Source organism: Novipirellula rosea (assembly GCF_039541335.1).
Taxonomy (GTDB): Bacteria; Planctomycetota; Planctomycetia; order Pirellulales; family Pirellulaceae; genus Novipirellula; species Novipirellula rosea.
Window position 1 is genome coordinate 173015 of record NZ_BAABGA010000054.1, and the last position, 57671, is coordinate 230685.

The 57671-nt window shown below is 54.7% G+C and carries 46 protein-coding genes (2 of these 46 running past the window's edge); 22 read left to right on the forward strand and 24 right to left on the reverse strand.

Going from position 1 to position 57671, the window contains the following annotated elements; genetic code table 11:
• Nucleotides 1-1218: the 5' portion of an adenosylmethionine--8-amino-7-oxononanoate transaminase gene (bioA, locus tag ABD971_RS21695; protein WP_345325498.1), read on the reverse strand. Its footprint begins 219 nt before the window's first position; only the first 1218 of its 1437 coding nucleotides appear in the window; its start codon is at nucleotides 1216-1218; the stop codon falls past the left edge of the window.
• A 143-nt stretch (nucleotides 1219-1361) separates the two neighbouring features.
• On the opposite strand from bioA, the gene ruvB reads away from it, so the two are divergent.
• From ruvB to ABD971_RS21715, 4 genes are all read left to right on the forward strand, one after another.
• A complete protein-coding gene (gene ruvB, locus ABD971_RS21700) occupies nucleotides 1362-2333 on the forward strand; it encodes a Holliday junction branch migration DNA helicase RuvB (RefSeq protein WP_339938112.1) in 972 nt (323 codons plus the stop codon).
• A 158-nt stretch (nucleotides 2334-2491) separates the two neighbouring features.
• A complete protein-coding gene (gene queA, locus ABD971_RS21705) occupies nucleotides 2492-3568 on the forward strand; it encodes a tRNA preQ1(34) S-adenosylmethionine ribosyltransferase-isomerase QueA (RefSeq protein WP_339937843.1) in 1077 nt (358 codons plus the stop codon).
• 86 nt (nucleotides 3569-3654) lie between these two features.
• On the forward strand, nucleotides 3655-4260 hold the full coding sequence (locus ABD971_RS21710; RefSeq protein WP_339937841.1) for a phosphoesterase: 606 nt from the start codon (nucleotides 3655-3657) through the stop codon (nucleotides 4258-4260).
• 177 nt (nucleotides 4261-4437) lie between these two features.
• Nucleotides 4438-5322: an Rpn family recombination-promoting nuclease/putative transposase gene (locus ABD971_RS21715; protein ID WP_345325501.1), complete on the forward strand. Its 885-nt coding sequence runs from the start codon at nucleotides 4438-4440 to the stop codon at nucleotides 5320-5322.
• Nucleotides 5323-5561: 239 nt separating this feature from the next.
• Here ABD971_RS21715 and ABD971_RS21720 read toward each other — a convergent pair whose 3' ends face one another.
• Nucleotides 5562-6143: a hypothetical protein gene (locus ABD971_RS21720; RefSeq protein ID WP_339937838.1), complete on the reverse strand. Its 582-nt coding sequence runs from the start codon at nucleotides 6141-6143 to the stop codon at nucleotides 5562-5564.
• A gap of 696 nt (nucleotides 6144-6839) precedes the next feature.
• On the opposite strand from ABD971_RS21720, the gene ABD971_RS21725 reads away from it, so the two are divergent.
• The 5 genes from ABD971_RS21725 (at nucleotide 6840) to ABD971_RS21745 (ending at nucleotide 15538) form a co-directional block, all read left to right on the forward strand.
• On the forward strand, nucleotides 6840-8678 hold the full coding sequence (locus ABD971_RS21725; RefSeq protein ID WP_339937836.1) for a c-type cytochrome: 1839 nt from the start codon (nucleotides 6840-6842) through the stop codon (nucleotides 8676-8678).
• A 36-nt stretch (nucleotides 8679-8714) separates the two neighbouring features.
• Nucleotides 8715-10004, forward strand: a complete 1290-nt coding sequence (locus ABD971_RS21730) for a YiiX/YebB-like N1pC/P60 family cysteine hydrolase (RefSeq protein ID WP_345325504.1) — start codon at nucleotides 8715-8717, stop codon at nucleotides 10002-10004.
• Nucleotides 10005-10257: 253 nt separating this feature from the next.
• Nucleotides 10258-11250 (forward strand): ThuA domain-containing protein, encoded by a 993-nt coding sequence (locus ABD971_RS21735; protein WP_345325506.1) that lies wholly within the window; start codon nucleotides 10258-10260, stop codon nucleotides 11248-11250.
• A 170-nt stretch (nucleotides 11251-11420) separates the two neighbouring features.
• Nucleotides 11421-14699 (forward strand): PVC-type heme-binding CxxCH protein, encoded by a 3279-nt coding sequence (locus ABD971_RS21740; RefSeq protein WP_345325508.1) that lies wholly within the window; start codon nucleotides 11421-11423, stop codon nucleotides 14697-14699.
• 485 nt (nucleotides 14700-15184) lie between these two features.
• Complete coding sequence (locus ABD971_RS21745) at nucleotides 15185-15538, forward strand: hypothetical protein (RefSeq protein WP_345325510.1); 354 nt, start codon at nucleotides 15185-15187, stop codon at nucleotides 15536-15538.
• A 253-nt stretch (nucleotides 15539-15791) separates the two neighbouring features.
• Here ABD971_RS21745 and ABD971_RS21750 read toward each other — a convergent pair whose 3' ends face one another.
• A complete protein-coding gene (locus ABD971_RS21750) occupies nucleotides 15792-16079 on the reverse strand; it encodes a type II toxin-antitoxin system RelE/ParE family toxin (RefSeq protein WP_345325512.1) in 288 nt (95 codons plus the stop codon).
• Nucleotides 16079-16321: a ribbon-helix-helix domain-containing protein gene (locus tag ABD971_RS21755; protein ID WP_345325513.1), complete on the reverse strand. Its 243-nt coding sequence runs from the start codon at nucleotides 16319-16321 to the stop codon at nucleotides 16079-16081. Before ABD971_RS21755 ends, ABD971_RS21750 begins: the two co-directional genes overlap by 1 nt.
• A 696-nt stretch (nucleotides 16322-17017) precedes the next feature.
• Between ABD971_RS21755 and ABD971_RS21760 the strand changes: the two genes are divergently transcribed.
• On the forward strand, nucleotides 17018-17278 hold the full coding sequence (locus tag ABD971_RS21760) for a hypothetical protein (protein WP_345325515.1): 261 nt from the start codon (nucleotides 17018-17020) through the stop codon (nucleotides 17276-17278).
• Nucleotides 17279-17777: 499 nt separating this feature from the next.
• Here ABD971_RS21760 and ABD971_RS21765 read toward each other — a convergent pair whose 3' ends face one another.
• Both ABD971_RS21765 and ABD971_RS21770 read right to left on the reverse strand, forming a co-directional pair.
• On the reverse strand, nucleotides 17778-18062 hold the full coding sequence (locus ABD971_RS21765; RefSeq protein WP_345325517.1) for a type II toxin-antitoxin system RelE/ParE family toxin: 285 nt from the start codon (nucleotides 18060-18062) through the stop codon (nucleotides 17778-17780).
• Entirely contained in the window at nucleotides 18059-18325 is a 267-nt protein-coding gene (locus ABD971_RS21770; protein WP_345325519.1) for a ribbon-helix-helix domain-containing protein, read from the reverse strand. Before ABD971_RS21770 ends, ABD971_RS21765 begins: the two co-directional genes overlap by 4 nt.
• 735 nt (nucleotides 18326-19060) lie before the next feature.
• On the opposite strand from ABD971_RS21770, the gene ABD971_RS21775 reads away from it, so the two are divergent.
• Together ABD971_RS21775 and ABD971_RS21780 are read left to right on the forward strand one after the other, a co-directional pair.
• Nucleotides 19061-19510 (forward strand): SRPBCC family protein, encoded by a 450-nt coding sequence (locus ABD971_RS21775; RefSeq protein ID WP_345325521.1) that lies wholly within the window; start codon nucleotides 19061-19063, stop codon nucleotides 19508-19510.
• 272 nt (nucleotides 19511-19782) lie between these two features.
• Nucleotides 19783-20124 (forward strand): DUF2004 domain-containing protein, encoded by a 342-nt coding sequence (locus ABD971_RS21780; protein WP_345325523.1) that lies wholly within the window; start codon nucleotides 19783-19785, stop codon nucleotides 20122-20124.
• A gap of 217 nt (nucleotides 20125-20341) precedes the next feature.
• On the opposite strand, the gene ABD971_RS21785 is transcribed toward ABD971_RS21780, so the two are convergent.
• Both ABD971_RS21785 and ABD971_RS21790 read right to left on the reverse strand, forming a co-directional pair.
• Nucleotides 20342-22552 carry a peptidase M50 gene (locus tag ABD971_RS21785; RefSeq protein WP_345325525.1) on the reverse strand — a complete coding sequence of 737 codons (2211 nt, stop codon included), beginning with the start codon at nucleotides 22550-22552 and terminating at the stop codon, nucleotides 20342-20344.
• A 34-nt stretch (nucleotides 22553-22586) separates the two neighbouring features.
• A complete protein-coding gene (locus ABD971_RS21790) occupies nucleotides 22587-24803 on the reverse strand; it encodes a GAF domain-containing protein (RefSeq protein WP_345325527.1) in 2217 nt (738 codons plus the stop codon).
• 371 nt (nucleotides 24804-25174) lie between these two features.
• Between ABD971_RS21790 and ABD971_RS21795 the strand changes: the two genes are divergently transcribed.
• From ABD971_RS21795 to pgsW, 5 genes are all read left to right on the forward strand, one after another.
• On the forward strand, nucleotides 25175-25621 hold the full coding sequence (locus ABD971_RS21795; RefSeq protein ID WP_339937815.1) for a hypothetical protein: 447 nt from the start codon (nucleotides 25175-25177) through the stop codon (nucleotides 25619-25621).
• 192 nt (nucleotides 25622-25813) lie between these two features.
• On the forward strand, nucleotides 25814-27106 hold the full coding sequence (locus tag ABD971_RS21800) for a PQQ-binding-like beta-propeller repeat protein (protein WP_345325530.1): 1293 nt from the start codon (nucleotides 25814-25816) through the stop codon (nucleotides 27104-27106).
• Nucleotides 27107-28033: 927 nt separating this feature from the next.
• The gene (gene pgsB, locus ABD971_RS21805) at nucleotides 28034-29266 is read left to right on the forward strand and encodes a poly-gamma-glutamate synthase PgsB (protein WP_339937811.1); all 1233 of its coding nucleotides are present in this window, start codon (nucleotides 28034-28036) and stop codon (nucleotides 29264-29266) included.
• Nucleotides 29266-29757 (forward strand): poly-gamma-glutamate biosynthesis protein PgsC, encoded by a 492-nt coding sequence (pgsC, locus tag ABD971_RS21810; RefSeq protein ID WP_345325532.1) that lies wholly within the window; start codon nucleotides 29266-29268, stop codon nucleotides 29755-29757. The genes pgsB and pgsC overlap by 1 nt, the downstream gene beginning before the upstream one ends.
• Nucleotides 29754-30974: a poly-gamma-glutamate system protein gene (pgsW, locus tag ABD971_RS21815; RefSeq protein ID WP_345325534.1), complete on the forward strand. Its 1221-nt coding sequence runs from the start codon at nucleotides 29754-29756 to the stop codon at nucleotides 30972-30974. Before pgsC ends, pgsW begins: the two co-directional genes overlap by 4 nt.
• A 111-nt stretch (nucleotides 30975-31085) precedes the next feature.
• On the opposite strand, the gene ABD971_RS21820 is transcribed toward pgsW, so the two are convergent.
• The 4 genes from ABD971_RS21820 to ABD971_RS21835 all read right to left on the reverse strand — a co-directional run bounded on the left by ABD971_RS21820 (nucleotide 31086) and on the right by ABD971_RS21835 (nucleotide 37522).
• Entirely contained in the window at nucleotides 31086-31976 is an 891-nt protein-coding gene (locus ABD971_RS21820) for a response regulator (protein WP_345325536.1), read from the reverse strand.
• 121 nt (nucleotides 31977-32097) lie between these two features.
• Complete coding sequence (locus ABD971_RS21825) at nucleotides 32098-35763, reverse strand: PAS domain-containing hybrid sensor histidine kinase/response regulator (protein WP_345325538.1); 3666 nt, start codon at nucleotides 35761-35763, stop codon at nucleotides 32098-32100.
• A 126-nt stretch (nucleotides 35764-35889) separates the two neighbouring features.
• Nucleotides 35890-36900, reverse strand: coding sequence for a hypothetical protein (locus ABD971_RS21830; protein ID WP_345325540.1), 1011 nt, complete (start codon nucleotides 36898-36900; stop codon nucleotides 35890-35892).
• Nucleotides 36901-37042: 142 nt separating this feature from the next.
• Complete coding sequence (locus ABD971_RS21835) at nucleotides 37043-37522, reverse strand: hypothetical protein (RefSeq protein WP_345325542.1); 480 nt, start codon at nucleotides 37520-37522, stop codon at nucleotides 37043-37045.
• A gap of 220 nt (nucleotides 37523-37742) precedes the next feature.
• Between ABD971_RS21835 and ABD971_RS21840 the strand changes: the two genes are divergently transcribed.
• From ABD971_RS21840 to ABD971_RS21850, 3 genes are read left to right on the forward strand one after another with little or no spacing between them, the layout of a single operon-like run.
• Nucleotides 37743-38780 (forward strand): diacylglycerol/lipid kinase family protein, encoded by a 1038-nt coding sequence (locus ABD971_RS21840; protein ID WP_345325544.1) that lies wholly within the window; start codon nucleotides 37743-37745, stop codon nucleotides 38778-38780.
• Nucleotides 38781-38797: 17 nt separating this feature from the next.
• Nucleotides 38798-39667, forward strand: coding sequence for a 3-deoxy-8-phosphooctulonate synthase (kdsA, locus tag ABD971_RS21845; protein WP_345325546.1), 870 nt, complete (start codon nucleotides 38798-38800; stop codon nucleotides 39665-39667).
• A 24-nt stretch (nucleotides 39668-39691) separates the two neighbouring features.
• Complete coding sequence (locus tag ABD971_RS21850) at nucleotides 39692-41479, forward strand: tetratricopeptide repeat protein (protein ID WP_345325548.1); 1788 nt, start codon at nucleotides 39692-39694, stop codon at nucleotides 41477-41479.
• 19 nt (nucleotides 41480-41498) lie between these two features.
• Here ABD971_RS21850 and ABD971_RS21855 read toward each other — a convergent pair whose 3' ends face one another.
• The 9 genes from ABD971_RS21855 to ABD971_RS21895 form a co-directional block, all read right to left on the reverse strand.
• On the reverse strand, nucleotides 41499-41897 hold the full coding sequence (locus ABD971_RS21855; protein WP_345325550.1) for a methionine-R-sulfoxide reductase: 399 nt from the start codon (nucleotides 41895-41897) through the stop codon (nucleotides 41499-41501).
• 88 nt (nucleotides 41898-41985) lie between these two features.
• The gene (locus tag ABD971_RS21860; protein WP_345325552.1) at nucleotides 41986-42585 is read right to left on the reverse strand and encodes an amino acid kinase family protein; all 600 of its coding nucleotides are present in this window, start codon (nucleotides 42583-42585) and stop codon (nucleotides 41986-41988) included.
• 84 nt (nucleotides 42586-42669) lie between these two features.
• Complete coding sequence (locus ABD971_RS21865; protein ID WP_345325553.1) at nucleotides 42670-43737, reverse strand: hydantoinase/oxoprolinase family protein; 1068 nt, start codon at nucleotides 43735-43737, stop codon at nucleotides 42670-42672.
• Nucleotides 43683-44705 carry an ATP-grasp domain-containing protein gene (locus tag ABD971_RS21870; RefSeq protein ID WP_345325555.1) on the reverse strand — a complete coding sequence of 341 codons (1023 nt, stop codon included), beginning with the start codon at nucleotides 44703-44705 and terminating at the stop codon, nucleotides 43683-43685. Before ABD971_RS21870 ends, ABD971_RS21865 begins: the two co-directional genes overlap by 55 nt.
• A 257-nt stretch (nucleotides 44706-44962) precedes the next feature.
• Nucleotides 44963-45283: a metal-sulfur cluster assembly factor gene (locus ABD971_RS21875; RefSeq protein ID WP_339937788.1), complete on the reverse strand. Its 321-nt coding sequence runs from the start codon at nucleotides 45281-45283 to the stop codon at nucleotides 44963-44965.
• Between the two features lie 113 nt (nucleotides 45284-45396).
• A complete protein-coding gene (gene sufD, locus ABD971_RS21880; RefSeq protein WP_345325558.1) occupies nucleotides 45397-46701 on the reverse strand; it encodes a Fe-S cluster assembly protein SufD in 1305 nt (434 codons plus the stop codon).
• Between the two features lie 190 nt (nucleotides 46702-46891).
• A complete protein-coding gene (gene sufB / locus ABD971_RS21885) occupies nucleotides 46892-48298 on the reverse strand; it encodes a Fe-S cluster assembly protein SufB (protein ID WP_339937784.1) in 1407 nt (468 codons plus the stop codon).
• A gap of 122 nt (nucleotides 48299-48420) precedes the next feature.
• Nucleotides 48421-49236 (reverse strand): Fe-S cluster assembly ATPase SufC, encoded by an 816-nt coding sequence (gene sufC, locus ABD971_RS21890; protein WP_345325561.1) that lies wholly within the window; start codon nucleotides 49234-49236, stop codon nucleotides 48421-48423.
• A gap of 64 nt (nucleotides 49237-49300) precedes the next feature.
• Nucleotides 49301-49990, reverse strand: a complete 690-nt coding sequence (locus tag ABD971_RS21895; protein WP_339937780.1) for a helix-turn-helix transcriptional regulator — start codon at nucleotides 49988-49990, stop codon at nucleotides 49301-49303.
• 332 nt (nucleotides 49991-50322) lie between these two features.
• On the opposite strand from ABD971_RS21895, the gene ABD971_RS21900 reads away from it, so the two are divergent.
• A complete protein-coding gene (locus tag ABD971_RS21900; RefSeq protein ID WP_339938110.1) occupies nucleotides 50323-51438 on the forward strand; it encodes a glucose 1-dehydrogenase in 1116 nt (371 codons plus the stop codon).
• A gap of 299 nt (nucleotides 51439-51737) precedes the next feature.
• Here ABD971_RS21900 and ABD971_RS21905 read toward each other — a convergent pair whose 3' ends face one another.
• Nucleotides 51738-53165 (reverse strand): 2-oxo acid dehydrogenase subunit E2, encoded by a 1428-nt coding sequence (locus ABD971_RS21905; RefSeq protein WP_345325563.1) that lies wholly within the window; start codon nucleotides 53163-53165, stop codon nucleotides 51738-51740.
• A 71-nt stretch (nucleotides 53166-53236) separates the two neighbouring features.
• On the reverse strand, nucleotides 53237-55969 hold the full coding sequence (gene aceE, locus ABD971_RS21910; RefSeq protein ID WP_345325565.1) for a pyruvate dehydrogenase (acetyl-transferring), homodimeric type: 2733 nt from the start codon (nucleotides 55967-55969) through the stop codon (nucleotides 53237-53239).
• Between the two features lie 482 nt (nucleotides 55970-56451).
• Here aceE and ABD971_RS21915 point away from each other — a divergent pair, with 482 nt between their 5' ends.
• On the forward strand, nucleotides 56452-57282 hold the full coding sequence (locus tag ABD971_RS21915; RefSeq protein ID WP_345325567.1) for an SDR family NAD(P)-dependent oxidoreductase: 831 nt from the start codon (nucleotides 56452-56454) through the stop codon (nucleotides 57280-57282).
• Nucleotides 57283-57546: 264 nt separating this feature from the next.
• On the opposite strand, the gene ABD971_RS21920 is transcribed toward ABD971_RS21915, so the two are convergent.
• Nucleotides 57547-57671, reverse strand: partial view of a hypothetical protein gene (locus ABD971_RS21920; RefSeq protein ID WP_339938106.1) — the final stretch only. It continues 418 nt past the right edge of the window; 125 of the gene's 543 nt are visible here — the last part of the coding sequence; its start codon lies off the right edge, out of view; the stop codon is at nucleotides 57547-57549.

Genomic DNA, 57671 nt, shown 5'->3' on the forward strand with positions numbered 1-57671 from the left:
GATCCCTACCATCAAACCGCGGCCTCGCATGTCACCGACATGGGTATGGTTTGCGATCGGAGCGAGGCACTCACGTAGAAACTGGCTTTTGGCGTCAATCGTGTCGGTCAAGTTCGTGTCGCGGAACAGGTCCAACGACGCCACTGCGGCCGCGGCGGCAAGTGGATTCCCGCCGAAAGTGTGGCCGTGATAGAACTGTTTTCGCTCGGATGATTTTCCTAAAAACGCCTCAAACACAGCAGGCCGTGCGATCGTCGCCGCCATCGGCAAGTAGCCTCCGGTGATTCCTTTGCCCATGCACAGAATATCCGGCGTGACGCCCTCGTGATCGCAAGCAAACATGCGTCCGGTGCGGCCGAATCCGGTGGCGACTTCGTCCACGATCAGCAAGACGTTGTATTGGTCGCACAATTCACGGATGCGGGCCAGCAAGCCAGTCGGGTGCGTGATCATACCCGCCGCACCCTGGACCAGCGGTTCCATCACGACGGCGGCAAGCTCGGCGTGGTGTTGCTTGAGTAGCGATTCAATTTCGTTGGCATAGTAATCACAGGCGTTGTCGGAGTGGACGCCATCGGGCAACCGATAGCTGCACGGCAATGGCCCGCGAACTGGGGTGAAAACGATCGGGGCAAATAATTGGTGAAAGTACTTGATTCCACCCAGTGAAACCGCACCGGTGGTGTCGCCATGGTAGGCCGACGAGAGTGCCAGATAGCGAGTTTTGGTGGTCGAAGTTGGACTCGAGTTCGGCGTCGTCTGTTTTTTTAGATGCCAGTACTGCAGCGCCATCTTCAGCGCGGCCTCGACGGCGGAGGACCCATCACTGCTAAAGAAAACGTGCTTCAAATCGCCGGGGGTGACTTCGGCCAATCGCTCGGCCAATTGGTCGGTGATATCCGCCGACATGCCCAGCGTGGTGATATGGCTGACGCGGTCGAGTTGGGTGCGGATCGCCGCATCCATTTTCGGATTGCGATGGCCATGGACGTTGCACCACAGGCTTGCGACGCCGTCAAAAAGTCGTTTTCCAGAGGTCGTGGTTAGCCAGCAGCCCTCGGCACGCTCGATGACGATGTTCTGAAAATCGGCCATCTGTGTGAACCCGTGCCAATGAAAACTTTGGCTTTCGGGGGGGGCGGGAACGCTGTTTTTTTCGAGCGTGAGCGGTGCGTTGCTGTGTAATTGCAGTGGTTTATCAGTAATTCGTGAAGTCATCGCGAGAGTCGAGAGAATTTGCGGTACGCCAAACCACGGGAAATCGTTAAAGTAGGAGGGCTAAGTCAACCAAGGGAGTGTAATGCATGGCCAGAGAAGCAGTCTACCAACAAACCGAACCCGAGTCCGAAACCGAAGCGTTGATGCCGAAAGAGCAGGACAATTCGCTGCGCCCTCGGCGTATGGACGAAATGGTTGGCCAGCAGGACGTCATCGAACGGCTGAAGATCGCGATCGATGCGGCTCAGGGACGCGGCGAGCCGCTCGGCCATATCTTGTTTGATGGACCGCCGGGACTTGGCAAAACGACGTTCGCTACCGTGATCCCCGCCGAGATGGGGACGTCGGTGGAAATGGCCAATGGTGCGGGGCTGCGAGCCCCCAAAGATTTGCTGCCCTATTTGACGAATCTTTCCGAAGGCGCCGTGCTGTTTATCGATGAAATTCACCGCATCCCCAAATCGGTCGAAGAGTATTTGTACACGGCGATGGAAGATTTTCGCATCGACATCATTCTAGGCGAAGGGGTTAGCGCAAGGACGTTGAATTACGAATTGCGGCCGTTCACCTTGATCGGAGCAACGACGCGAGCGGGGATGCTGAGTGCTCCGCTGCGAGACCGTTTTCAAATTCGCGAGCATCTCGGTTGGTACAATCAAGCCGAGCTCTGCGAAATCGTACAACGCAATTCGAAAAAACTGAAAATCGCCATCGACGATGGTTCCGCTGGCGTGATCGCCGGCCGCAGTCGCAGTACGCCGCGGCTGGCGAACAATCGCTTGCTGTGGGTGCGTGATTACGCGCAAAGTAAGGCAAATGGAAAAGTCGACGCCACGGTCACCGCAGCGGCGCTCGATATGATCGGGATCGATACCTTGGGGCTGGATAAACAGGATCGCGGTTACCTCGATACGTTAATGCGGGTCTTTTTGGGAGGCCCGGCAGGCCTCGAAGCCATTGCCCACACGATGAACGTCAGCAGCGACACGCTCGAGGACGAAGTCGAGCCGTTCTTGCTCCGCACCGAGATGATTGTGCGAACACGTCGCGGCCGGATGGCGACTCATAAAGCGTTCGAGCATATGAAGGTCAAAAAGCCTGACGCCAGCGCCTAGCATTCTGGGATTGTTCCCGTAGCGAAACTCGCCAAAAGTTTCGTCAGCCACCCAAGCTTTCCGTAGCGGAAGCCGCCAAGACTTTCGACATCCCCCCCCTTTTTCCAAAATCACTTGGGGGCTGCCGCGCTCGCGTGCGTAAAACTACACTGTCCGCGATGAGCGATATAGAACAATACGATTACGACCTGCCTCGCGAAAGAATTGCCCAAGAACCATTGGCGACTCGCAGCGATGCTCGATTGATGCTGGTGGATCGCAAAGCGGGCACGATTGACCACCACTACGTCCGCGATCTGCCCGAGCTGCTGAAGGCCGACGACACGTTGGTGCTCAACAACACGCGTGTCATTCCCGCGAAATTGGTGGGTTATCGCGCCGAAACGAGCGGCCAGTGGCAGGGGCTGTTTTTGCGTGCCGATGCAGCGACCGGGGTTTGGGAGGTGCTGACCAAAACGCGTGGCACGCTGCGGCCCGGCGAAGCGATCACGATCAAGGACCGCGAGGGCCGCCCCAGCATGCAATTGGTGGTCGTTTCGCGAACCGACGATGGGCACTTGTTGGTGACGCCGCGATTGCCCGGCCGAGACGAATCCGAATGGCCTCGCGAACCCGCCGATTGGCTCGAACGCTATGGCCGGATCCCACTGCCCCCCTATATCCGTGACGGCCAGATGGTCGATGCCGATGTGAAAAATTATCAAACGGTTTTTGCCGAGCATCGCGGCAGTGTGGCTGCCCCGACAGCCGGTTTGCACTTTACCGACAAGCTGCTCGATTACATCCGCACCGGCGGCACCGACATTCAAGAAGTCACGCTGCATGTCGGGATTGGCACGTTTCGTCCGATCGCAGTCGAACGGCTTGACGAGCATACGATGCACAGCGAGTGGGGCCAAATCGATGCCGCCACAGCCGAGACGATTCGGGCCCGCCGCGCCCATGGTCGCTGTATCGCTGTCGGTACGACCAGCGTCCGTGTGCTCGAGAGTGCCGCCCAGAACGCCGAAGGAAAACTCGAGCCGTGGACCGGCGCGACAGACCTGTTCATCAAGCCGCCGTATCAATTCAAAGTCGTCGATGCGTTGATGACCAATTTTCATCTGCCTCGCAGCAGTCTGCTTGTTTTGGTCAGTGCGTTTGCAGGACGCGAATTGATTATGGAGGCGTATCAAAACGCCATCGAAAATGAATATCGCTTCTTCAGCTACGGCGACGCCATGTTGATCGTCTAGACCGCTGATTGTCCAAACGCTGTGAGCGACGTTCATTGTCGCTCTGCCACGACTTACTCTTATCCGCTTATTGCGACCCGTTATTTATGTCTACTGAAGAACACATCCTAGTGATCCCCGAGTCAGTGATTGACGCAATCGGCGTGATCGATGGTTTTGAATCGGATGTCGATCGATTCTTGCTGCCCATTCTTGCCAGTGACCAGTTGTCGTTCCAACCGCGTACGCCAATGGAAACCGACCCCAGCTTCAAGCAGTTGATTCCGTATGTGTTGCTGGAATGGACCGAGAGCGATGGGACGAAGAAATTGTTCACGTACACGCGTGGCGGTGGTGGCGGAGAGAAACGCTTGCATGCCAAACGCAGCGTTGGAATCGGCGGCCATATCAGCCGTGAAGATGCCGCCGACGGAGCCAATCCGTACACGACCGGGATGCACCGTGAAATCGAAGAAGAAATCCAACTTCGCTCTCACTACCAGGAAACGCAAGAAGGTTTGATCTACGATCCTTCCAACGAAGTGGGCATGGTCCACTTGGGAGTCGTTCATCGATTTGTTTTGGAATCGCCCGAAGTGCAAAGCAACGAGGCGGATCTGGCCGAAGGCGGTTTCGTCAGCATCGAAGAGCTGAAAGCGGATATCGAGCAATTGGAAACGTGGAGCCAATTAGCGATCAAAGCTCTCTACTAGACAATTGGCGTGTCGCGGAAAACGCAATTCAATTTATCGCCTAACTGTCCTCGGTGGCGGAAATGCGAGAGCTAGCAGCGTGTCCGCCAGCAAATAAGTGACGGCGAGCTCTATTTCCGTTAACCTACTGCAATACGTCGCCGCGCATCCCCGCTCTCTTTCCGGTGGAACATCGCTTTGGCTATTGGCATCGATCCAACCGTTGACTTTGCTTTCAAAAAGCTTCTGGGAAGCCCAGAGCATCCCGCTGTCACGCTGCACTTCCTAAATGCGATTCTCGGGGGAGATCCGCTGATCACGGAAGTGGATGTTCTGAATCCGTTCCTTGAGAAGGACTTCGAGGGCGACAAACTCTCGATCCTGGATATTCTCGCTCGCGACGAGAGGGGGCAATTGTTCAATATCGAAATGCAAACGGCGCTCTCGACGGAACTTCCCGAGCGATTGGCTTTCTATGCATCTTCGCTGTTTGTCGGTCAAATTGGTCAAGGTGATAGTTATCATGAACTGTGCCCAGCGATCGGAACTTGCGTGCTCAATGACGTTATGATTGCTCATACGCCTGAAATTCATCACGATTTTCGCTTGCGTTGTGGCGAAGCGTTGCTGACCAACCATCTGCAAATCCACCTGTTGGAGTTGCCGAAGTACGCCTTGCCAAGTGATAATAAGAAAATCACCGATCCGATCGAAGAATGGATGTTTTTCTTTCGTCAGGTAGAGAATTTGACAGCTGATGAGGTCGCCAAGCGACTAGATGATCCGACGTTCGTCGAAGCCGTGGGAGTATTGGAAATGATTGCGAGAAGCCCCGAAGAACGAGACCTGTACGAAGCTCGTTTGAAAATGCAACGAGATGAAGAGGCTCGCCTGCGCTACGCTAAGAATCAAGGGCTCGAAGAGGGAATCCGACGGGGAAACTTGGCCGGCCGGATCCAACTACTGCAAGAACTGCTCGGCGAATCGGTCACTGAGATGGCGGTCCTAGAGACTCAAGACATTGCCGAGCTTACGGCAGCCGTCGCCGTACTTCAGCGGCGACTTCGCGATCGTGATGCGTAAGGACTGTCGGAAGAATAACTGGCGGCGACTTCCGTAGTGGACGAGGCAACGAGTCCTTTTTGGCTCAATGAAGCTGCAGGACTCGTAGCCTCGTCCGCTACCGCCCGCCATTTGTTGTTCCGAACGTCCTAACTCGAGTGAAGAGAATTTACTCGCCGTACCGCTCTCTCCACAAAAAAAACGACGACGGCATTCACCGTCGTCGTTTTGTTTTTCGTTTCTACCTAGCCCAAAAATTCTTATTCAAGAATCTTGTTAAGGTCGGCGATAACGGCGTCGACGTTTAGCTTCTTAGCGTTGGCGACGGCGTAATTCGCTTTCACATTGCCCTCGTTTGCCATCACGATGGTGACGTCGGCTTTAGGGTTGATGCCGTAGTTGTCTGGACCGTTTGCGTTTTCGTTAGGAACGACAAAAGGAATGTTCTTAACGCTGGTCGTCGAAACAAACTTCTTGGCGATATCCGATGCATCGTCTTTGTCTTCGTTCAAAACGTTAACGAAAACGCGAAGTTTGGATTCTTCGTTCGATGCCACTGCTTCGTCAAGCTTCTTCACCAATTCGGCAACCTTCGGGTCGTCGCTGCGAGTGAACACCATGACTTGAGGCTTCGAGCCATTGCGGCAACGGTAGCACAAGTTTTTGCCTTCGGCGACACCGTCGTCTTCTGCGCCTGCACATTTGGTGACGTAGAACGCACCTACGTTTTCACCCGGTTGCAAACCGCTCTTCATTCCACCTTTCTTGGCTGGCTTTTCAGCCGATGCGGTGGTCGCGGAAACGAGAGCCAACGCCAAACCGAGTACTAAAAAGTTCTTCATTCTATATCCTCATCAAAAGGGGGGCATTGTCGCCATGCTCACTCGGCATGGTTTCAACAGTTTCGAATCTTCCGCAGATTGAATTGTCTGAAAATTGGTGTCATCGCGTGCTACTGTCCACTGCAATGACGATTAAGCGTAATCATCCGCCACCAATTTTTGGGTTTGTCATCTAAATTTGCCATTAGGGACAAGTGCGCCGAGGTGTGTTTCGCATGGTTGGATAGGGAGATGGCTCTCGCATGCTACGACTTGGACTCTGCTTAGGCAACAGTTCACGCATCACCCGAATTGCTGACGAGGCGGTATTATAGCGGACGGAAAAGACCATCGGGGGTGTTGGGAATGCCGATCCTTTGAACATTTATAGTGGACATCCGGCAAGTCGTTCCCCCAGAATGCAGGGTAGAGAAGGATGTTTCTGGACTCATCCAGGCTTTACAGAGTGGATAAGATGGGCGAACCGATTTAGCGCCAATTCAGCAAAATTAGGATTTAGCAGTGGCAATAACCTCAGCAAAAGACGGCATCCAGCGTGGGGCGTCGTTCCCCATTGTCCGTTTTTCAGAACCCAAGGCAAAGTCCATGGATTTGCGGTTTCGAGTCGGCTTGCTCCTGGTGTTGTGGTGCGGTGCGACGTTCTCCGTCAGGGCTGACCCACCCGCGACCCTCACGAAATCGCGGGATTTGGCTCGATTGACCTCGAGAAATGCGATTATCGATCCTGACCTTGACCGCTCGCCCGTCGATCTGGCGATCAATCCGGCGGGAACGTGGCCAGCGGGTCAATGGATCGTGACATCCAATCAAACCTCTGACTCGATCTCGTTGGTGTCGACCGAGTCCCGTACGGTGGTGGACGAAGTGGTTTGCGGTGACCATCCCACCGACATCGTTTTTGCCAACTCCGGAGACCGTTTTGTCGTTACCTGTGCATGGTCTGGCGAATTAGTGCTCTATCGTTTGGAATCTAATCCCCGTCCGCTGGACACTCGGGAATCAAGTCGTCCCACAACCTCGTCGTCGCAAGATAAAAACGCCGCTGCGACGCCAGAAATAAAGGAAGTGTCGCGTATCCAACTTGGTTTCGAACCATCGGGGGTCGCGTTGTCGCCCGACGCAATGCGTGCCTACGTCGGTTTGGTCGCATCGGGTGAGGTGGTCGAGGTCGACTTGGAGGAAAACAAAATTTCGCGTCGATTGGATGTCGGACATTGGCCAAAGAACCTGACGATTTCGCCTGATGGAAAACGTTTGGCAGTGGGCTGTAGCGGCGAAGGCAAGATCGCCGTCGTCGATACCGCGTCGTTCGAACTGCTGTATGACGAGCCTCTCGTTGGCGGTATCAATCTCGGACATATGGTTGCGTCGCGTGATGGCAGCCAAGTCTATTTTCCCTGGATGGTCTATCGCTCGAATCCGATCACCATCGGCAACATCAAACGAGGCTGGGTGTTGGCCAGTCGGGTTGGGCGAGTTCGGCTGGATGGTCCCGCGTACCGCGAGGCGATTTCGTTGGACGTGCCTGAATTAGCAATTGGCGACCCGTATGGAATTGCGATCACGTCCGATGAAAAACAGATGGTCGTCACTGCAGGCGGCACCCACGAATTGCTGTTCTACCGACTTCCTGATCTGCCCTTTATTGGTGCCGGAGGACCGGGCGATTTGATTGAACGCGAGTTGCAATATGATCGAAAGCGGTTCGATCGAATTCCGCTCGGGGGACGTCCATTGGGGATTCAAATTGCAGGTGATGACCGCACTGCCTACATTGCCAACTACTTGAACAATTCGGTGCAAGTGGTTGATTTGGTTGAACGGAAATTGCTGCATGAAATCGATTTAGGAGGCTCCGATTCGATGTCACTCGCTCGCCAAGGAATGGCGATCTTTCATGATGCAACGCGCAGTCTGGATCAATGGTATAGCTGTCATTCGTGTCACCAACAGGGCGGTTCCAATGCGCTGCCGATGGACACCATGAATGATGGTACCGAATTGACGGTCAAAACCGTGTTGCCACTGTTTGGCGTCGAGGATACAAAACCATACACGTGGCATGGGTGGCAGCAGAGCTTGGATGATTCAATTGCCAAGTCTTTCACGTCAACGATGATCGGCAAACCTCCGGCGGCAAGTGAGACCAAGGCCGTGCGAGCGTATCTAGCCTCGCTCGAATTGCCTCCCAATCCGTACTTGGGTCTCAATGGCGAATTGTCGGAATCGGCCGCTCGCGGACGCCAAGTCTTTTTCAGCTCCAAAGCGGCTTGCGCCGATTGTCATCGTGGTCCCGAGCTAACGGACAACGAAATTCACGATGTCGGCCTCAATTCCAAACACGACTTTTACGAGGGATACAACACGCCATCGCTGCGAGGGACCTACCGAAAAGTACGCTGGTTACATAGCGGCAGAGCCAAAACGCTCGAGCGGGTCATCACCGATCTGCACAGCCCCGAAAAGGTCAACGGCGAAGCGGAGCTGACTGAACAAGAGGCGGCCGATTTAATCGAGTATTTGAAGACGTTGTGATGGAATTGTGTCTCGCGGATCGGCTAAAATGCCAGGATGCAACATTTCGATCTCCAGGCCGATTCCGATCTCCAAGCCGCTTGCCAAACCGTCGTTCATTTGTCGCAGCATATGAACCGGTTGCGAGGCGAAGCGGTCCAATTTCAACAGACTTGTGCGACGCTTGATCGCGGCTATTTCACGCCCAGCGAAGATGACCAGGTAACGCACCTGTGGGTGTCTTATCATAAGGCTCGCAACGCGCTGCTGGAATTGATTCACTCGACTCGCCAATCGGTTGGCAGAGACGTCGAGGATCACCCAGCCGAATTTTTGTGTGCCTATGCCGCAGCCGTCGTGCTAGTGGATGCTGCTCGGTGTTTGCGAGATCTTTTTTCGAACAACGCACTCGTGCGACGCAAATTAAACGAGTCGTTTGATTGCTACGGGATCTCCGCTGGCAGCTTTGACGCGATTCAGTTGACGTTGACGTCGCCATCCAATGCGACGCAACTGAACCGAGCGAACCATTTTTATACCGACCATCATGACTCGCTTGCCGAGACGGCTGCCGGCAACCCGGTGCTACAAGAAGTTCAAAGCGTGATTGACACCCGATTGCAGCGAGTGCAAGTTGGGCCCAGGCAATACATTCGCTCGCGGATCGCCGAGCGTCGTCGCGATTTCCGTCAGCGTATTCTGGCAGGTAGCCTGCAACAACTGATTTACACCGTGCAGCAGTGGGGATCGCTCGCCGTCAGTGCGATTAGCACGAACCCAAGTCACATTCCTCAATTGCCAGCTTCGATCGCGGCCGAGTTGTCGACTTTGCTGCGTCCGGGCGACATCTTCGTCACTCGCAAAGACACCGCACTGACCAATTATTTTCTGCCGGGATATTGGCCACACGCCGCGTTCTATATCGGTGAAGAACAGGTGATCGAGTCGCTCAAAGACGGCGTGCGGGTGCGATCGATGATTTCGCCGTTTGGCAATGATGCGGTTGCGGTCATTCGCCCTCAGCTCGATCCAGCGGTCATCACAAAAGGGATCGATCGAGCGAAGACCCACGTGGGCAAACCTTACGATTTTGATTTCGACTTTACCCGCTCGGACCGTCTGGTTTGCACCGAAGTCGTGTATCGAGCCCTCGAAGGGGTGGGCGATATCGTGTTCACTCTGACCAAACGAGCAGGGCGGCAAACGCTCTCGGCCGAAGATCTCTTGAACCTTGCGGTCCAGCGGAAGCACTTTCACCCCGTGGCGGTGTATTGCCCAAGTCACGGCAACCAGCTGCAGGGCGATGAAGCGATGTGTGAAATACTGCGAAAGACGATGGTAAAATAACGGCAATGATTGCCTTGTTGGCGGATCTCTATTGTGAGAAAGTTGACCGGCGATTTCCGATCGATTACTCTTTCTAGGCGTGCTGTTCCCCGCCTTTCGCCCGGTATGTGACCGATCTTGCCAACGCCCGACATCCTTAGGGCACTCCAATTCCTTGGGGCCGACAAGTGGCCGACGAATTTCAAGCAGGTTCACGCCGCGTTTTTCCCTTCCCGCGTGCTCTGACTCTCTCTCCCTCTGATAGGTACTTCTGATGCGAATGCTGAGCCTGATCTGTTTCTTGACCAGCTTGCTGCTCCCGATGAGCCAAGTTCGCGCTGAATCCAACGCGAACTCGTCAGATCGAAAAAAAGTGGTCTTCATTTCGGGGCCACCCAGCCATGGCTATGGCGCGCACGAGCACTACGCGGGGTGTTTGCTGCTGGCCAATACGCTCAAAGAGGCGATGCCAAATTTTGATGTCGAAGTCATCAAGCATGGATGGCCCAGCGAAGGCGTCAAGGCACTCGAGGGGGCCGACAGCATCGTTGTCTATTGTGACGGTGGCGGACGTCATCTGTTGAACCCGCACGTCGACGAGCTTGATCCGCTGATGAAAAAAGGGGTAGGCCTCGTTTGTGTTCACTACGGCGTCGAGACGCCTGCAGGCAAAACCGGCAACGCGTTCTTGGATTGGATCGGTGGCTATTTTGAAGCCGGTTGGTCAGTCAATCCGCACTGGGTCGCCAAGTACGAAACGTTTCCGGATCATCCGATCAGCCGTGGTGTGAAGCCGTTTGCGATCAATGACGAGTGGTACTATCACATGCGATTTCGCGACGAAATGAAAGGCGTCACACCGATCTTGTCGGCACTGCCGCCCGAAGACACCCTCCGCCGCCCCGACGGACCACACAGTGGTAATCCCGCAGTTCGCAAAGCGATTGCCAACAAGGAAGTCCAGCACATGGCGTGGGCTGCCGAACGTGACGGAGGCGGTCGCGGGTTCGGTTTTACCGGGGGCCATTTTCACTGGAATTGGGGCGACGAGAACTTTCGCAAAGTGATGCTCAATGCGATCGTCTGGACCGCACACGGCGAAGTGCCCGAGAGCGGTGTCACGACCGGTAACCCGTCGCAAGACGAACTCGAAGCGAACCAAGACGAGCCAAAGCCGGCCGCGAAGGCTGACGCTAAGACTAAAAAAAAAAGTCTGACAGGCCAGTCGGGCGGACCGCGATCAAGCGATCGCAAGCCAAATCGGTAGCAAGCCGTTCTGTAAAACCGATCTTCAAGAGCCCACCAGTCTCGAAACAGACTCCGGGACATGCCGTTGCTATCGACGTCCCTCTTGGTGACGCGAAACAGTTGTACCTTGTCGTCACTGATGCCGGAAACGGATTCTCTTGTGATTGGGCGGATTGGGCCGAACCCCGCTTGGTCGGACCCAAGGGAGAAAAGAAATTAACCGAGCTGCAGTGGAAAGACGCGTCGGCTCAATGGGGCAAGGTCCGCGTCAATAAAAACGCAGGCGGCGGACCACTAAAGATCGCGGGCAATGCGGTCGCTTTTGGGATCGGAACGCACGCAAATTCGCTGATCGCGTTTGATCTGCCCGAGGGCTACGACCGCTTCGTTGCCAGCGGTGGGCTCGATAACGGTGGAACTGATCAAAGCGGTGGTGACGCTGCGGAAGTCGAATTTCTCGTCTACACCGCCAAGCCGGCACTGCCGACCAAGGGGCGTAATGACGCGGCAGGATCGCATGAGGTGGCCGATGCCCTGGACGGTTTAGACGTCGGCGATGGTTTGGCGGCGATGTTGTTCGCGGCCGAACCGCAACTGCTAAGCCCATCGAACATTGACATTGATCATCGCGGCCGCGTCTGGGTTTGTGAAATCGTCAACTACCGTCGTCACCAAGGGAAACGTGCCGAAGGAGACCGGATCTTGATTCTTGAAGATTCCGATGGCGATGGGCAGGCCGATACCGAAACGGTGTTCTACCAAGGCACCGATATCGATTCGCCCCACGGCGTCTGTGTGCTCGGCGATAAAGTCATTGTGTCGGCGGGCGACAAAGTTCTGCTGTTTACCGATTCGGACGGTGACGACAAACCGGACGACAAACAGGTCTTGTTCAGCGGCATTTCTGGAACCCAGCACGACCATGGAATCCACGCGTTTACATTTGGACCCGATGGAAAGTTGTATTTCAACTTTGGGAATGCCGGAAACCAAATCAAAGACAAAGACGGCAATCCGATCATTGATGCGGCTGGAAACGAAGTCGCCGCGAAACGGCAACCCTATCAAGAGGGAATGGTGTTCCGCTGCAATCTTGATGGCAGCGAATTTGAAACGCTCGGCTGGAACTTTCGTAACAACTGGATGGTCACCGTCGACTCGTACGGATCCATTTGGCAATCCGATAACGATGACGATGGCAATAAAGGCGTGCGAATCAATTATGTGATGGAATTTGGGAACTACGGTTACAAAGACGAAAAGACAGGGGCTGGATGGCGCTCGCCTCGCACGGGAATGAGCACCGCGATTCCCGAACAACATTGGCACTTAAACGACCCAGGCGTCGTTCCCAATCTGCTGTTGACCGGAGCGGGATCGCCGACCGGGATCACCGTTTACGAAGGCGATTTGTTGCCGATGTTTCGCGGCGATCTGATTCACTGTGATGCGGGACCCAATGTCTGTCGCGGTTACCTACTGGAAAATGACGGTGCTGGTTATCGTGCCGAAATCCGTGATGTCTTGACCGGTACTCGCGACAAATGGTTTCGCCCGTCCGATGTAAAGGTGGCTCCCGATGGATCGTTGGTGATTGCCGATTGGTACGACCCTGGCGTCGGTGGACACGGGATGGGGGATCTCGATCGAGGTCGCTTGTTCCGAATCGTGCCGAGTGACCACAACGGCAAATACCAAACGCCAAAGTTTGATTTCACTAGCGTCGACGGGGCCATCGAAGGGCTCAAGAACCCGAACTACGCGGTTCGCGCGATGGCTTGGCAATCGCTGCACAAGCGAGGAGCGGATGCCGAAGCGGCGCTCGCGAAGCTGGCGTCGTCGGGAAATCCGATTTATCGCGCCCGAGCGTTTTGGTTGCTGGGCAAGATCGAGGGGCGTGGTAAGAAAACCGTTTCCGCAGCGATCGCCGACGATGATCCCAACATTCGCATCGTCGGCGTACGCTTGGCGCGTCAATTGAATCTCGATGTTAGCCACTATGTTCAACCATTGATCAAGGACGAATCGCCCCAAGTGCGTCGTGAATTATTGGTCGCGCTTCGCCATACCGATTCGGCTCAAAAGGCAAATTGGTGGGCCGAGCTGGCACTGCAATACGACGGCCAGGACCGCTGGTACCTCGAGGCGCTTGGTTTGGCATCCGACACCGACGCGGACGCCTGTTTCGCCGCTTGGCTCGAAAAGGTGGGCGAGCATTGGAATTCGCCAGCGGGACGTGACATCGTTTGGCGAAGTCGATCCCCATTGGCACCCGCCTATTTGGCGAAACTGTTGCAAGATCCAGCGACAAGCGAAGCAGACCAAGCACGTTACCTTCGCGCCATGGATTTCCATGACGGAGCAGAGAAAGAGACCGCGCTAAAGAGCTTGGTTGAGTCAACTGCGGATGCTTCCGGCTCGGCAGTAGGCCGCAACGACGCGGTGATCGTCGAAGCGATATTGCGACTTCAGAATTTTGACATCCAATCCTCCGGGCCCGCCAAAGCAGCGGTGCTGCGTTACTTGCGAGCCCAGCCAGGAACGGATTCGTATTTTAACTTGCTTGAGCGATTGAAGTTAACCGAGATGGCTGCGGAATTGGCGCAGTTCAGTCTCGCACATCATGACCAAACAAGCGGCGTTCGTGCCGCGGAGATCTTGTTTTCGATGGATCGTCAATCGTTGCTGCTCGATGCAATGCAAAGCGATGACATCAAGCGGCGTGTTGCGGCAGTAACGTTAGTGGGGCATGCGGGACGCAATCAAACCGTGTCGTTATTGTTGCCGCTGGTTACTACGGATGGTTTGCCGAACGAAGTGCGTGTCGCGGCGCTCGAGGGGATCTCGCGACGTCCCAATGGTCGCAAAAAACTGCTCGATTTGGTCGTCACTCGCAAATTGCCAGATGACTTAAAATTTGCTGCCGCGAACGTGCTGTTATCGACCGCAGAGGCAGCGATTCGCAACGAAGCGGCGAAATACCTCGAGCTTCCTGCGACCGCCGACAGCCAGCCGTTGCCGCCGCTGGTAACGCTCGTGAAGCGACGAGGTAACGTAACCGCCGGTGCCGAGGTGTTCCGAAAAACAGGGACGTGCATCAACTGTCACAAAGTGCACGGTGAAGGAAAAGAAGTTGGGCCGGATTTGTCCGAGATCGGCAGCAAGTTATCGCGAGAAGCGATGTACGTTTCGATTCTGGACCCCAGCGCGGCGGTCAGTCACAACTTCGAAACTTACAGCGTGCTCACTGACGATGGTTCGGCGATCACTGGCTTGCTGGTCAGCGATACCGCGGAATCCGTTACGCTTCGCAATGCCGAGGGAATCGATCAAACGGTCAGCAAGGATGAAATTGAAATCTTTCAAAAGCAATCCAAGTCGTTGATGCCACAAGATCTGCAACGATTGATGACCGCCGATCAGCTGGTCAACCTCGTCGAGTACACCCTAACGCTAACAAAAAAGTAACGCCAGCGTCAGCCCATAGTCGCTCGGCTTTCCAAGCCGATTGCGTTCATTCACCCGAATGCAAACCGCTTCATCGGCACTCCGCCGTAGAACTCGCGAGTATGCGAGAGACATAGCCAGCGACGATTGATTGCTAACAGACGAAAAAGGGGACAGACGAATAAATTCAGAGCGGCGATTCGTCTGTCCTTGTCCTCGCCCACCTTTTCAGTCGCGATAGCGACGACAGCAGCGAACATGATTTGTGGGCGTCGCCATCGCAACTAAGAATCAAAACAAGATTTGCGTAGCCCATAGTCGCTCGGCTTTCCAAGCCGTTGGCGGTCATTCACCCGCATACAAACCGCTTCATCGGCAGCCCGCCGTAGAACTCGCGAGTATGCGAGGGACATAGGCAGCGACGATTGATTTTTGACAGACGAATGGGGTGACCGACGAATAAATACAGAGCGGCGATTCGGCTGTCCCACATTCGGCCGCCAAAAGTGCTTTGCGTCCGTTCCTTTCGCGAGAAAGTGACTGGCACACCGCCAATGTTCGCCGCGACTCAGCATTTCAAGCCCGAGTACGATTTGGCAGGCGAATTGTTGTCGAGCCGGGTCACGATCGCCGTGCAGAACGGGGATCGTCCAATTTACTTTACGGGCATCACCGCGACGATGAAGCGACCAGGATTTGTGACGCTATCGATTCCGCCTGAGGAGCAGTGGAGCGACTCACTTCGCTGGCTCACAAGAGAACAGCAAGAGCGGTTTGCCACCGCGGAATTTTTCACAATGCTACAAATACAGATCACCGGTCGGTTCTTGAAGCTCCCTCAACGCTCGCCACCGAAGTAAGCGGTTGCTGATTGTTGCAACGGCAAGCTCTGGAAAAGACCGTCGTGATCGCAGACAAGCTGGCTGCGGTTTCGCAACGAGGGCAACGGGGAACTGGAAATCCATTTGATAAGCCGAACGCAATTTGCAGCAACCAGCAGTACCTCGTCATCAAAAATGGATTAAAATCAAGGTAATCAAAAACGAGACTCCAGCGTGGAGTCTCCTCCCCATCAAGTACGGCACCGAGTCGTACATAACTCCGTTCTACGATCTATATGTTTCGCATGTCACGACTGCCGTGAATGACGCGAGACACCTCGATGCCACGTTCGGTCGCGCGGAAGAAAATCACGTAATTGCCGACGCTGAATGAACGGGCACCTGGCACTCCAAATCCTGGCCGCAATTCGCCCATTTCAGGCTGGGGCGCAATCGTTTCGCACGTCTCCCGAATCTTGCGTAACCATTCACGTGCCGCCTCCGGCTTGTCCCTCGCAATAGATTCAACAATGCCGAATAAGTCGTCGTCCGCCTCCGGTGCATAGATGACGTTCGCCATTAGCCTTTACCATTCTCAATTTCTCGAATACGCTCTTCCGCACGTCGGTAGACATCTTCGGCCGGAATACCTTTCCCGGCGTCCAACTGATCGAATCCCTTTCGTACTTCAGCGTGAAGCGTTTCCCTTGCCTGCAACAAACGCAACCCTTCCGCAAGTACATCGGATTCGTTCAGGAATCTCTTTTCGGAGACCATTCGTTGAACAAAGGGGACTAAATCGCTTGGGATCTCTGTTGTCATGACTATCTCAATTTTGACTGGCTTGGCAGCGATGTTGGTCGTAGAGCATGGTTTTTACGCAAGGCCCCTTCGGGGACATCTTCGGCGTGGTTTTGGCCGCGGCTCCATTATACAATCAAATCAGATTCAGAACATCTTCGCTTCGGTTGCGGCGGTGTCGTAAAAACCTTCCGTTGTGTCACCTATGCCCATCGGTTTGTTCGTCCTATCACCACTTCCTGACGGACGCACAACTTCTTACGGCTTGGGGTCAGCGAGGGGCAAGCCTGATCCCAAAGCCAATGTTCAAGGCAAGCCGCATCGCGGCGCGAGGTGGTTGGATTGTTAAAGCGACGTCGTATGGCATTACGAAACGCTAGTGGGAGTGCAGTTCGATGCATCGCATTGCCATGGATGGAGTGCGGCATTCAGAAGAAAACAGGAAAATGGGTGACAGGAAAATGATGATTTTGCATTTGGGGTCTGACCATTTTTCTGTCCCTCATCTTCCTGTAAATTCACCTTTGCTTGATGGATCAATCAAGCGATGCTTCGCAAGGTCAATTCCTACACACTGAACTGATTAGCAACCCACAGTACCTAACCAGCAACAATGGAATAGAATCGGGGCAATTAGAAGCGAGTCTCCAGCGTGGAGGCTCCTCCCCATAAAGTACGACGCCGAGTCGTACATAACTCCGTTGTACGACCTACTTGATGGAATCTTCACACGGTATTGATTTTGTCTACGACGGTGGGCCGGTCGGTGTGCTTGATCCTGAAACGCTTCCAGCCAGTGACGGCGTCGTGTCTTACATGCCGTATCGCTCTGGCTCGCATTGGGCGTTGCATCAGGCAATCAGTGCGGGCGATGCACCAGAATGCACGTGCGTTAAGGATGGCGTTGAATACTCATTTTTCGTTGACTCATGCCCGGAATACGGACGACTTGCGGTTCGTGACATACGTACTGCATAGCGTGTGGTCCGGTCGGCCAACTTCTTAGGGTTTGGGGTCAGCGAGGGACGAGGCTGATCCAAAACTCATGTTCAAGGCGAGCCGCTTCGTGGCGGGAGGCGGCTGGATCGTCAACGCGACGTCGTATGACACTACGAAACGCTAGCGGGGAGTGCAGCTCGATGCATCGCAGTACTCCGCTTAAATGTTTCGCCGAGTATTGCATTATCACACGGTCGGGAGAATACAGGAAAATGGATGACAGAAAAATGATGATGCTGCATTTGGGGCCTGACCATTTTCCTGTCCCTCATCTTCCTGTAAATTCACCTTTGCTTGATGGATCAATCAAGCGATGATTCGCAAGGTCAATTCCTACACACTGAACTGATTAGCAACCCCATAGTACCTAACCAGCAACAATGGAATAGAATCGGGGCAATTAGAAGCGAGTCTCCAGCGTGGAGGCTCCTCCCCATAAAGTACGACGCCAAGTCGTACATAACTCCGTTAGACAACCTCAGAGCTTCGTGATGTTACGATCACCAGGAATGACGCGTAGAATTTCTACTGTGTCGCCATGCTTGCGATGGAAGATCACGTAACGCCCGACGAAGTTGCACCTCACATCGGTTCCCAATTGCGATCGCAATTCACCGATATCTGGTTGCGACGCCAGAAGCAGGCACTTGGCTTCAACCTTTTCGACCCAAGCCACGGGTGCACCGGGCTTGTCGCACGCGATGTATTGCAGAATGCCGACCAGATCTTGACGTGCAGCGGTTGAATAATGAGGCTTCTTCATCCGTTGGTTGCTTCTGCCGCCATCGCCCTCAATTGCGCGAACACTGTGTCGTGATCGTGCAACTCTCCTTTGTCCGCTTGGTCGATTCCGACTTGCACTGCTTCTTTTAGCTTTTCATTCGAGACCAACAGGCGTATTCCTTCAGATACGGCCTCTTGGACCGAACCAAACCTGCCGGTGTTGACCAATGCCTCAATGGCTGACCGTTGATCTTGTGGTAACTGGATGTCCATTTTGCTCACTCGGATGGATGCTTGAAACATGACGAGACGGTCGACCAACATGGTTTTTACGCTGCGGCCCTGCGGGCACACCTTTAGTGTAGTGCTGATCTCGCTCTCATTATACGATCAAAACCGCTTTAGGAAATCTTCGCTTCGGTGGTGACGATGTCGTGAAAATCCTTCGTTGGTGGCCCAAGAGTGAGCAGCATCAAGCCGCAGAATCCCGAATTGCTCACTGACCTTGACGTAGATTACTCGCATTTTCATTGCTGCGATGATGAAGACCTTGTCTTCTTGCGTTGCCCCTCGTGCGGCTACATCTGGATAGAATGCTACGAATGTTCGACGCGGTACGTTGATCTACGCGATCTGTCTCGTCGCGAATCAAGCTACCTTTCCTCTGTCAACGAACGCGTCGCATGCCCTGAGTGCTCTGTCCCATTCGCCGATTTCTACTACCTCTCGGACAAAGTCATTGATTCCTACCTGCCGACAAGGCAACAGGTAATCGCGGCGGGATTCGACCGGTTCTTGGTGGAAAGGGGAGATTCCTAGGGCAGCGTGGTTCTCGCAACAATGTGTGGTCGCTGAGTTTCGGCATCCATATCGCAAATGCCTTTCGTTCTTCATTCCAGGCAGTCTCTCGTTGTATAATCGTTTAACTGGCCAACGTCTTTCGCATCGATCAGGGGCGGCGTCGACCGAAAAACTCGTGGTGCAAACCAGCGGTTAACAACTTTGAGTCTTTGCCGTTTGTCATGCGGAGGCATCTTAATGCCTGCAACATCTGTAGAAATTAACATTGGTGCCGACTCTGCGGTGATATTCGACTTGATCCACGACTATTCTTGTCGCCTTGAGTGGGACCCGTTTCTCTGCGAGGCAACTCTTTTGAACGGGGCGACAACGGCAGGCGTTGGCGTCGTTTCTCGGTGCGTTGCGCGCAATGCCGTCGGTGGGCTTGCTATGGATACCGAATACGTATCTTTTTTGCGCCCATCCGTCGCTGCTGTCTCAATGAAGCGCGGCCCCTTCTTCCTTCGCAAGTTCGCCGCGCCAATTCGCCAGAAGCAGATTGAAAACGCTGTGGTCCGTGTGACGTATCGCTACTACTTTGAGGCAAGACCCCGAGTTCTCACCTTCATCATCGAACCGATCGTTGACTTCGTTATTAGACGTGAAACCCGGAAACGGCTCACTGCTCTAAAATCCTATCTGGAGTAAGGGACGGACGATATGGTCTTTACGCAAGTTCGCGGCCGTCGTCGCTGGCGAAACGTTCGGTGGACAAGGTTCAATCGCTTCGGTTGGGTGTACCTCGGGTGCAAAGCCGCGAACGTTTTGGCTGTTTGGCGATGGCCTTGACGTCGTCGAACGGATGATGGAAATCGAAGAGGCGTTCAGTACTACCGTTCAATATCACCGTTGTCTCACAAATCACCGCTGTCTAACAAATCACCGTTGTCTAACAGAGATCACTCGATTGGAAAACCTCGATGACTGCAACTCCTGATGAGATCCAACATCGCCGCAACGCTGCAATCGATGCGATTCGCCGCGTCCATGGTACCGCTGCGGACGAAGATGGCGTGACGCTTTTCGTTTCGCACCACCTTGACGAGCTGGGCGACGAATTCTGGCTGAAACATTGCGGTGTTGCGCGGCCAGAACCGGCACAAGTTCTCGACATTCTTGTTTTGCAATCTCATTGGAGCGAGGAGGATGATGAGGGGATCGACACCTTTGACTTCACCTTGCCGGACGATGTAACCAACTATGTCATCAGTGTTGAATTCGATGACAGTGGAAACGTCTGTGGCGTGTCGATGGAGAGCTGATCGAATACTTGCAGCTCTTTGGGCGTCGCAATCTCCGAGAACGGTTTAGATATTTGGTCTTCAGGGGACGAGCCGGTTACCCAGGGCCGATTTTCACGGCGAGCCGCTTTGCGGATTCACGCGTGAGATGCATTCGGCTGAAGGCGAATTAAGACGAGCAATTATTGCGGCGTTGAGGTCGCATCAAGTCTAAGCCGTGAGTCTCAGGAACGCCCTGTTAGCGGAATCGCAGCAGTGCATTAAGTGATCGGACGATTCGGCCCGCCAGCGAGATCGGGGCGGCTTCGATGCGACTGATGACACTGGAACCCGCCCTGAAATGGATGGGATCGGGTAGTTTGACGGCTGCCCGAACCACGTACGAGGTTGCTGCCGGAGCTTGTTGACGTGTCGCGTTGACGTCGTCCCATCGTGGCGTGTTCAGTTCCGGCGTCCACTGCGATCGCGAGATGTCGGTGACGATTCCGGTGAACACTTCTGCCGGATCGGACAACAACGCAATTTTTACCTTCGAACCGAAGGCGATCCGTTGTACTTCGGATTGCGACATCACGATTTCGATGTCCCAGTCTTCGCCCTCGACAATCGACATTAGTTCGGTGCCAGATTGAAAATAGCCTTCGCTGTTTTCCGGGTCTGTCGGATAGCCTGACCAACTAACGAGCTGGAACACGTCGTCGTTACCATAGGACGTGGCGGCCGGTCGCCGCGAGCCCTCGATTAACTTCCCGCTGGCGGACGCACGAATGACCAACGCGTCACGGCGTTCACGACGTGTTTCCAGTTGTTCATTCAAATCCGCCAGTAGCGTTTCGGCCGCCGGCAGTTCATCGCCGGTTTCAGGAGATTGGTAGCGACGTTGACGAAGCGATTGCACCAGCTGGGCTTGAATTTGAACTCGTCCCAGTGCTTTGGCATATTCGTACTGCACATCGTGATTAACAAGCGTGGCGATCGTGTCGCCTTTGTGAATCGTGTCGCCGGGAAAAGCGTCCAGTCGCTCGAGGATACCGGGCGTCGAGATATAGACGGGAGTCTGTTTGCGAGGCGTGAATCGAGCTGTCGTGGATATCGAGGAAGGCATTGGCCACATCGCTGCCCCGATCAAAATCGAACAAACGCAGACAAAACGCAGCAAACGCGTCCACTGGACCTTGGTTCGTCGAGCGGGATTTTTTAAGAAACGCATCGGTATTTGAAAGAGACTATAGACCATGCCGGCGATCGCAAAAACGCACAGCATCCGTCCAAGCGATTCGAGTCCGTAAGGGCGAAGCATCAATGAGACAAACCACAGAATCAAAAGCGTGAGAGTCCAGCGATACACGGCGGCCAGCGATGCGTAGATCAGCATCCAAAACCGCCCGTACATCGTGAGTGTTTCGTACGGCATTTCGTCGACTCCCAACAGGATCCGGTTCAGATGAGCGAACAACAATCGCCGCGATCGCTCGGCTAAGTTAGGGGTGTCGCACAGATCCGAAAGGACATAGTAGCCATCGTAACGCAGCAAGGGGTTGGCGTTAAACAAGATGGTGCTGACACCACAGACAAGCATGACATTCATGGCAATCGAATGCACCATCCCATCGACGCTGAGGATCCAAACCCATGTCGCGATTGCTGCCAACACGATTTCGGTGATGATCCCCGCCAGTCCCACTGCGGCGCGCTCGAAGCGATTCGGAAGCATCCAGGAATCAGAGGTGTCGCAGTACAGTGCAGGGGTAAACACCAGCAGCATGGGGCCAATTTGATGGCACTCGCCGCCAAAGTGCTTGCAGACAAATGCATGTCCGAGTTCGTGTAGGATTTTGGTGCTGCCGATTACCGCCGCCAGAATCAGTAACGAATCGAGTCTCAACCAAACGCCGATTGTGGGAAACTCCGCTGCAAATGTGTCCCAGTGGGTAACGAAAGCAATGGCAGCAGAGAGGCAGAGAAACACCGCAATCACCACTGCCAGCGGACTCAGTAGTGGACGGACCCACGGGTAGGTGCGGCGGAGAAACGGTTCAGGATCGACGCCGGGAAAGCGAATGAACAGCAAGCTGCTTAGTTGTTGCAGCCATTTTTGTCGCTGTTCCTTGCGACCGCGCATTTCGAGAGGATGCCCCTGGTTGGCGGCATCTGAAACCGTCAATCCGCTTTGGTGCAATCGGAACAGCAGTTGATTCAGTTCACGGTGCGAAACTTTTTGCGGATGAAACTTCTGCTCATACTCACGACGTAGATCGTCAAGACTGCAGCGGCCATCAAGACGTTCCAAAACGAAATATTCGTCGGTTCGAAGCCGATGGTACGTCATCGATATCGGGTCTTTTACCACATACGCCGACTCGTTCTGGTGCAGCGTTTGAACCGCTATCAGATCCTTGCGAACGCGAACTCCGATCGCGTTACTCGATGAGCGGTTGATGGACGACATGAGCGGAAGGTGACGGTATCAGTAAAGGAGGCGGTTAGCGGAAATAGAACAGCACTTTGCGATTGACGAAGTCAAACACATCGCTGAACCAACTGCGAAGCAAAGAACGATGGCCACAATAAACACGTGCGGTGACATCCGCCCCGATACGGACATCCAACGGATCAAAAACGTCGGTGGCGGATTGGTGACCGTGTGATCGTTGGACACGGGCGGTTGTATCGATCACCGCTTGTTGTCGCTCGTCGATGCGTGCGGCGGTTGCGATGCGGTGCAGCGACGCGGCGTACGACCGGTCGGGCTGGGTGGCGACAACAAAGGTTACTGGGACCGACGGTGTTTGTTCGAACGATTCAAGCATCACGCCCGCGTCGCGATCCGGAATTTGCAGTTTCAGTTCCCAGGGGCCGGTTTCATCCACCACACTCAATAACAAATTGCCTCGCGATACCGGACGGCGAGCAAGCCGTTGTTCGAGTTGCCAACCGACCACCGTTCCTTGAATCGGGCTCTTCACGATCAAGTCGGCTTGTTGAGATTCTATGATTGCTTGTTGAGCCCGTAGATTGGCCAGTTCGGTTTCGAGTTGTTGCTGTTCCACGGCCATGCGGTCGGACGGGTTTTGTTGTGCATCCCCACTGAGCCGGACTGCTTTGATTGACGCTAGACGCTGTAGTGTGGTCTGGATTTGCCCTGCGATCGTTTCGCTGTTCCGCTGAAGCTCGGCGTTTTCAAGTTCCAACAGCGGCATCGCGGCCGTGACAGATTCGCCATCGACGACGTGCAGCGTTTTGACAACCCCATCGACGGCGGCAAAGACTTGGCGACGCTGCGTCGGTTCGAGTGAACCGGTGGCAATCACATAATGATCCACTTGGATCAGTACCGAAGCGATCGCAAGCATCAGCAGCGACGCGATCGCGGTCGCAATCCAGACCCATTGGCCTGAGCGTTTGATTCGGCCAATCGATTTCCAGAGCGTCAATGCGAAAATGCTCTCGTGCTGTATCGCATTGTGCAGTGCAACCGCGGAATCGCCGACGACCCTTTGCATCGTCGCCGTAATCTTGTCGGGACCCTCACCACTAAAATATTCGGCCAGCAAGACACCGACGATTTCGCCGCGGTTGGGAAACGGATCGCCGATCAGGTCGTCCGAAGAAACGTCGGCGGTTTGATCGTCCGCAATCCGCAGTGGTAACAGTGCCGCCGATGTGGTTCCGCACTGATCGAGATATTCGTCCAACGGGTCTTGAATTTGCGGAGGCAACATTTCCGAATCGGGAAGCATTACCGGACCTGGTAAAACGATCGCGTGTTGGACCAAGCGTTCGATGCTGCGAGTCGAGTTGCTACGTTTGTCGACGACCGCAACCCCACTGACCGCTTGAACCCGGAACTTCTTGCCGCGTCGGGTCAGCACGACGACTCGGTCACAACCGATCATGCGTCGTGTTTCGTTGGCGATCGCATACGCCGTGCGGTGGATCGATAGGCTGCGATGCAGTTGCAGCAGAGCGGCATGCTGCGAGAGCGTTTCGCCTCCGTCGCGTTGCGATGCCGCGAGGCTCGAGGTCGTGTTTGGCAATGCACCCGATTCGGCAGCCGAGCTTTTCGAGGGGGCGGTTGCCGCCGTGCCGAACGCAGTATCGGCAGCGGAACGTTGCCAAGTGTTGCCGTTCAGGTCGAACTGATCGACGGATTGAACGTAGGCATTGAGCCGGCGAAGGGTTTCAAGTTGTTCTGCAGCAGTGGGGCGATGACTAATTCGGTGGACCAGTAAGACTGCCAAGCGATGAGGGGCGGACATCAATTCGACTCGGAACCCTCGGACCGAGAGCGAGATGTCGGTTCCGCTGGAATCAGTGGAAGCGAAAGTTTCATCCGACGAAGATCCGCGAGGACCCAATGAATCGCGAGAGCCCGAAGAATCGAGTAACGCAACTTCACTGGCGGTCGGAGTCGCGGTCGCCAGCTGTAGATTCTGGCGAATCGACCCACGGTCGATGTGGCTTCCGAGTTTCTCGTCGGCGACCAGCATCATGGGATGTTCGTGGTCCAGAGCTACGATGGCGACGATCCCCACCGCAAATTCGCTTTGCAAGTGCTGAGCCAACTGGCGAATGAACTCGTTGCGATCGCTGCAGCGTTGGGCGATCGACGTCAGCAGCGACTTGGGATCGTGGCCGGCCAGACGTTCGCCGCGGTTCGCTGAGGGCCGATGGGATTTACGGGTGGAAGGAGCGTTCAACGCAGTGCCTAATCGCGGTGTCTGTTAACAATGCTTGACTTAGTCGTCACTCTTTGTCGCGTCGCAAAATCCGAGGCTAGTTCACAATCACAGCCCAGGCGGTCTGGCGGTCGTTAATTTCAGCAAAGTAGGTGAACTTAGGAACGATTGTTGAGGTCGCGCCGTATGTAGGTCCCTGTTGGATTGTACCGTTTGTAGGGTTTCGGGGGTCAAGAATCCGGTTCGCTCGATCGTCGCGTTGGGGGCGAAGCCGATCGAGATGAGCATTTCGATAGACCCCGGGGACAAATTGACCGTGGGCTTGGTCAATGACGGGGGATGACTTCTAATCGCTGCTGAATCTACCACACGCGTTTAGGAGCGATGGGCTAATGTTTTTTCTTGATGTGCTGTCTCGGTTTGCTCATGTTGGCACCGCCATCACGATGGTTGGCGGGACGATGTTTTTGTTGTTCGTATTGCTACCGTCGTCCAAAGAACTCGACGATCAGCCGCGGCAATCGCTCAGTACCGCGGTTTTGGGACGCTGGAAACGCTTTGTCCACATCGGAATTCTGCTGTTACTCGCCAGCGGAATCTACAACTACATGCGGGCGATTCCAGGTCACAAAGGCGACGGGCTTTACCACGGTATGGTGGGGACCAAGATGATCCTGGCCTTCGTGATCTTCTTTATCGCGTCGGTGTTGGTCGGGCGAAGTCCCAAATTCGAGGGCATGCGAAACAATCGAGCGAAATGGCTGAAAGTGGTGGTTGTGTTAGCCTGCGTCATTGTCGCGATCTCGGCATTTCTGAAGGTCCGTGGTCTGACCGGCTAGACTGCAAAAAATGGGGCGAGCGGCTAGCGTTGAGTTTTTCGACGGACAATCAGAGATATCGCGTCTCGCTGCATACTTCGCGATCCAATCAGCGTACAATCGGTGGAGCTTTTTAACGCTTGTTCTGCGGTGAATGCCCCCTTCCCTCCCTTAGAACCCGACCTTTCCTTCCAGCAATTTCAGGATCGATTCATGCAATTGATGTCGTTTCGGGCGAGTCTGCCCTTGGTGTTTTCAGCTGTCGTTGGCTTTTCAATTTCCCAGGCGGAGGATTGGTTGCAGTGGCGAGGTGTTGACCGCGCCAATCGCTCGTCCGAAACCGGTTTGTTCGATACGTGGGGCAAGCAAGGTCCGTCGCTACAGTGGATGGCCGAAGGTCTCGGTGACGGCTACGCCAGCGTTTCGGTAGCAGGAAATCGAATCTATACCACCGGTAATTTTGAGGATAGTCAATCGGCGGTTGCAATCGATGCCAACACAGGTGACATCCTTTGGAAGCAAGCGATCGCAACCGGGCCGCCTAAGCATGGGTACGAAGGAAGTCGGACGACTCCCACGATCGATGGCAACCGTTTGTATATGGTCAGCAGCGATGGACGCATCATTTGTCTCAATGCCAAGGACGGCTCGGAAGTTTGGAGTCGTGACTTCAAAGATTGGAACGGAAAGATGATGAGCGGTTGGGGATTTAGTGAATCGCCGCTTGTCGATGGTGATCGCGTGATTTGTACGCCGGGTGGCAAGGCGGGATTGATGGTCGCGTTGAACAAGAACAATGGCGACGAGATCTGGACATGTACGCTAGCGGCGGACCAGCGAGATACCGGAGGAAAAGAGGTCAAGGACGGCGCTGGGTATTCATCACCTGTCATCTCTAATGGTGGCGGCGTGAAGCAGTACATCCAATTAGTCGGCCGCGGTTTGATCGGTGTCCGGGCGAGTGATGGGGAACTGTTGTGGCAATACAATCGCGTGGCTAACACCACCGCCAATATTCCCACCGCAATTGTCGATGGCGACTACGTGTTTACCAGTACGGGCTATGGCACCGGTTCGGCGCTACTGAAACTGACGTCGGATGGGCGTGGTGGCGTTGAAGCAAACGAACAATATTGGCTTGATGGACGTGAGCTCCAGAATAAACATGGTGGCATGACGCTGGTTGATGGCTACATCTATTGCGGCCATGGTAACGGCAACGGGATGCCGATCTGTGTGGAAATGGCCAGCGGCGAAATTGCGTGGGGGCCTGAACGGGCCGAAGGCAAAGGGGAAACCAGTTTGATCTATGCCGATGGGCATATTCTTTATCGCCGCGAAGACGGCACGATCCTCTTGACGAAAGCAACGCCGAAAAAGTTTGATGTTGTCAGCATCATCCAGCCCGAGTTCCAGCAGGGCAAGAGTTGGGCGCATCCGGTGATCGCCGATGGCAAGTTGTACCTGCGCGAGCAGGGCAAATTGATGTGTTACAAGTTGAAGTAACTGGCTGCTTCGTAGCACAGGCTGCCAGCCTGTTGGCAAACGTAACGCGCAGGCTGCCAGCCTGCTTTGAAAACATGCGAACGGCTTCCACTTCAGCCGACGGGGGCACGGCCACCCCGACGGCTCACGTTGTCAATCGAGCGAACGCGTTTGCACCGTTCGCTAATCCGAAACTTTCGTGTTAAGTGTCCAGTGAAATCGATCGACATTTTGTTGATTTATCAAAACTTCACGCTGATCTTCTCTCACGCCGCTCGCGAGATTAGCCGCCATAAAGCATGGCTTTAGGGGCCGGATGCATCCTTGGGATTGGCCCCACTTTGCGGCGGATGAGATCCCCCGTTCCCTGCTGGAACGGATCCGACTTCGTGAAATCGGCACAAATCGTTTTGCGATTAGGAATCGCGTTTCTTTAACGCGTAGCTATTGGGCAGGAATGTCCAAAAACGACTCCAATTCGCTCTGCCGATCGGCTCAAAAAGTGCGATAGAAGATAGCCGGGCTCGCTTGCCTACACGCAAAAGATGCAACCAAGTGAGATTCGGATAGCCGACGAGGTGAATGCCGACGCCCCTCTTGGAACGCCCTTGATTGCGAGTACGGCATTTGTGTATGGTGAGGATCTAGTCTGACGGTTCAGGCGTTTCACGAAGGAAACCGAACGCGTCTTTTGCTCTTATCTCGATCTATTCTGTTCATCCGGAACGGTTGGTTCACTCAATCTTGTGACGAATGACTTGTGACGAAAGATGACACGCGGAGGTTGGTAAGCACCGTTTTTAGTTTGTAACGCTTACCAGCACGCAAGTCATTTTTACAATCGATTCGTTGTTGGAATGGCTACCGGTCTAATGTTTGATCTTAATTTTCTCTCGTCCTAATATCTGTCGTTTCCGAAACCGAAGCTGTTAAAAGAATGGAGGGTTCATGTACGGGACTCTGCTGGTTAGTGGCGGTGCACTTGCGTTGTCAGCGGTTGGAATTGCTGAGTCGCTATGGCATCAACGTAATCTCTCGAAAATTCCCATTAGGATCCACGTTAATGGGACTCGGGGTAAATCAAGTGTAACGCGATTGATTGCCGCAGGATTGCGCGCAGGCGGTATACGTACGTGTGCGAAGACCACTGGTACGGTTCCCCGCATGATTTTTCCCGATGGCAGCGAAGCGTCGGTGTTCCGACCGTCGCGAGCGAACATCATGGAACAGCGGCGCGTGGTTCACGCGGCTGTTCAATTGCAAGCCGAAGCGCTTGTGATTGAGTGCATGGCGCTTCAACCTCAGCTTCAATCGATTTGCGAACTGAAATTGGTCAAGTCCACGCACGGAGTAATCACCAATGCTCGCGCCGATCATTTGGACGTTATGGGGCCGGATGTGGTCGGTGTTGCCAAAGCGTTGTGCGGCACGGTTCCTGTGGGCGGAAAAATTTATACGGCCGAGCAGCGTCCGGAAACATTGCAAGTCATTGCGGACGCGGCGAAGGATCGTAAATCCGAGGTAGTTTCGATTCTCGACGATGCCGTTCGCGAAGTGACTTGGGAAGAACTTGCCGGTTTTTCCCACATCGAGCATCCCGACAACTTGGCGTTGGCACTGCAGATTTGCCGCGACCTGGGGGTTCCACGGCACGTGGCACTGCAAGGCATGTGGGCGGCCGATGCCGATCCTGGAGTGATGCGATTGTTCCGAGTCGCCGAACAAAACCAAGAAATGGTTTTTGTGAACGCCTTTGCTGCAAACGATCCCGAGTCGACCGGGCATAGCTGGAACACGCTCGTCCAGCGTTACGAAGGGGTTGAGCGACGTATCGCGTTGTTTAATTGTCGCGAAGACCGCGTGGACCGCTCATTGCAATTGGCCGAAGCGTGTATGCGATGGCATCCGGCGGATCACTATGTGTTATCAGGCACGGGGACCGAGGTTTTCGCACGCCGTGTTATCCAGAGCGGTTTGTCGCGAGACCGATTGACGTGCGCCGAGTCACAACCGGCGATGCAGGTGGTGAATTTGCTTCGCGGCCAGTCGGGACGTTCATCCATGGTGATGGGGATGGGGAACATCGCGGGGCCCGGGATGGATTTATTGGATTACTTTCGCAAGGCGGATCAAATGCAACGCCTTCAGTTTGCAGATCACATTCCCGTAGGAGCGGCTTAATGAGTTTAATGGATGTAGACATCACGTTGCTTGCCATTGCGATCGGTTTGTTGATCAGTTTGGTCGTGACGGAGTTATTGGGTCTGAGTGTGGGCGGGATGATTGTGCCTGGCTACATCGCTTTGTCGTTACATCAACCCGTGGCGGTGGTGTTGACGATCATTGCTGCGATGATCACATGGGGTCTTGTGCGACTGGTGTCGCGCTGGGCAATCCTATTTGGTCGTCGGCGCGTGGTGTTGACCGTGATGATCGGGTTTGCTGTGGGGATGGGAATTCGCTTGATCGCCAACGCTCTATCGGTCGCCATGGTTGCTGGCGCAGCGAACGAGGTCGTCAGTCCGATCGTGATGATTGGATTCATCATTCCTGGATTAATCGCACTGTGGTTTGAACGCCAAGGCTTCATTGAAACCTTGTCGCCGATGATGTCCTCGGCGGTTTTAGTGCGTTTGACATTGATTCTTGTTGGCGTGGAGGTCATTGGATGAGCGATATCAGTAACAGCGTGGAAACGGGGAAGACACCCTTTCAAGTCATGTATTGGCGGCCCAAACGTCTGTCGCGTGCGGGGTTGTGGGCCGGCATGATCCTGTCGCTCTCGGGCATGGCGGTCGTGCATTTTTGGCCTGCGAAAGTTTCTCCCGAAGATCAGGAACAATTGCTCGCAGCGGCGACAAAAGCCGAGTCTGCAATGCGAGTGATCGCCGACGCACACCAACAGCAAGGTCATCGGTTGGTCGCCAAGTTGGATCCTCAAGGCTCACGCTTGATCGGTCCTTCAATGTCGCTTGTCACCAGTAAGTTAGGCTCGCTGGAATCAAAACAGACGTCAATCAATCCGAATTTCGCCGCCGTGGTGGTGAAATGGTTTGAAGAGGCGGGAGTAAAACCGGGCGATCGGGTGGCGATCGGCGCTAGCGGTTCCTGGCCGGCGTTGAATATCGCGGTTTACGCGGCCGCCGAGACGTTACAGTTAAAGCCGACCATCATTTTGTCAGCGGCATCGAGCCAGTATGGTGCGAATCGGCCTGAAATGATGTGGGTCGACATGGAAAAATATATGCATGATGCCGACTTAATCTCATTTCGTGCGAAAGCGGGAACCTTTGGCGGACTGTACGATCGTGCCTCGGGTATGCCCGAGCAAACGCGTCAATTGCTTACCGACGCAATGAAACGTAACGGCATTCCGATGCTTGCATCCACTGGGTTGCGAGATTTGATTGATGAGCGGATGGCGTTGTACGAGTCGGAAATCCAATCGGATTCGTATGCGGCGTATGTCAATGTCGGGGGCGGATCGGCGTCGATCGGTGGCAGCGAAGGCAACGAGCGTTTTGCACCCGGCGTGCATACCCAGATCCCTGGCGATCAACCGTTACCCAATTGCATTGCCACGCGGATGTTGGCGAAGAACGTGCCCGTGATCAATGTGGTCGATGCCAAATCGATAGCAGATCAGTACGCGATGCCAATCGCTCCGGCGGTACATCCGTCGGTGGGACAAGGCGACGTGTTTGGTAAGAACGTCTACCGTCGTTCGTTAGCAGGCGTCGTCATGGGGCTGACTTGGTTGATGATGGCCATTACCGTCGCACCCGGAATCGTGCTTCATCCAATGCGATCGTGGCGGACTTGGCGAAAACCTGCGGATGATTCGCCCGAGACGTCTTCGATGCCAAAGCACGTTGAGTTGATGATCTGATTGACGCAGCGAATCTTTACTCGAGTGTGGCGACGCGGCGCCCGACGGGGTGCCGCGAGTAAGTCACTGGGGAATTTGCGAGCCCCGTCCGCTTGTGGGCGAGCTGAGGTCTTAGATGTTTTTGATCATGACGATTTCGTTTCCAGATTCATTGAACCGAACTTCGTCCATAAACGATCGGATCAACACCAGCCCGCGTCCCTCTTCGGCATCAAGCACATCGTTGGTTTTGGTGTCTGAAAACGTTTCGGTATCAAACCCTTTCCCCTCATCGCTGACGATAAAGGCGAGTTGTTCACGGCCGAGATGGGCGCGAAAGATCACGCGGCGATCCCCATAGGGCGACTCCGAACGTCTTTTTTCAATCAGCGTCAACTCTTCTGCGACGTGCAATTCTTCGTCATTGAGTTGCTCTTGGTGGCTAATTTCAAGATTGCCTCGGATCATCGCATTCAATAATGCCTGTTCAATCGCCATGCCGATGCGAGCTCGAGTGACTTCGTCACACAGATGGATGCCACCGACCATTTGCTGCATCAAATTGACCAGCGACGGAACCAAATCTGGGTTGTTCTCGAGTGTGAATTGAAACTGGTTGTAATCGAGGCGAGCAATCAAATGCTGGTAGCTCATTTGAGTCTCCAGCAATCCGAGAACGTGCTCGATCGATCCCAACAACTCTTCGTCGACCACCGATTTGGGTAGATATGCCGCGGCGCCTTCGAGTAATGCTTGGGCCGCAAGTTCTTCGCTGCCTTGGCCTGTAATCAAAATCACCGGTACCGAAGCATGTTGGACGCGAATGGCTTGAACGAGTTCGAGCCCATTCATATTTGGCATTTGCATATCGGTGACAACGATGTCGGGAAGTTGCTCGCTCATCATCGCCAGCGCCTGGGCTCCATCGGTGGCGACAAGTACTTCATGCGAATCTTCTTCGAGAAGCGCACGCAGCATAATGACTTGAGTAGGGCTGTCTTCTGCTAATAGAACACGCGACATCGTGCTTTCCAAAAAAAAGGGCTTTGTCGAGGTGTTTGACTTACCGCGGCGGCATTCAAAATTGTAAGGCCAGCGAACTAGACAAGATAGATAGCAATGGGAAAACCTCGCTGCATCCAACTTAATTAGCCGCGTTACTGAGAAACGCGTTGGTTTCGCCAAGCGTCCCACGGAGCAATTGGTGCAGGCGTTCCTGATCGACACCTACGTTTTCAAACTGATTGCTTTTAGCCGCCTTTTCGATTTCCAAAGTACACTCGGACAATTGGGTGGCGCCAATCGCCATCGAAGCCCCTTTGAGTGTATGCGTCGAGCTCTTTAGCAAGTCAGGGTCGCGATCGTTAATGGCTTTGTCAATTTGCTCGATCAAGGTCTCGCTTTCTTCTGCAAATGCTTTGAACAATTCGGCAATGAGTGACGGGTTGTTTCCAATCGTGTTGTAAAGTTTGTCCCAATCAATCCAAGCGGCGGATTCCGTCGATTGCATCTCGCTGTGACACTCCGCCGCGTTCGGCGGATCGGGGGCGTCATGAAAGGATTCTCTCGAATCGGTCGACCCGGTGGCGGTTTCGTCGCATGCCTGATTTGCTTGATCGGCAGGCTCGTGATTCGTCACGACGGTTTCGGCGGGCGGAAGCTGAAAATCGGTCCGGTTTAGAACGAGCGAAAGTTTCTCGAAAAGATTGGTGATGCGAATTGGTTTGGGGACATACTCATCCATTCCTGCTTCGAGACAGCCTTCGCGGTCTCCCTTCATCGCATGGGCCGTCATCGCAATGATGGGGACATGCTTTCCGGTTCCCTGTTCCGCTTCGCGGATTTTTCGTGCGGCGGTCAAGCCATCCATCTCCGGCATCTGAACATCCATTAGAACGACGTCAAATGCCGTTTTGCTGACTGCATCGACCGCCTGTTGTCCGTCGCCGACCACGGTGACTTTGTGGTCATATTTCGTGAGCACGCCGACGGCTAATTTTTGGTTCACGATATTGTCTTCGGCGAGCAAGATGTTGAGCGGACGAATGTCAAAATCTTCGCTCCGGTGTTGTTCGTGATGGTCTTCGGTAACGTTGACGCCGAGGGCACGGACGACCGAATCGAACAATTCGGATTGTTTGACAGGTTTCATCAAACGGTCGGTAACTCGGTATTCGCTACGACGTTGTTTGTCGCCGATCCGGCCTCCGGAGGTCAGCATGATGATCGGCATGTCATCAATACCCTGTTCATTTCGGACGCGTTTGGCGAATTCAAACCCATCTTGCTCGGGCATGTTGACGTCGGCGATCGTCAAGCCAAACGGGGCCTCGGTATCGATCGCCGCTTTGATTTCGGTGATTGCTTCTTCAGTGCCGCAGGCCAACGTGGGATGCATGCCCCAATTGGTCAGCATTTCGTGCAAGATCAAACGATTCGTTTCGTTGTCATCGACGACAAGCACACGCGTGCCTCCAACCACGACCATGCCTCGTTGGTTGGTCGATTGCACGTCTTCGTCGGCGATTTGCAGGCGGACGGTAAAGAAAAATCGGCTGCCGATTCCGACTTCGCTTTCGACCCAAATCGAGCCTCCCATCATGGCGACAAGTTTCGAGGAAATCGCAAGCCCCAGGCCGGTGCCGCCATAACGCCGCGTGGTCGACGTATCGGCTTGTTCGAATTCATTGAACACGCTTTTGCATTTATTGGTGGGGATACCAATTCCGGTATCACGCACACAGACACACAATTCGATTTCGTCGTCGGTTTGTGATTTCAGTTCCACGTCCACGACGACCTCGCCCGTTTCGGTGAACTTGATTGAATTGCCGACCAAGTTGATCAGCACTTGGCGAATGCGTCCGGCGTCACCGACGACATAGGCCGGGATTTCGGGAGCCACACGAAACGCGAGTTCAAGTCCTTTGGAATGAGCTCGCACCGCCAACGTTTTCATGGTGTCGCCGAGCGTTTCACGCAGATCAAAAGGCATGCTGTCGATATCGAGCATGCCGGCTTCGATCTTGGAAAAGTCGAGCACATCGTTGATGATCGAAAGCAACGAATCGCCCGATTCACTGACCATTTTCAAGTAGCCGCGTTGAGTTGCATCCAGTTTGGTGTCGAGCAGCAACTCGGTCATGCCGATGATCGCGTTCATGGGGGTGCGAATTTCATGGCTCATATTGGCCAGGAAGTCGCTTTTGGCACGATTGGCCGCGTCGGCGGTTTCCATCGCGGTTCGCAATTCTTCGGAAGCAATTTTTCGCGCCGTGATGTCTCGCCCGATTCCCACGATACCGGCCACGTTGCCATGTTCGTCACGCAGGGGAACCTTGGTTGTCAACAACCACCGTTTGTTACCCTGGGCGTCTTGCGAAGACTCTTCCTGATCAATCAGCGGAGTGCCCGAGCGGACAACGTTTTGATCATCGGTGACGTAGTTGCATGCCAATTCGGGTGGCAGGAAATCGTAATCTGTTTTGCCGACGACCTCTTCAACACTGTTTAGGTTCAACAGTTTCACGAGCGCTGTGTTGCCGGTGACAAATCGTCCGAAACGGTCTTTGACGTAGATCAAATCGGGAATGTTGTTGGTGATCGTTTTCAATAGATCACGCTCGCGAGCCAATTCGAGTTCGGCTCGCATTTGTTTGGTCACATCTCGCGATATCCCAAACGTACCGATGATTTCTCCATTCGGGTCACGCAGCGGCAGTTTGGTGGTCGAGCACCATGTGTCTTCACGATCGGGCCAAGTTTCTCGTTCGACTTTGGCGACCATCGCCTCGCCCGTCTTCATAATATGTCGTTCATCCGCCAGGGCGTTGCGGGCATGTTCGATCCCGAAAAACTCGGCGTCCGATTTTCCAATCGCTTCCGCAGGATCGGCGAGTTGGAACAATTTTGCATGAGCGCGACTGATGCGAATAAAACGGCTTTGTTTGTCTTTGAAGTAGATCGCATCAGGAACGTTTTCGAGCATCGTGTCCATCAGGAAACGCGTTTGCTGAAGTTCAAGCTCTGTCGCTTTTTGGCTGCTGACGTCCCAGAAGATCACCTGGATACCGATCACCGCTCCTTTGGAGTTGATGGTGGGCAATTTGAGGACTTCGACGTAAACGGTTGTTCCATCAGCGGTGCGATTCTCTTCGACTAAGTGTTCAGGTTTGCCACTCCTCATCACCGCTTGGTCGTTCTCGACATACGACTTGGCAAGTTCGGCCGGGTAGAGATCGAAATCGGTTTTTCCGACGATCTCTTCTGGCGTCTTGCCGACGGATCTGCAGAAGTTTTCATTGGCATATTGAATCCGTCCCTTTTTGTCCTTACGCGTGACGTTTAGTTGCACATGCTCGCGTAGGGTCTGGTGTTTGCTGAAGGATTCGAGTGCGGTGGGAAGCGAGAAATCTTTGGGAGAAATGGTTTGAGCGATGGCGTCGATTCGGATCGGATGACCCTCGGCATTTTTCGCCACGGTCAATTGCTCATCGAGCCAGGTGATCTTGCCGACCGAATCGATGACACGGTATTTGTGACGAATCATGCCCTCTTCGAGCACGTTCACTAAATTGCGGCGGACTTCGATTCGATCTTCGGTGAAAATGGCGCGTTGACGCAGTTCGATCGGCTTGGACGGCTGAAGCGAAACATTGAAAACTTTTTCAGCAGCCCGGTTCAGGTACAGCAGTAAGTTGCCATCGATGGTCGAGGACCACACCACGTCCGACACCCGGTCCATGATCGCTCGCGTCGCAGGATCGAACGGCTCTAATGATGTCGCGGACCGGGGTGCGTGGTCATTCATGTTGCAGCCTACTGGGGAATGAGGAGGCCCTCATTTTAGCTGCTTCGAATGCGTGCCGCAGCTTAAGAAGCGGGAAATGAGACTAAGAACTCAATTCCATGGCTTTCGCGTTCGGCTCTGCGGATCTTAGCGGCTGCGAACCAATCGGTTGGGATCGATGGCGAGTCGCTGGATCGTTTCAGCCGCCTCGCTAAGAAAACGGTCCGCATCCACGGGATATCCCGCCGTCGGACGCAGCGTTTGCCCATCGGGCGAGTGTTTTTGGAAGTAGGAATTGAAGGCATTCATATATATTTCTCGCAGGTATTTGGCATGGATCGACGACATGGCTACCGGCGGAAATGAGTCCCCTTTGACCGTGAAGCGAATCTGCATCGTGCGGCCGTCGGCAACCAGTTCATAAATGCTCTCGCGGCGTGATTCCTGTACGATTCGTAGCGATGCGTCGGGCCAATTGTGCTGCAAAACCGCCCCGTAGAATTGCCGTCCTCCGTGCCGATCGCAATACACAAGGACCCTCGATTGGGCGTCGCTGGATGCGGCATCACCCAATTCATCTTGCTGCTGGTCGATGACATCGGCGATCAAACGCAGGCTGGTGTCTGACAGTAAATCCGATTTGTTGAATCCGCGAGCGATGGTTTGATTGAACTTTTCAGCCGTGACAATACGAGTGGCGACTTGGGTCAACGATGCCCCATTTTTTTGCCAATGATCAATGACATCCTGAGCGTCGGTCCGAGAAACGAATTGCTGTGATTTCAGATTCTGCAGCCAAGCGGGATGTTTCAGCGCAGACTCGTTGCGTGTTGCAATCTTTTTTAACCACGGCTTCAGCTTTAGTTCGCCGTCGCCGCACCATGCTTTGCAGACACTGACGACCGCGTGCAAGACCGCCAAGGGATCATGGCCGCGTGACTGAAACAGTTTTTTCGAATCATCGACGACAAGTTTTAGGTCTCGCCAGCGGAAGGGGGCTGACAACGGAGCAAAAAGGGCGGCGATCGCAGCGTCTGTCGACGCGAGTGAACGATCGGTATCGATCACGCCATCGGGCAATTGCCATGCAGTGGCCGCCACGACGAGCGGGCCGAGTTTTGGACCGTATCCTGCCTCGTCAACCGCGATCAGCAACATGAGAAAAATCAGGGAGCAAGAGGATACGTGGATTGCATCGATCGAACGCCGTTAGGGGTGCCGATTGGGTCACCGATAATTCGATCACGAACCGAAAGTGTGCCGCGTCCCTCCCGATCGCTCAAGATGGCCAATGTTTTGATCAGGGATGGCGAGTGATCTGATTCGTAGTAGAGGGGCGGAGATCGACCCGAGATTCAGGAACGGGAAGCTCCAACCAATCGGTGATCAGCAATCGCTGCACGATCGGTTCCTCGAGGTGTTTGCCGATAATTTCCATAATGCGATCCCGCAGCTCGCTTTGTTCGGGGTCTCGCAGCCAAGTGGTGTCGACTTGACGCAATAGATGTTCGGCTTCTTCGTGGATTTCCATGGTCTGTTGCGAAAGCAGCTCTCGGCCGACTTGGCGACGCGTGGGATCGAGGACCGCATGCAGCTGAAACTGATAGACTTTGGAGGGATCGGTGACGTTTTGAAAACGGTATCGCCCCATATCGAACGTGTTCGATTCGATGTTTTGCAACCGCGCGACTCGGCTACGGACATAGCCGATCACTGCCGCATGGACGACAACAATGGCTAGGATCAACGCTGCGGCCCAGTATCGACGAAAGAAGCTCACGGCTTAGTTCTCTTGCACTTTTGGATGGACGGAAAAGATGTACCCCGTTTTGCCCTTGCCGGTATCGCGATCGCGTGTGATCTTGGCTTCGGTGGGCTCTTAACGGTTATGACGATCGCGCGGTTGGTTCGGCGTTTTGAGCTCTGAGGCCCGCGGAATCATCACTCGATCATTAAAACGATAGGTTAGAAATAGTGCCTCCAACGCAATTGCGAAAAAAATGACCGCGTCTCCCCACCCATCCCCCGATGCCGCAATCAAGCCCGTCACCGTGCTTGTGTGCGCCAGCCCCAAGGCGGGACGAGGGCAAGGACGCGAGGAAATTCCTAAGCTGGTGGCAAGCTTGGCTCTGCACGGAATCAACGCAGTCACGACCGATTCGATCCAGGTAATTCGCGAGCACATCGACCGCTTTCAGTCGGCCGCCGATCATTCGCTGATCCTGGTCGCGTGCGGGGGGGATGGTACGATCAGTTTGTTAGCTGATTTGGCCACGCCCGAGATTCCAATCGTGCCAATGCCGATGGGCACCGAGAATTTGTTGTCTCGGCATTTTGGTTTTACCGCGAACGCGGATGACGTTGTCCGAACGATTCTGCAGGGACACGATTATCGCATCGACGCTGGCTTGGCTAATGGGCGGTTGTTCCTGGTGATGGCATCGTGTGGCTTTGATGCGGAGGTTGTCCGAGATGTCCATTTGCGAAGACGAGGACATATTCAGCGGCTGAGTTACCTGCGTCCCATCCTTCGCGCGATGTCGCGTTACCGATTTCCCCAAATTGATTTGCGAATCGAACGCGACGAGCATGACTCTGAAGAGTCGCAAGCTGCTGCGAAACGCGATTCGTCACAGGTTGCGGCTCCACCGGTTGGGGCGTCTTGCAGCGAGTCATCCTGGCAACCGTGTTGGGCAATGGTTTTCAACATTCCTTGTTATGGTGGCGGGCTTCGTATCGAACCGGATGCCATCGAAAATGATTGCCTGCTCGACGTGATTACCTTTTGTCAGGGGACGATTCTGAGCGGATTTCGCTATGTCGCGGGAATTTTCACAGGACGACATCTCGGTTTCGCGGATGTCAAACGTGAACGAGCCAGTCGCGTCTTCATGACGTCGAAAACCCGAGTGGCGTACCAGTTGGATGGGGACTATGTCGGTCGTTTGCCTCTGGAAATCAGCACGCTACCGGGACGTGTTTGTTTACGGATGCCTGTGACCGCCGATTTTTCGGGGCGATTGTCGAAACCTGCTTGATTGCCGATGATAAAGGAATGAGCAACACATCCCCAAGCAACCAAGTCCCAAGCAACCAAGTCGCCACCGTTTCGGTCGGCCCCTACCCGTGCGGTCCAAACCAGCCGCTGCTGTTGATCGCGGGCCCCTGCGTCCTGCAGTCCAAGGAGCTCGCTTTTGAGATCGCGGATGAATTAGCGGCGATCAATCAACGCCCCGACGTCAACGTGGTCTTCAAGGCCTCGTTTGACAAGGCGAATCGGACCAGCGTTAATGCAAAACGCGGGCCGGGGATCGACGAAGGGCTGCGGATGCTCGAACAAGTCCATCAGCATTGCGGGTTGCCCGTCACCACGGATGTCCATTTGCCGGAGCAAGTCGACGCAGTGGCCGAGGTGTGTTCGCTACTGCAAATCCCCGCTTTTCTTGCTCGACAAACCGATCTTGTTGTCGCGGCGGCCAAAACCGGACGCCCGCTGAACGTGAAAAAGGGCCAGTTTATGGCTCCCGAAGACATGCGATATGTCGTCGAAAAGGTTCACGCCAGCGGTGATGGGGGCGTGATGTTGTGCGAACGGGGCACCTTTTTTGGCTACGGACGGCTGGTCAATGATATGCAGTCGCTGCCGATCATGCGGTCACTCGGCGTGCCGGTGGTTTTTGATGCCACGCACAGCGTCCAGCGTCCTGGTGGTCTGGGGGGAGCGACGGGGGGAAATCGAGAAATGGTCGAACCTTTGGCACGGGCTGCCGTAGCAATCGGTATCGACGCTGTCTTTTTTGAAACGCATCCTGACCCTGAGACTTCTCCCAGTGACGGGCCCAACATGATTCCATTGGACGCTTTTGGACCGATGATGGATCGTTTGCTCAGGCTCCGCGCGGCCTGTGCTGAAATCTCGGCCTAAAGCATCACTTGTTCGAAACCTCCTATGGCCTCACAAAACTGCTCGCTCTGGCGACATCGAACTCTCGTCTCGCCTCTCCAAATCATCCTCTCCGCGTTGGCTCCGCTTCTGATGCTGGCGATCCTCGGCTGCAGCGACGATGCGACCGTCGTGCAAAAAATCCAGGTTCAGCGTCAAGCACGGCTGCAAACCGAGACCAAGCAAGACCATCTGGGGGAAGTCCACAGCTTGCTGACCCGTTTGATCGAGCTGAATCAGGACGAATCGCGACGGCAAATCACCTATCACCTGAACCGCTGGCTCGATTCGGTTCCAATGTCCGAAAGTGATTCGCAGCCAAAATTGTTAAAAACGATCTCGGATCTGTTGCCCGCCGAACGCATCGACGAAATTGTCCTGGGGGATCGCTTTCTGCGTTCGGATGTCAGCCATTTGCGGGATGCCTACCTGTTTGGCGCGATTGCCAAGTGGGTCGATGCGCCGCAAAGTGATGACCCGTTGTTGACGACTTGGTTGGCCGAGCAAGAGGAAAAACTCGGTGCGGACCAAACGAACCAATTGCGATCGGCATGCCGCTTCTTTGACTGGACGATTCGCAATGTTGCCCTCGAACCGTTCGTGTCACCCCCTGCACTGCAGATTACGCCTCCCGAATTGCCGCTGGGCATGATTTTCCAAGGCGCCGGGTACCGGCAAACCGATTACGAGAGCGTTTGGCGTGGGACCGGCGACTCACTTCAGCGGGCAGGCGTATTCACCCAATTGTGTCGTCAGGCGGGAATCACCGCGGCGATGTTGGCAATCCAGTCGACCGAGACTGGCGAATTGATACCGTGGGCCGTCGGCGTTCTGGTTGGCGAAAACGTCTATTTGTTTGAACCTGCCTTGGGCGTTTTCATCCCAGGCCCAGATCAAATCGGGATCGCCACGTTGGCCCAGGCTCGTTCGGACGCTGCCGTGATGCGTCGGCTGAATATCCCCGGCTTTTATGACTATCCCTTCAGCAAGCAAGATGTTCAGCAGAACATTGCGCTACTGAATGTATTGCCGGTGGGTATCAGTTCACGGATGCAGCATTTGGAATCGCGGTTGGCGGGGGATCGTCGGATGACGGTCTATACCGATGTCGATCAAGTGGCGGAGCAGCTTGATGCGGCGGCCGGAATTGCCGGCGTTCGTATCTGGGAGGTTCCGGTGTTGGCCGAGGTCTATCATGCCGCGCTAGAGCAGGCGGCACAGCGAGATCCATTGCTTGGATTTTGGTATTTTTCGCGATGGGCGATCATGGATGCGGATGTCGAGTCGTCTCGGCTGTTTTCATTGGCGCGTTGGCGTCATTTGCATGGGCAATTTGATAATGATGACGAAGCGAACGTTAAAGGCGCCCGGCCCCTGTACCTGAGCCAGCGGAAACCTGAGTTCGAGATCGCCGATCTTCGTATCGATGTGGATCTACAAAAGGCCTACGGAATTCGTCGCGAACTAGGGATGGCACCCGAGGTGTATGACCGTCAAGTCCAGCAAGCCCAGGCGATGATCCGGCTCGGCAAACAAACCGCGACCTATTGGCTCAGTTTGATCCAATACGACGATGGTCGTTACGACACCGCGGAAACTTGGTTCCGCAAACGAGTGCTCGAAGATTCTCAGCTATCACACTGGACCCCTGCGGCCCGCTATAGCCTCGGTCGTACGATTGAACATTTGGATAAAGTCGATCAGGCGGTCGAGCTTTACAAGCACACCGGCGATATCCAAGAACATGGCAACCGGATCCGCGCTCGACTGCTACAAAAATCTGAATCGGATTGAGACCGCCAGCGTACGCGGGTTAGGCGTCGGGTTTGATGACGGCGGGGAACTCTTGACCGGCAGGGATAAAACGCATCGAGAGCGAATTGACGCAGTGGCGAGTGTTTTTCTCGGTCAGTCGCTCGCCCTTGAAAACATGCCCCAGGTGGCCGCCACAGTTTTCGCACAAGATTTCGACACGACGTCCATCCGCATCGGTTTCATGGCGAACCGCACCCTCGATCTCGTCGTCAAAACTGGGCCACCCACATCCAGAGTGGAACTTGTCCTGCGAGCGATAAAGCTGAGCATTGCAGCGGCGACACAGGTAGGTGCCCTCGTCCTCGTTGTTCAGCAGCGCGCCCGTCCCCGGACGCTCGGTCCCTTTTTGCAGTAAAACGTGGGCTTCGTCGGGATTCAGTTCATTAAATTCTGGCATAGGGAACTCCGTATTTTTAGGGAGCAAGGGTTTTTAGGAAGCAGGGTTTCTAGGAAGCAAGGGACAACATGGGAGTCATTGGGGACGCTCACGCGATGGCGTTCGCCGATACGATTCGCAATTTCCAGTCCGCGTTGTCGAACATTGTGAAGGCTTCGTCAATCACGCCACGCGAAATCAAGCTGCGGCGGTCCCACGATTCTTCGATCTCACACGATTTTAACAGGACCAATTCATCGGCGGCGGTGTCGCTGCACAATTTCGCGGCCAATGAATCGCTGGTGGTTCGCCAATCGTGCGGCAGATCGCCATCGTTGCCACGGTCGTAGAAACTTCGCACCGATATCAAATTCGGGGCGGTCGTCGAAAAACCTTGTTGTGCTGCGTCCTGCAGTGATGCCACCGAATCGACCCGCTGCCACGCGGGAAACCAGTCGCCGATCCGCTCGAAAGTGTACTGCAGCAATTCAATGCATTGCCAATGAGTTTTTGCTGGATCTAAAGGCCGCTGTTGGTCCCATTTCCGCACCGCATCGACAAGTTGACCGCCACCCACGATCACTAGCGTTTCGAGTGGATCGGCCGCGGTTGGGTCGGCGACAGCGATCACGTCGAACAGTTCGGGTAAACAGCTCTGCAGATCGGGACGCGACATCAAACTGCCACCGATTTTAATGACGCGGCGCATCAGTTAAGTCCGAGCCACTGCAACTTCACGAAGGTGGCAACACAACGCTCGGTATTCGATCGGTTTTGCCAAAGTGTTTGCGGTCTAAGAAGCATCATTTGAACGCGACTCGAGAAATCGTCTCAGTTGTTTTGCTGCGGCATACGACGGGGCGCCCCGTGCCGCTTCTTCGCCCATCTGCTTTGTCAACGTGATCACCTCGACCTCGCGAGGGATTTTTAGAAGATCGTTCCCGTGGCCGCTGATCACGTAAATCGTCGGTTTAAAGGACATTTTCGACAACAGACGTTGTACCGAATAGGCGATCTGTTGTTGTGCTGCCCGCATGACCTGTTCCGCGATGTCGGTGGCTTGGGCAAGCGACACGTTGCGGCGGTCCAAGCCGATCATTCTTGCTAATCGGTTGGACGCAAATTCCTTCGTGCGTGCCTTGCCATCTGCTGTTTCAACGTCGTTTGCATCCTCGGGTGCAAAGCCAAGCATGATGCGGGCGTCGTCGATGGTGGCAAACATTTCGTTCATCACCGGGATGCGATTTCCTTGGTAAGTCACCCACGAACAAAGTCCACAAACCGGAGTTCGCTGGCAACCCACGTACACGAGGGAGCCTTCGCACAGGCGGTCATAGTCGGTTTGAGCGTTGGTGGCCACTTTTCCATTGCGAATCGGGATGATGTCGGTCGTGGTCGAACCGATATCAATCAGCAGCGCATTGGGGGTAATCGATTGCCCGACATAACTTCCCAGTGCATGCCAGTTTGCTGCGGCGATCTGGTCGACATCTTCAGCGGCAACATGCTCGCGAAACAAACCATCGACCCCGTAGAAGTAACAGGCGTTGATGCCAAGTTCGGCTGCGGCACTGCGAGTGTGGTCGACGATGTGAAAAACACCTTCGGCGCGATCGATAAAACAGTCTGCCAGTTCGCCGGTCATGACCACTGCGATCGCAGAGATGTCTCGATACAATCCGAGCGACTGGCAGAGCGAGTCTTTCAGCGTTTCTGGTCGTCGCCACATGGGAAAGAAACATGCGTGAGCCTGTTTGGTCTCACTGGCAAACTTCAGGTTGGCGCCGCCAATATCGATCCCGACTATCACGTGGATTGCGTCACTGTATCGTTGATCCAAACCGTTCCCGAAGGAGTCCATCGCACCGAGTCTACCGCAGCGTTACAAGAAACCGGTCCGGTTTCGAGGTCAAATAGGCGAGCGGCGAGGTTGCCATGGATCATTTGACGCAGTCCCACGTACGACGTCGTTAGACGGGGGTTGATCTCGATCACGTAATCTTCGCTCGAGCAGTCGCCCAGCAGCATATCGAGGCCTACGAACCCTCGCGCGGTGGGGGGCATCGCAGCGATCGCTCGAGATGCCAGCACTGCAGCGCGACGTTGTGCCTCGTCATCCAGCGGTCCCTGGCCTCCCGCATACTCGCAGCTTTTGTCCTCGAGTTCTTGACGCACCGCCGGCAGCAACGTCAAGTTGGTGCCCGAGGCAATCAGGGCAATCGAGATCGCGAGGCCTGGCATCCAAGGTTGCAGGATCAAATCGTCGGTCAACAACGCCCGGGCTTCGACATAGGAGTCAAACGTGCGAATTTCTTGCGTGCCGCACCCGTCTCGCGGTTTCATTACAAACCGTTTGAAGTTTTGGATTTCTTGCTCATAGCGGTCGTCCGCGAGCGTGACAAACAACGGGTGGGCAACGCCAGCGGAATGCAGGCATTTTGCTGTTTGCATCTTGTCGCTTGCCACGCGAAGAAAATCGCCGCTGCCCGCGATCACATCAACCCCGCCTGCTCGCAGCATTGCTACCGATTTGGCCAGGATCCCGTTGCTCTCCGGAGCCACAATCAATGCGGCGTCACAGTTTTTGGCTGCCGAAACCCATTGTCCGTAAAACGAATCATTTGCATGCATCGGAACAATTTCGGCCGCATCGACATCAATATTCATGCGTGGGTCCAACGGCACTGTTACCGTGGCAAACTCCGACAAATCACTCGCGATGGCCCGCAACATTGCGGCCCCCTCGTGTCGTAACGAGGCGGGGACATTGTCCAGTTCTTTCTCTGCGTGGCCGCCACCACAGACGTACTCGCCGACAAAGATACGCATGAGTCTGACCCGCTAATATGGCTTGCAATGAGCCCGATGGATGGTGGGTAGGCGTCTAGCCTGTTATTCACAAAAAGACAGGTGAAAAGCCTGTCTGTAATTCAAAAGGCAACCGTTTTTGGCGGATCGCAGCTATTGAGCTGTCAGGATAATGGTGTCTAAACCAAGGGGAAGCTAAAGGTTCTGGCTCCGGCAGCCTCGTCACCTGAAAATGCATACGGCAGCTTGATGACCGCCGCTTTGAACCTCTGCGGACATTAAAAAATGCCGAGATGGTCGCGGGCTTCGTCCGTCATTTTATCGGGAGACCACGGCGGGTCCATTACCACTTTGACTTCGGCCAGCTCGACTTCGTCAAGTCCTTCCGCAGCCCCCTTGGTGCCCGCAACCAATTGCGGACCGGCGGGGCACATCGGGCTGGTCATCGTCATGTCGATTTCGACCTTGTGACGACCATCTTCTTGTTCCTCGGCGATTCGGATTTCGTAAACCAATCCAAGGTCCACAATGTTGACATAAAGCTCAGGATCGATGACCTGCTTGAGCGCTTCACGGACTTTGTCTTCAGCAAGTGCCATGGTGATCGCTACCTATCGGACGGGGGGTAAGTCGAGTGGTTTAAAAAGGGAGACAGGAGACTCGCGTCTTCGCGAGTCTCGTCAATTGTACCAAATGAGGCGGCTTTTGTAGACTATTCGTACTCGCGAACTTGACGTGCAATTGCCGCACCCAAGGCGTCACGAACGCTTTCGATCGTGATCCGATCAAAAATCTGTTGAAAGAAGCCACTGACGATCATTCGAGTCGCTTCTTTGCGAGTAAAGCCGCGGCATTGAGCGTAGAAAATCTGCTCTTCATCGACCTTCGCCGTCGTGCTGCCGTGCGTGCAACGCACGTCGTCGGCTTCGATTTCCAATCCAGGAATCGAATCCGCTCGCGATGATTCGGACAACACAAGATTGTCGTTGCGTTGATAACCATCGGTTTTCTGAGCGATCGGATCCACTTTGATCATGCCACGCCAAACGGTGCGGCTCTTGTCCTGCTGGGCTGCCTTGTACAGGAAATCGCTGTGGCAGCTTGGGGCTCGGTGATGCTGTAGCGTGTGATAGGCCAGATGTTGACGCCCCTCGGTGAACATCACGCCATTGACTTGGCTGTTGGCACCTGGGCCGACCAGATCGACCGATTGATTTACTTTGGATAGCAGCGAACCCATTGCTGCGATCGTCCACTGCAGGGTCGAGTCTTTGCCGACCAATGCTTTTTGATGAGCAAATTGGTAGGTGCCGTAGCCCCATTCTTGCAAGTTGACGTAGCGGAGATGCGAGTTGGCCTTTTGGATCACTTCGACCGCGCCGACATGCAGTCCTTTGCTCTGTTCGCTGACGCCATTGGATTCGTGCAGCACGGTTGCTTCGGCACCCTCTTCCAACACAATCAACGTGTGCGTCGTATCGGTGCCACCCTCGGTCATCATTGAACCGATGTGCAGCGGTTTGTCGAGCACGACGCCGCGAGGGACGTACAGAAATTGACCGCCCGACCAAAACGCCGCATGCAACGCTGCGAATTTGTCGTAATCAGGATCACACGCGGTAAACAAATGAGGCCGAACCAATTCAGGATGTTCGGCACAGATTCGCGACAAACTGCCAAACACAACGCCCTTAGCGGCCAGTTCTTCGTCAAGCGTTTCGCCAACCACGTAGCTGTCGACCGTTTCGATCGAGCCGCCAAGTTCAACCCCTTCGCGAAGTTGTGCCTTCGTCGGCGCCTCGCGTAACTCGGTCGCAGGAATCCCAAATTTGCCGAGTTGAAAGGCACGGATGTCGGTGCGGATCCACTCTTCGTGACGTCGATCGGGCCATCCCATTTTCTCGAAGTGCTGCCACGCGTCACGGCGGAGCTGTGTCAGCCAATCGGGTTCGCTTTGCGCCGCCAAGAAAGAATCAAAACCGGCTTGGTCGAACGTTAAAGTTGTCGTTTGCGTCATCTGAATTTAGTTAGCTTGGAGCGGCAAGCAGTCGTGCGTGCCACGTGGAGGAATGAGAGGCATGGTAGCCGAGCACCTTAGCACTATCGATCGGGCGATTGATCAGCTGATCGATCGGACGACTGATCGGGCGCTGCAAACGCCCGATCTGCTGGCGGCTTTTGACTACGAACAAGTTGGCAGGTGCGGATTAACCGACACTGCCTTCCATTTGCAGTTGAATCAAGCGATTCATTTCGATCGCGTATTCCATCGGCAACTCTTTGACCAGAGGCTCGATGAAACCGTTGACGATCATCGTGCTCGCTTCTTGTTCGGTAAGCCCGCGGCTGAGCAGATAGAACATTTGCTCTTCGCCGATTCGCGACACACTCGCTTCGTGACCAATTTGAACGTCTTGTTCGGCGATCTCGATATACGGGTACGTATCACTGCGGCTTTCGGGGTCCAAGATCAACGCGTCACAGACGACATTGTTCTTGCTGTTGTGGGCACCCGGTTCGACGCGGACCAAGCCACGGTAACTGCTGCGTCCACCGTTCTTGCTGATGCTCTTGCTGATGATTTGTCCGGTCGTGTTGGGAGCACAGTGGACCAGTTTTGCACCGGCGTCTTGGTGTTGGCCCGCACTCGAGAACGCGATCGACAAGATTTCACCACGAGCACCCGGTTCCATCATGTGGACCGCGGGGTACTTCATCGTCAGCTTGCTTCCCAGGTTGCCGTCGACCCATTCCATCGTGGCGTCGCCATAAGCATAGGCACGCTTGGTGACGAGGTTGTAGATGTTATTTGCCCAGTTTTGGATCGTCGTGTAACGGCAACGTGCGTTGCGTTTGACGACCACTTCCACGACGGCGCTGTGCAGGCTCTCGGTGCTGTACATCGGCGCGGTACAGCCCTCGACATAATGCACGCTGGCCCCTTCGTCGACGATGATCAACGTTCGTTCAAACTGTCCCATGCTCTCGGCGTTGATGCGGAAATACGCCTGCAATGGGAAATCAATATGAACTCCCTTGGGAATGTAGATGAACGATCCGCCGGACCACACCGCGCTGTTCAAAGCCGCGAACTTGTTGTCTTCCGGCGGAATGATTTTGCCAAAGTATTCACGCAGCAAATCGGGGTGCTCGCGAACCGCGGTGTCGGTATCGGTAAAGATCACGCCTTGTTTAGCAAGATCTTCTTCGAGCGATCCATAGACCACTTCGCTTTCGAATTGGGCTTTCACCCCGGCCAAGAATTTCTTCTCTGCTTCGGGAATGCCCAGCTTGTCAAACGTATCTTTGATTTCTTGGGGAACGTCGTCCCAGGACTTGCCTTGGTGGTCGGTTGGTTTGAGGTAGTAATAGATATCTTGAAAATCGATATCGATCGCCCCGCCCCACTTTGGCATGGGCCGCGCTTCGAACGTTTCAAGCGACTTCAGACGGAATTCTCGCATCCAGTCGGGTTCGTTCTTGATGTCGGAAATTTGATTCACGACATCCTTACTCAAGCCTTTTTCAGCACGAAAGACGCCGGTGGTTTCCGTGCGGAAATTGTACTTGTTAATTTCGCCAATGTCAGACTTTTCGGTCACATCAGTGGACATCGTATTTCCTAACTTATTCAAATTTCAAAGTGCAGTTTTATTCGTTTTAGACAGGCCTGCGTTCACGCGAGCCAGAATCCACGCAGACCAGTCCTCATCCGACGGGTCTCGGGACGCCGCTGTTACACAGCGGTTTCTTCGGCCAACATTTCTTGGTTTGCCGCTTCCGCTTCGGGGTACGCTTTGCGGATGCGGTCGTAACCGTGGCGATGCAATTCTTCGGCCAACTCAGAACCGCCGGTTTCCACCAAACGGCCGCCCAACATGACGTGGGTGTATTGAGGCGGATTGTGTTCGAGCAATTTGTCGTGGTGAGTGATGATCAGCAGACCCATCTTTTGGTGTCCGATTTCAGCAATCGATTCGCTCGCCAAACGAACCGCGTCGGCATCCAAACCACTGTCGGTTTCATCAAGCACCGCAAACTTGGGTTGCAGCATGGCGAGTTGCAAGATCTCGGCTCGCTTCATTTCGCCACCGGAGAAGCCATCGTTGACATAGCGTCGAGCGAATTCTTCGTCCATTCGCAAATGAGCCATCTTTTCCTTTAGCTCTTTGCGGAACTCTCGCATCGGAATCAGTTCTTCGCCCTCTTTGCGGTCCGGGCGACGAACGTTGGTGGTCGCATGACGAAGGAAGTCCGCCATCTTTACACCGGGGACCGCCATCGGACGTTGAAATGCCATGAAGATGCCTGCTCGAGCACGCTCGTCCGGAGACATCGCCAACACGTCTTCGCCATCAAGCGTGATCGATCCGTCGGTGACTTCGTAGCCCGGGTGACCCATGATCGCTAAGCCGAGCGTGCTCTTGCCGCTACCGTTGGGGCCCATCAACGCGTGAGTCTCACCGTGGTTTAGTGTCAGGTTGACGCCGCGAAGGATCGGCTTGTCGCCAACCGAAACGTGAAGGTTCTTGATTTGCAGTACGTGTGTCATGCTTGATTGCAAAAGTTCAAAAGGAAAGGAATCGTTGTGTGTTGTATCGAGATAACGATGTCGTTTAGTTTGCCGAATCCGACGGTTCACCCGTCGCGGCAAATTGGCAACAGTGATCTCCATCGAGTCGACAACTGCTGAGGTGGACCGGGCGACCAAGCGCCTCGGATATCATTTCTTCTTCGAGTCGACACATCGCACGTTCGTCCGAGGTGTCGGTAAGGGATGGATACGGGCACGCGCAAATATCAAGCACGGGCAAGTCTCCCGCGTGCGAAATCTCCGTCGTGATGTGACGATCCGTCAACATTTCCGACAGTTTGATCATCCGTGACTCAAACGATTGGTCCTGATCGACTTCGCGATTGACCTGAGTCGCAAACTGACGTCCTAACCGGTTTGCCACCGAACTGAGTAACTGTTGACGAATTTTGGGATCCGGGATCGCTAAGATCTCTTGCCACATCGCTTCCGCCAACTCAGCAGGATTCGCTCCCGCACGACGATGACCACGCACCGTCAAGCGATACTGAAATGTGGGTCTGCCGCGTCCCGCAACAATTTTCTCGCGTTCAAGCAGCCCCGATTCGAGCAACCGCTCAATGCGTTGACGAATCGCCGTCGCCGTCACTCCGAGCTGTTCCGTTAAATCCCCAATCCCAAATGCGTCCCCACTACGCATCGCCATCAACAATTCGCGATCGACTGATCGGAGTTCGTCAATTTGAGATGAAGAGACAGGAGGCAACGTCATGGAAAACTTGGGTGGACGTAACGAAAAGACGTAACGAAAAAGGTGCGATCGGTAAAAAATGCCAACGCAACACTGTCATTATTGAGGGCAAACCTATTTTTGACAACCACTGTTGTCAAAAATGCGTCCAATGGCGATTATGTAGGCATCAACGCCGGATTGAGGCCCCTAGAGTGGGCAGTAGATGCCGCTAAGGCGACAGAATGATCCGAGCAGAGTCCCCCTGAGCAGCTAGGTGATGAATTGTTATCATTTGCCGCTCAAAAGGCATTCGAGTAACAACATACTCATGCTTTGAATCATCGCATACCCTCCACCCCCCTTTACCGTTGATCGAGTCAATTATGAAGGCTGTCGCAGTCACGCCAGGCACCCCTAATAGCGTCCATCTCGAAGAAATTGCCAAGCCGACCCTGGATCAAGTTGCCGATGGCAACGGGGTTTTGGTCAAGGTGTTGAAAGTCGGGGTGGATGCAACCGACCGCGAGATCAACGACGCGTTGTATGGAAATGCCCCCGCCGGGGACAAGCACTTGGTCATCGGTCACGAATGCTTCGGCATCGTCGAAGCGGTGGGCGACAATGTCCGCCGCGTGAAGCCCGGTGACTATGTCACCGCGACCGTTCGCCGTCCCGGTGGTTCGATCTATGACATGATCGGCACCAACGATATGACAAGCGAGGAAGAGTACTACGAACGCGGCATCAATCTGCGTCACGGTTACTTGACCGAGTACTTTGTGGACGAAGAAGAGTACATCGTTCGTGTGCCCGAAGGACTGAAGCACCTGCACGTTTTGCAAGAACCGATGAGCTGTGCTGCGAAGGCGGTCCATCAGGCGTACGAAGCACAGCACCGCATGAAAGTGTGGCGTCCGAGTGTCGCCTACGTGCTCGGGGCCGGGCAAATTGGTCTGCTCACTACGTTGATCTTGAAGCTTCGCGGTTTGGAGGTCTACACGCTTGCTCGTGGTGAGGCGCCGAACTTGAAGGCCGAGATTGTCGCGGGGCTCGAGGCGAACTACATCAGCACCCGAGAAACCTCGATGGCCGAGTTGGTCAAAATCACCGGCAAGCCAGACTTGATCGTCGATGCTACCGGCAGCAGCCAATTGGCGTTCGAGTCCATGCAGCACTTGGGACACAATGGCGTCGTGGTCTGGACCGGGATCACCGGGGGCGACAAAGTCACCGAAGTTCCCTCGGATAGCATCAACTTGCAATTCGTGCTTGGCAATAAACTGTTGCTCGGCAGTGTGAACGCAAACCGCAATCACTTTGAAATGGGGATTCGTGACCTCGCGTTGGGCGAGATGATGTATCCCGGCGTGCTCGAGAAAATCTTGACGCATCCCGTCGATGGTCTGGATAACTACAAGGAAATGATGCGGTTGTTAGTCGAAGACAAGGACGCATTGAAGGTCTTCGTCAACGTCGCAAGCGAGTAGTCGGTTAGGTCGCCAAGCGATCGATGGACGCGAGATAACAAACGAAAAAAAGGGCCGCACTCACCGAGTGTGGCCCTTTTTCGTTGTTCTTCCTCAGGCTCGACGCACCCCACAGCTCACTACTTCACCCGCGGGTGAAGTGTTTTCTCTGTAGTGGACGAGGCTACGAGTCGCGTCGTGCCACAACGTCGATCGGACTCGTAGCCTCATCCACTACCTGCAGAGCTGGCCGATCTACGCCCATTCCAGTAACGCTCTAGCGGAGTGAGAGGCGACTCTTCCTGGCGTGGCTGATGCGGTTACAGCGCCAGCAGCAAACGGCTTGGTGCTTCGAGGTATCCGATCACATCGTTCAAGAATCGTGCCGCGGTTCCGCCGTCGACCAAGCGATGGTCATAAGACAGGCTCAGCGGCATCATCAAACGTGGTTGGATGCTGTCGTCGGGCATCACGACCGGCAGTTTGCGGCTACGGCCGACCAGCAAGATCGCCACTTCGGGAACATTCACGATGGGCGTCGAGTATTGGCCGCCGATCGCTCCGAGATTACTGATCGTAAAGGTGCCGCCCTTCAAATCGCTGACGGCGAATTGGCCGCCACGGACCTTGCCAGCCATTTCAGCTAATCCGCGAGCAATTTCGGGAATGCCACGTTGGTCGGTGTTCTGCATCACTGGAACGACCAAACCGCGATCGGTATCCACGGCGATGCCGACATTCACATAGTCTTTGTAAATGATCTGCTCGTTTTGCTCGTCGATCACCGCATTAATGCTGGGGTGATGACGCAGTGCCGTCGCGACCGCTTTGATCAAGAATGGCATCGTCGTCAACTTCAGCCCTTGCGCCGCGTAATCGTCTTTGCTCGATTGGCGAAGCCGTTCGAGGTCGGTGATGTCGGCATCATCAAAATTGGTCACACGAGGAACGGTGGACCAACTGGCATGCATTTGTTTGGAGATCGTTTTGCGGATCTTGCTCATACGCTCGACATGCACGCTGCCGAAGTCATCGCTGCTGGCGTTGCCAGGTGCCGAGGATTCGCGGGGGGCCGTTTGGCTGGAAGTACTGGCGGCCGTGGGCGAGGTTGTCGCGGCGGTACCGCCACTGTTCCTCGCGACTTGGTTTGCGGTTCGCACGACGGCGAGGACGTCGTCACGAGTGATTCGGCCTGATTCGCCCGATCCTTGAACGGAGGCCAAATCGACGCCGACTTCGCGTGCAAAACGGCGAATCGCAGGCCCCGCAGGAATCACTTCGCCCGGAGCGGTGGTGGCCACAGGGGCTGCCGCCGGTGCTGCGGGCGCCGGTGCTTGTGGTTTTGCCGGTGCCGGTGCCGGTGCCGGTGCAGGTGTCGGAGCCGGAGCCGCAGGAGGTGTTGCAGCAGCCGGTGCCGGAGCAGGTGTTTCGGCCTTCGGCTCTGGCTTGGGCTCGGGTTTCGCTTCGGGGTCCGGTGCGGCCGCAGGAGCCTCGGGAGCAGCCGCCTCGGCCGCCGCTTCGACTTCCAGGATCACGCCGCCGATGGCTAACGAGTCGCCTTCGCTGACAAGGATCTTGGTGACCTTTCCGCCGACCGATGCAGGCACCGGCACGGTCGCCTTGTCGGTTTCCATTTCGACGATGTCTTGGCCTTTGCTAATCACGTCGCCGACCGACACAAAAATTTCCAGAACGTCACCAGATTCGATGCCGTCGCCCAATTCGGGAAGCTTTACTTCAGTTGCCATAAAAGAGTTTCTGGTAAGCAGATTTCAGTGGGATGTTTGTAACGTACGTTGCCTCGGACATAGGTGTCGGATTAGGCAAAGTACGGGTTGGGTTTGTCAGGGTCGATGCCAAGGTCTTTGATTGCATCGGCGAGTTCCGCAGCCGTGAACAGGCCGGTCTTGGCGAGACGTGTGAGCGTGGCGTAGGTAACGCATTCGGCATCGACTTCGAAATGACGCCGGAGCGCTTCACGAGTTTCGCTGCGTCCCATGCCATCGGTTCCCAGCACGAAGTAATCGCCGGGGATCCAAGGTTGCAGTTGCTCGCCGAGAGCTCGGACGTAATCGCTTGCCGAGATGAACGGACCTTCGACACCTTCGAGCTGCTCTTCGAGGTAGCTCTTGCGTGGTGTCTCGGTGGGGTGCAGCATGTTCCAGCGGCTGCAGTCGGCGGCTTCGCGACGCAATTGGGTGTAGCTAGTCACGCTCCAAACGTCGCTTGCAATGTTGTATTTCTCGGCCAGAGTTTCCTGGGCTTTCAAAACACAGTTGAGGATCGCACCGCTGCCGAACAGCTGAACGCGTGCCTTGGCACCTTCGACGTCACGACTGCGGAATTTGTACATCCCTTTGACGATGCCTTCTTCGCACCCCTCTGGCATTGCCGGATGCAAGTATTCCTCGTTTTCGCTCATCAAGTAATACATGCACTCTTCGCCATCTTGATACATCCGTTTAAGGCCTTCCAAGATGATCACGACGACTTCGTATGCGAACGCAGGGTCGTAGGCACGCACGGTCGGGAACGCGATTGCGTTGAGCAAGCTGTGCCCGTCTTGGTGCTGAAGTCCTTCGCCATTGAGCGTGGTTCGGCCGGCAGTGCCGCCGATCAAAAAGCCCTTGGCTCGCATGTCCGCCGCAGCCCAAATCAGGTCGCCGATGCGTTGGAAACCAAACATGCTGTAGTAGATAAAGAACGGAATCATGTTGACGCCGTGCGAGCTGTACGCGGTGCCAGCCGCGTTAAAGCTGCTCATCGATCCCGCTTCAGTGATCCCCTCTTCGAGGATTTGGCCGTCTTGGGATTCCTTGTAATAGGTGATCAGTGACGAATCAACCGGCTCGTACAGCTGGCCCGCGTGAGCGTAGATGCTGAATTCGCGGAACATCCCTTCCATCCCAAAGGTGCGTGATTCATCAGGCACGATGGGGACCATGTATTTGCCGATCTTCTTGTCGCGGCACAATGCGATCAAGGTTTGTACGACCGAGAACGTCGTGCTGCAGCTCTTGTCTTCGAGCCGGCCGATCAGTTTTTTGTAATCCGCAACCGTGGGCACTTCCATCGTGGGGTGCGTGGTGGGACGACTTGGTACCGGGCCGCCGAGAGCAGCGCGGCGCTCCTTCATGTACTTGATTTCTTGGCTGTTCGCCGGCGGCGTGTAGAACGGAGCCTTGCCGACTTCTTCGTCGCTGATGGGAATGCCGAACCGCGTGCGGAACTCGAGCAATTCCTCTTCGTTCATTTTCTTTTGGTTGTGAGCGACGTTGCGGCCCTCACCTGCTTCGCCAAGTCCATAGCCTTTGACGGTCTTGGCCAGAACGACAGTCGGTTTCCCGTTTTTCAGTTCTGTCGCCATCTTGTAGGCCGCGTACACCTTTTCAGGATCGTGGCCACCGCGACGCATCTTTTCGAGTCGTTCGTCAGAATAGTTTTCGACCAATTTCAGCAGTTCGGGATACTTGCCAAAGAAGTGTTCGCGAATGTAGCTGCCCGGCATGCCGGTGTATTTTTGGTACTGGCCGTCGACGACTTCGTTCATTCGTTTGGCAAGCAAACCAGTCGTGTCTTTGGCGAGCAATTGATCCCAGTCATCACCCCAGACGACTTTGATCACATTCCAACCGGCACCGCGGAAAATCGATTCAAGCTCTTGAATCACCTTGCTGTTGCCGCGGACCGGGCCGTCGAGTCGTTGCAAGTTGCAGTTGATGACGAAAATCAAGTTGTCAAGTTTTTCGCGGGCAGCGAGTCCAATCGCGCCGAGTGTTTCAGGTTCGTCACATTCGCCGTCGCCAAGAAACGCCCAGACTTTTTGTCCCGACGTGTCTTTGATGCCGCGGTCGCGGAGGTATTCGTTAAAGCGAGCTTGATAGATCGCCATGATCGGACCGAGGCCCATCGAGACGGTGGGGTATTCCCAAAAATCAGGCATCAACCAAGGGTGAGGGTAGCTCGACAGTCCGCCACCGGGGGCCAGTTCGCGGCGAAAATTCTCGAGGTTCTCTTCGCTCAAGCGGCCTTCGACAAACGCTCGGCTGTACATCCCAGGCGAAGCGTGGCCTTGGAAGTAAATCGTGTCGCCCGAGTAGCCGTCTTCGCCGCGACCTTTGAAGAAGTGGTTAAAGGCGACTTCGTACAGCGTCGCACTCGATGCAAACGTGCTGATGTGCCCGCCGACGCCGCCGGGACGCTTGTTCGCTCGCACGACCATCGCCATCGCGTTCCAGCGAACGATCGATTTGATGCGGCGTTCGATTTCTCGATTGCCGGGGTAGGCCGGTTGATCTTTGGTGGGGATCGTGTTGACGTAGGGCGTGTTGGTGTCTTGCGCCGATTGGATCCCTTCTTCGGCAGCACGGTCGCGAAGTTGTTCGATTAAGAAACGAACGCGATCGGCGCCTTTACTCTTCAGTACATAGTCGAGTGACGACAGCCACTCTTGTGTTTCTGCGGCATCCATATCCACTTCCGCTGCGGGTGGAGCCAATTCGCCTAGATGCTGATCGACTTCGGTCTGGGCGACAGTTTTTGAGTCAGTCATATTCAATTTCTTCTTTCTATTACTGGGCTGTCCCGTAATCGCACCGCTCAATTTCGTGCGTCAATGTTTTTTGTGCGAGTCTATTATGATTCGTCTAAGCATGCAGATTAGCCGGATTAGGGTAAATACGGCAAGGGCGAGCAATTATTGGCGGCTTGTCTTACCTTGGGGTGAGCCAAGGGCTCCCCCGCCGGTGGACAAATCGGGTCGACAAATGAGCAGCCGCAATGTTGCCGAGAGCGAATCCGTGTGAGTATGCCCCGAATGGGGTGTCTCGCGTTCTCCTCATTCTAACGAATTTTCCTCACGCCAAGAGTAGGCGCCTTCGTGCGATCGCCAATGGTGTGATCGACTCGGCAAGAAGCGTCAATCCAGCAATATGGGAAGATTCTTTTCGGGCCAGCGAGTTACGACTTCGACACGCTGGGGGTTTGCATTACGCTGCGGGGAAAGGGAGGGCAATCTCGCGTTGAGTTTGTCAAATGTCGCCCGCGATGATGGACCAACGAGACCAAAAGGATCAGCTGGTGGATTTGCAATTTCGCGATACGCATGCGGTCGTTACGGGAGCTTCTAGCGGCATTGGCCGAGCGATCGCAATCGAGCTGTCACGCCGTGGTGTGAAACGGATCGTGATTCACTATCGACGAAATGTCGCAGGGGCTCAGGCAACGGCCGAGGCGTGCCGACAACTTGGGGCCGAACCGCTTCTGCAGGCTGCCGACTTAGCCGATTTGACCGCAGCCGAATCGCTTGCCGAGCGGTGCTATCGCGAGCTCGGGGCGATCCACACGTGGGTTAACAACGCGGGCGCCGATGTGTTGACGGGGGAGCTATCCGAGCTCGATTTCAATGCAAAACTTCAGCGATTGATGCAGGTCGATGTGATCGGGACGATCCATCTCGCACGCGGGGTCGCAGCGCGTATGACGAACGAGACATTCACGCAGCCGCCATCGATGACGTTTATCGGTTGGGACCAATCAGCCTCCGGGATGGAGGGGGATGCGGGCCAAATGTTTGGTCCCGTCAAAGCGGCGATCACCGCGTTCGCCCTCAGTTTGGCTCAGACCGTGGCACCGAGAGTACGGGTGAACGTCGTCGCGCCGGGCTGGATTCAAACTTCGTGGGGACAGGCAGCCAGTCCGTACTGGGACGCCCGCGCTAGAGATCAATCGCTGATGAACCGCTGGGGCACGCCCGAGGATATTGCCCTCGCAATCGCCTTTGTGTCGGATCCCGAAAACTCGTTTTTCAGCGGCCAGGTCGTGCAGGTCAACGGAGGCTGGAATCGCCAGTACATTCAATCGTAGTGTAGTGGATCTTGTTAAAGATCCCGCAGCAGGTCCCGCACTCTCGCGTTTTGAAGTGACGCTGTTTGCTGTCGCGGAGCGACAAATTTCGATAGCCTTGGACTTTAGTCCGAGGGATTTTCTAAGCTAAGCCGGACGCACTCTTACTCGTTGCGGCTCACAAGTTCTTAGTTGGGCAAAGCTGAGGCAGCCAAACGAAAAAAGGCTAGCTCGGAATGAGCTAGCCTTTTTGTCTGAGGTCGCAGTGGTTGGTTGCAGAGCGTCTTACAGGTTGGGTGTCGTGTAAGGCTCGACGTCGCCCACCATGTGGAAGTGGTTGTGGTCGATGTAGACCACTTCGATCGCGTCCCGGTCATGCAAGGTGTGAGGGACAGGGTAGCCGACGATGG

Excerpts from the sequence above, each read along its gene's own strand:
- ruvB (WP_339938112.1), top strand. The coding sequence starts at position 1,362 with ATGCCGAAAGAGCAGGACAATTCGCTGCGCCCTCGGCGTATGGACGAA.
- queA (WP_339937843.1), top strand. The coding sequence starts at position 2,492 with ATGAGCGATATAGAACAATACGATTACGACCTGCCTCGCGAAAGAATT.
- ABD971_RS21710 (WP_339937841.1), top strand. The coding sequence starts at position 3,655 with ATGTCTACTGAAGAACACATCCTAGTGATCCCCGAGTCAGTGATTGAC.
- ABD971_RS21720 (WP_339937838.1), bottom strand. The coding sequence starts at position 6,143 with ATGAAGAACTTTTTAGTACTCGGTTTGGCGTTGGCTCTCGTTTCCGCG.
- ABD971_RS21730 (WP_345325504.1), top strand. The coding sequence starts at position 8,715 with ATGCAACATTTCGATCTCCAGGCCGATTCCGATCTCCAAGCCGCTTGC.
- ABD971_RS21735 (WP_345325506.1), top strand. The coding sequence starts at position 10,258 with ATGCGAATGCTGAGCCTGATCTGTTTCTTGACCAGCTTGCTGCTCCCG.
- ABD971_RS21750 (WP_345325512.1), bottom strand. The coding sequence starts at position 16,079 with ATGGCGAACGTCATCTATGCACCGGAGGCGGACGACGACTTATTCGGC.
- ABD971_RS21755 (WP_345325513.1), bottom strand. The coding sequence starts at position 16,321 with ATGACAACAGAGATCCCAAGCGATTTAGTCCCCTTTGTTCAACGAATG.
- ABD971_RS21760 (WP_345325515.1), top strand. The coding sequence starts at position 17,018 with ATGGAATCTTCACACGGTATTGATTTTGTCTACGACGGTGGGCCGGTC.
- ABD971_RS21765 (WP_345325517.1), bottom strand. The coding sequence starts at position 18,062 with ATGAAGAAGCCTCATTATTCAACCGCTGCACGTCAAGATCTGGTCGGC.
- ABD971_RS21770 (WP_345325519.1), bottom strand. The coding sequence starts at position 18,325 with ATGTTTCAAGCATCCATCCGAGTGAGCAAAATGGACATCCAGTTACCA.
- ABD971_RS21775 (WP_345325521.1), top strand. The coding sequence starts at position 19,061 with ATGCCTGCAACATCTGTAGAAATTAACATTGGTGCCGACTCTGCGGTG.
- ABD971_RS21780 (WP_345325523.1), top strand. The coding sequence starts at position 19,783 with ATGACTGCAACTCCTGATGAGATCCAACATCGCCGCAACGCTGCAATC.
- ABD971_RS21785 (WP_345325525.1), bottom strand. The coding sequence starts at position 22,552 with ATGTCGTCCATCAACCGCTCATCGAGTAACGCGATCGGAGTTCGCGTT.
- ABD971_RS21795 (WP_339937815.1), top strand. The coding sequence starts at position 25,175 with ATGTTTTTTCTTGATGTGCTGTCTCGGTTTGCTCATGTTGGCACCGCC.
- ABD971_RS21800 (WP_345325530.1), top strand. The coding sequence starts at position 25,814 with ATGCAATTGATGTCGTTTCGGGCGAGTCTGCCCTTGGTGTTTTCAGCT.
- pgsB (WP_339937811.1), top strand. The coding sequence starts at position 28,034 with ATGTACGGGACTCTGCTGGTTAGTGGCGGTGCACTTGCGTTGTCAGCG.
- pgsC (WP_345325532.1), top strand. The coding sequence starts at position 29,266 with ATGAGTTTAATGGATGTAGACATCACGTTGCTTGCCATTGCGATCGGT.
- pgsW (WP_345325534.1), top strand. The coding sequence starts at position 29,754 with ATGAGCGATATCAGTAACAGCGTGGAAACGGGGAAGACACCCTTTCAA.
- ABD971_RS21820 (WP_345325536.1), bottom strand. The coding sequence starts at position 31,976 with ATGTCGCGTGTTCTATTAGCAGAAGACAGCCCTACTCAAGTCATTATG.
- ABD971_RS21825 (WP_345325538.1), bottom strand. The coding sequence starts at position 35,763 with ATGAATGACCACGCACCCCGGTCCGCGACATCATTAGAGCCGTTCGAT.
- ABD971_RS21830 (WP_345325540.1), bottom strand. The coding sequence starts at position 36,900 with ATGTTGCTGATCGCGGTTGACGAGGCAGGATACGGTCCAAAACTCGGC.
- ABD971_RS21840 (WP_345325544.1), top strand. The coding sequence starts at position 37,743 with ATGACCGCGTCTCCCCACCCATCCCCCGATGCCGCAATCAAGCCCGTC.
- kdsA (WP_345325546.1), top strand. The coding sequence starts at position 38,798 with ATGAGCAACACATCCCCAAGCAACCAAGTCCCAAGCAACCAAGTCGCC.
- ABD971_RS21850 (WP_345325548.1), top strand. The coding sequence starts at position 39,692 with ATGGCCTCACAAAACTGCTCGCTCTGGCGACATCGAACTCTCGTCTCG.
- ABD971_RS21855 (WP_345325550.1), bottom strand. The coding sequence starts at position 41,897 with ATGCCAGAATTTAATGAACTGAATCCCGACGAAGCCCACGTTTTACTG.
- ABD971_RS21860 (WP_345325552.1), bottom strand. The coding sequence starts at position 42,585 with ATGCGCCGCGTCATTAAAATCGGTGGCAGTTTGATGTCGCGTCCCGAT.
- ABD971_RS21865 (WP_345325553.1), bottom strand. The coding sequence starts at position 43,737 with ATGGACTCCTTCGGGAACGGTTTGGATCAACGATACAGTGACGCAATC.
- ABD971_RS21870 (WP_345325555.1), bottom strand. The coding sequence starts at position 44,705 with ATGCGTATCTTTGTCGGCGAGTACGTCTGTGGTGGCGGCCACGCAGAG.
- ABD971_RS21875 (WP_339937788.1), bottom strand. The coding sequence starts at position 45,283 with ATGGCACTTGCTGAAGACAAAGTCCGTGAAGCGCTCAAGCAGGTCATC.
- sufD (WP_345325558.1), bottom strand. The coding sequence starts at position 46,701 with ATGACGCAAACGACAACTTTAACGTTCGACCAAGCCGGTTTTGATTCT.
- sufB (WP_339937784.1), bottom strand. The coding sequence starts at position 48,298 with ATGTCCACTGATGTGACCGAAAAGTCTGACATTGGCGAAATTAACAAG.
- sufC (WP_345325561.1), bottom strand. The coding sequence starts at position 49,236 with ATGACACACGTACTGCAAATCAAGAACCTTCACGTTTCGGTTGGCGAC.
- ABD971_RS21895 (WP_339937780.1), bottom strand. The coding sequence starts at position 49,990 with ATGACGTTGCCTCCTGTCTCTTCATCTCAAATTGACGAACTCCGATCA.
- ABD971_RS21905 (WP_345325563.1), bottom strand. The coding sequence starts at position 53,165 with ATGGCAACTGAAGTAAAGCTTCCCGAATTGGGCGACGGCATCGAATCT.
- aceE (WP_345325565.1), bottom strand. The coding sequence starts at position 55,969 with ATGACTGACTCAAAAACTGTCGCCCAGACCGAAGTCGATCAGCATCTA.
- ABD971_RS21915 (WP_345325567.1), top strand. The coding sequence starts at position 56,452 with ATGTCGCCCGCGATGATGGACCAACGAGACCAAAAGGATCAGCTGGTG.